A 57106-nucleotide genomic window follows, 5' to 3' on the forward strand; every position below is an offset into this window, starting at 1 on the left:
CCGTTCCGCCGCTGCTCTAGACGCGGGCGAGTTCCGGGCTGGCGGGACGGAACCGCGGCACCACCGCGGTCAACGCCAGCCCGGCCGCCGCCGCCACCGCGGCGACCGCGAACGTGGCGCGGAAACCCGCGAGCGAGGGCACGGTGAACGAGCCGACGGTGATTGTCAGGTGGGCGAGCATCGTGGCCATCACGGCACTGGACGTCGAGGTGCCGACGGACCGCATGAGCGAGTTCAGCCCGTTCGCCGACGCGGTTTCGGTGACCGGCACCGCGCTCATGATCAGCGCTGGCATAGCGGCGTAAGCGATTCCGACGCCAGCCCCGATGATCACCGACGCGATGATCAGCTCGACCGCGTTGGCCATCAGGAAAATCGCGAAGACGTAGCCGACCGCGATCACGATCGCGCCGGTCATGAGCGTGACACGCGCGCCGTAGCGGTTGGTCAGCCGCGCGGAGACCGGGGACAGCGCCATCATGACCAGGCCGTTCGGCGCAAGGCACAGCCCGGCTTCCACCATGCTGAGCCCGAGACCGTAGCCGGTGGCCGAAGGCGCCTGCAGCAACTGCGGGAACGACAACGACATCGCGTACATCGCGAAGCCGACGAGGACCGACGCGAGGTTCGTGAACAACACCGGCCGCCGCGCCGAAACGCGCAGATCGACCAGCGGGTCGCGACGACGCAGCTGATACCAGCCCCACGCCGCGAGAACGACCGCGGCCGTCGCGGCGAACCCGAGCGTCGCCGGACTGCCCCAGCCCCACTCGCCGCCCTTCACGATCGGCAGCAACAGGCTGGTGAGGCCGACGATCAACCCGAGCGTGCCGAGGAAATCGAACGGCGCGGGCGTGCGAACCGGCGATTCCGGCACGAACCGCAGGATCAGCAGCGCACACCCGAGTCCGAGCCCGGCCGCGCCCCAGAACAGAACGTGCCAGTCCGCGTGCTCGGCCACGATCGCCGCGACCGGCAACCCGATCGCACCGCCGACGCCGAGCGTCGCGCTCATCAGCGAAATCGCGCCGCTCACGCGTTCCGGCGGCAGTTCGTCGCGCATGATGCTGATGCCGAGCGGAATGACGCCCATCGCGCAGCCCTGCAACCCGCGGCCGACGATCATCAGCGCGAGCGAACTGGTGAGCGCCGAGACCACGGACCCGGCGATCAGCACCGCCAGGCTCACCAGCAACACGCGACGCTTGCCGTAGAGATCGCCGAGCCGCCCGGCGACCGGCGTGCACACCGCAGCGGCCAGCAGCGTGACGGTGATGACCCACGACGCGTCCGTCGGCGTGGTGTCGAGCAGTCTCGGGAACGCCGGGATCAACGGGATGACCAGCGTCTGCATGAACGAAGCGACCAGCCCGCACGACGCGAGCACCACGATGATCGGCCCCGAACCCGCCCGCGCCACCACGTCCCCCGTCCCGTATGCCGTACCGGATTCGCACGCTACCGGTCGGGACGGGAAGAACGGGCGGTTCGTGATCGATCCGACTTACCGGGATGGTCCGTTTGGCCCAATGCCGGGTTGGGTCAGAGCCACTGTTTGACGCCGCCGTGGCCGGAGCAGGTGCCGGAACGGTGCTGGCTGTAGCTGTAGGTGCCGTCGTTGCAGAGCGCGGTCGCTCCCGAAGGGTTCGAAGACGGATTGTGGACGCAGGTTCCCGAGGAGTTGCGGTAGTAGCCGGGGCCGCAGTCGGCGGGCACGGGATCCGGGGTCGTTGGCTGTGCCGAAGGAGCAGCCTGGTACGGCGGAGCGGCCTGATCGGGCACCTGGAATGTGGGTACCTCGAACGTCGGCACGTCGAACGTGGGCGCCTGGATCTCCGGCGCGGCCGGGGTTTTCGGCGCGGCCTTGGGTTTCGCCGCGGTCGTGGGCGGCGCGAACTGCTGCTGCGTGGTCTCCGGCGACGTGACCGACGTCGTCGAGGTTTCGGAGTACGTGTCCGGCTCGCTGTACGTGGTCGACGGCGAGTAGTCGCTCGGCACGACCGAAGCCGGGTCTTCCGCCGGCGCGGTTGCCGCTCCGCACCCGGCGGCCAGAACACCCGCGGCCAGAGCCATCCCCAGTTTTCGCCACATGCGGAACCTCCCTCACGATCCAGGTAATCGGAGAGGTCGAGAAGCCGCGGAAAACTGTTACAGCGGCCGCCTGCGCACCCGCAGGGCATCGCCTGAACGCCATTCGCGGCGAGACAAAACGGCTACGCCGGCCCGCGGAAAACCGCCGCGGGCATTTGGCCGACCGCCCGCGGCTCAGCCGTCCGCGGGACACCACGGATCCGGCGCCCGGAAGACCGCCTTGCCGCAGAAGCCCTGGAGTTCCGGGTCGACCTCGCCGCCTTGGACGCGCAGTACCGCTACGGGTTTGTCCTGCGGGACGTGCCTGCCGATGTCTCCGCCGTAGTCGATGGTTCCGCTGACTCCTTCGATGTATTTGTTGGTCTGGTTGGCGTCCGGCCGCGAGGTGTGGATCGCGGCGATCTCGCGCCATACCGCGCCGGGCGTTACCGGGATGTTCGTTGACGTCTCGCGCAGATACGCGGTCGCGGTGATCATCACCAATGCGGCGTCGTAGGACAGCGCGGCGTGACCGTCGAACGATCGGCCTTTTTCCGTGTGCTCGAAGGCGAACTTGGCGTTGAGCGTGGTGTAGAAGTCCCGCGCGAGGCCTTTCGCGGGCGTCGCCGGGGCGCTCGCTAGCGCGAGATAGTAGTAGGACAACGCGCGATTGCCTTCCCGCGAAACGGAATTCGCGACGTAACGGGAGACGTCGTCGTCGCCGATGATCGTCGCTTTGCTGCCGCATTGCGCGGCTCCGGCGAGGAATTCGCCGAAGTCCGGGACGCCCCGGCCGGCGAAGAACGCGAAGCCGTCGTAGGAGCAGATGTCCCGTCCGGCTGCCCCGGCCTTGCCGACAGTCCGGTTGCCGGACGGGGCCTTCGCGTCTCCGCTGTTCGGTTCGAACGCGCGTGCCTCGACGGTGAAACCCGCGTGTTTGAACGAGGTCAGCACATCGTCGCGGAGGTTCGTGCTGTAGTAATCGGTGTCGTCGTCGGGGTAGTAGACGCGGAGCGACCGGGGGCCGGGGCGCTGGGCGGCGAACGCCGCGGCCACCGCGGCTTCCCGGCGGTTCTGGGGCGCGACCTGGTAGTAGATCGGGTTCTGGTCCGCGAGCTGATCGGCGGTGAGCGTCGCGGCGACCACCGGAATGCCCGCGTCGGCCAGCGCGCGGATCGTGTCGGAGGTCGGGCGGCTGCTCATGTCGAGTCCGACCACGCCGACGATGCTGGGGTCCTGTTTCGCCATTTCCAGCAGCGTCCTCGCGACCGCAGCGCCCTGGAGCATTCCCCTGCCTCCGTTGGCGATCAGCATGCGCACGATCGGTTCGGCCGCGGCGGTCGCGTCGAGTTGCCGCGACTGCGCGACCGCGAACCCCTCCAGCGATTCCCGTTCCGCGGTGAGCCCTTCGGCGGTGTCGTTCGACGACGTCAGCGCCTCCAGGTCGACCAGCGTGATGTACGGCCGTTCCGGATGCTGCTGGTGCAGTTCCTCCGCCCGCCGGTTCTGGTCCGCGATCACCGCCTCGACCTGCTGGATCGTCCCCTCCTTGTCGACCGGGGAGAACAGCGTGAAGGTGCCGTCGGACACCCCGACGCACTGGTCGTCCACCCGGGTCAGCCACTCGCTCGACGTGCCGCAGTGACTGTCCAGAAAGGACTGATAGCGCACGACGGCGAACCCGGCGACCAGCGCGAGCACGACCGCGGGCACCCCGGCCCGCACCCAGCGCGTCGTCCACCACGCCGCCCGTCCGCGTCCGCCGGACAGGTCGTAATGCTCGCCGAGGGCCAGCATTCGCTTGCGCACCTCGGTTTTTTCGGTCTCGGTCTGCGGTGCGTCGAGCCCGATCGGCAGGTACCACGCGGTGGGGCGGCGGGCGCGGCGGTCCGCGCCGAGCCGGTTCTGCCACACCCGGTACGCGTCGGCGGCGTCGGCGGCGTGGTACTTCGGCCGGTCCTCGCTCGGCGCGGCATCCGGCGGCGGCGCCTGGCTCGCGCTGACCACGAGCAGCGGGTCGAAGAGGCCGACCTGGTTGCGGACTTCGTTGATCAGTTCCAGCAGCCGGTAACCGCCGTTGGCCGGGCCGACCTCGTCGAGCAGCAGCACCGGATACGTCATCCGGCGACGCCGCCAGAACTGCCACGGCCGCAGCCGGTACTCGCGCCGCAGGTCCTCCAGGAACGCGTTGACCAGCAGCCGAGCGACGTACTGAGGCGATTCCTTCTGCCATTCGCCGTCGGTGAGCCGCATCGCGAAGCGAACGAAGCTGCCCGACATCTCCGGGGCGAGATGCGGCTGGCGCAGGAACCAGCGATACCGTCCGGACAGCCCGGGGACGCGCCCGGTGACAGCGATCCGGAAGGTGCCGATCGTCAGCCAGCGCAGCAGCAGCAACGGAAACCGCCAGGTCGGATGCTGCGGCACCAGTTCGCGGCTGACGCTCTCGATAGCCGAGCGGAACCGGATCAGCAGGCCGTTCTCCTGCAACTCGCGCAGCAACGTGCGTTCGGGATCGGTGTCGTCGTCCGGAAACTGCTTCGCCATGAGCTGGTCGACCAACGTGAACAGCCGGAACCGCAACCGGCTTTCGCGCGTGCGGCCGCTGCGGACGAGGGTGTTGCGGACGCGCCACAGAAGATCGCGCACCACCTCGACGCTCGCCTCGGTCGCTTTGCCCGGCGTGTCGACGTCCGGCCGGTCGGCAAGCGAGAAATAGACGGAACGCACGGTGCCCGCCGGTTTCGCGTTCTGCAACCGCGAACCCAGCTCTTCGAGCACCCCCTCGCGCGCCTCTCCTACGAGGCACACCATCGGGAGCCCGCGCCGCTCGGCACGTTCTCGGTGATAACCGGGACGCCATTCTCCGTCGTCCCGCAATTCCCGCGGCCGGTCGCCGACGCGGGGCCGCTGATAAAGCGCCCCGATCAGCTTGACGAGCCGATCCGCACCAGCGAACGCGAGCTGCTCCCCCGCGACGGCCACCGTCTGGTCCATGCCGAAGTATCCCATGCGGCGGCCGGGAGGGGTCCCGGATTTATGCCGACATGGCAAGGGTTATTCGATTTGTTCCGGACCGCGTGCGGCCGTTCGGGTGGCCGGGGTTCAGCCGTTCGCTGGACGCGCGGTTGCGCTCAGCTACCCCCGCGGCGATCAATTCACCACTGCTACGAAAAACGTAGAATAAGTCCGCAATAAATAGGGAATTAACTGTTCGCGAGGCGCTTAATCGTTCCCAGCATCCTCCGCATGCCGAGGACGTGCCCGCCACTCTCGATGACGAGCAAGCGGTAGCCGGACCCGAGCACCCCGGGAAACCGCGCTCGGCTCTCAGCGAGGATCAGGGTCTGTCCTCGAGCCTCGGGTTCGAGCCGGAAAGTAAGGCGATACTCGGAAAACCGGTGCCGTCCGGCCAGCGCGAGCAGCCTGGGCGGTTCGGCGGCGGCGACCCGGAACCCGGGGACGGTCGCCCCCTCGGCGAGCGGACGGGAGCCGGTCGCCTTCCAGTCGTCGGCGCCGACGGCCCAGGCGTAGCCGGTGGCCAAGCGGCCGGAGACACGTTCGATGACCTGGTTGACCGCACGCCAGGCGGTCTCGGCGTCGGCGTGGACGACGACCCGGTGTTCGTCCAGGAACGGCAGTCGCTCTTCCGGCATCGTCACCTCCGCGAAAAACGGGGCCGCCCCGGGAGAATCCCCGAAGCGGCCCCGTCGTCACAAGATCTTTATTCGTAGATCTCGCCCTTGGCGGCCTTCTCCACCAGCGACTGCGGCGGCTCGAAGTGGCTGCCGTACCGCGCCGCCAGCTCGCGGGCCCGGTCCACGAAACCCTGCAAGCCGCCCTGGTACTGGTTGATGTACTGGATCACGCCACCGGTCCAAGCCGGGTAGCCGATGCCGAAGATGGACCCGATGTTGGCGTCCGCGACCGAGGTCAGGACACCCTCGTCGAAGCACTTCACCGTTTCCAGCGCCTCGGCGAAGAGCATGCGCTCCTTGAGGTCCTCGAACGGCACGTCCGCCGAACCCGAGTTGAACGCCTCGCGCAGACCCGGCCACAGACCGGTGCGCTTGCCGTTCTCGTCGTACTCGTAGAAGCCGGCCCCGCTGCTGCGGCCCTTGCGGTCGTACTTGTCGAGCATCGTGTCGATGACGGCCTCGGACGCGTGCGCGTTCCAGGTGCCGCCAGCGGCCTCGATCGCGGCGCGGGTTTCCGCGCGGATCTTGCGCGGCAGCGTCAGGGTCAGCTCGTCCATCAGCTGCAGCGGCGGGGCCGGGTAGCCGGCCTGCGAACCCGCCTGCTCGATCGACGCCGGTTCGACGCCCTCGCCCAGCGCGGCAACCGCCTCGTTGATGAAGGTGCCGATGACCCGCGAGGTGAAGAAGCCGCGGCTGTCGTTGACGACGATCGGGGTCTTGCGGATCTGCAGCGTGTAGTCGAAGACCTTCGCCAGCGTGGCGGGCGACGTCTTCTCGCCGCAGATGATCTCGACCAGCGGCATCTTGTCCACCGGCGAGAAGAAGTGGATCCCGATGAAGTCCTCGGTGCGCTGCACGCCCTCGGCGAGGGTGGTGATCGGCAGCGTCGAGGTGTTGGAACCCAGCACCGCGTCCGCGTTGACGATGCTCTCGATCTCGCCGAACACCTTGTGCTTCAGCTCGACGCTCTCGAACACGGCCTCGATGACGAAGTCGACGCCCGCGAAGTCGGCCGGGTCGGCGGTCGGCTTGATCCGCGCCAGCAGCGCGTCCGACTTCTCCTGCGTGGTCTTGCCGCGCGAGAGCGCCTTCTCCTCGAGCTTGACCGCGTAGCCCTTGCCCTTGTCGGCCGCCTCCTGCGAGACGTCCTTGAGGACCACGTCGATGCCCGCCTTCGCGGACACGTAGGCGATCGCGGCGCCCATCATCCCGGCGCCGAGCACGCCGACCTTCTTGGCGGTGAACTTCTCGAACCCGTCCGGACGCGAACCGCCGGAGTTGATCGTCTGCAGGTCGAAGAAGAACGCCTTGGTCATGTTCTTCGAGACCTGCCCGGTGGCCAGGCTCACGAAGTAGCGCGTCTCGACCGTGATCGCGGTGTCGAAGTCGACCTGCGAACCTTCGATCGCGGCGGCGAGGATCGCGCGCGGCGCGGGCATCGGCGCGCCCTTGAGCTGCTTGCGCAGGTTCGCCGGGAACGCGGGCAGGTTCGCCGCGAAGCTCGGGTTCGACGGGGTGCCGCCCGGGATCTTGTATCCCTTGACGTCCCACGGCTGCACGCCGGCATCGGGGTTGGCCTTGATCCACGCCTTCGCGGCGGGCACCAGCTCGTCGACGGTGTCCACGACCTCGTGCACCAGGCCGATCTCCAGCGCCTTGCGCGGCTTCATCCGCTGGCCCTGCAGCAGGACGTTCAGCAGCGCGCTCTGGATGCCGAGCAGCCGCACGGTGCGGACCACACCGCCACCGCCGGGCAGCAGGCCGAGGGTGACCTCGGGCAGGCCGATCTGGCTGCCCTTGACGTCGGCCGCGATCCGGTGGTGCGTCGCGAGCGCGAGTTCGAGGCCGCCGCCGAGCGCCGCGCCGTTGATGGCCGCGACGACCGGCTTGCCGAGCTGCTCGAGCCGGCGCATCTGGCCCTTCATCGCGGTGCTGGACGCGGTGATCTCGGCCGCGTGCTCCGGCTGCGCCTGGATCAGGTCGCGCAGGTCGCCGCCGGCGAAGAAGGTCTTCTTCGCCGAGGTGAGCACGACACCGGCGATGTCGTCCTTCTCCGCCTCGAGCCGGTCCACGGTCGCGGCGAGCGACTCGCGGAAGGCCTGGTTCATCGTGTTGGCCGACTGGTCCGGGTCGTCCAGGGTCAGCGTGACGATGCCGTCGGAGTCCTTGTCCCAACGGATGGTTTTGCTCTCGGTCATCTCGGTCCTCACACCCGCTCGATGATGGTCGCCACACCCATGCCGCCGCCGATGCACAGGGTCACCAGCGCCCGGCGCGCCTCGCGGCGCTCCAGCTCGTCGACCACCGTGCCGACCAGCATCGCGCCGGTGGCGCCGAGCGGGTGGCCCATGGCGATCGCGCCGCCGTTGACGTTGATCTTCTCGTCCGGAAGGTTCAGGTCCTTCTGCCACTTGAGCACGACGGAGGCGAACGCCTCGTTGAGCTCCCACAGGTCGATGTCGTCCGGGGTCAGGCCCGCGGTCTTCAGCACCTTCTCGGTGGCCGGGGTCGGACCGGTCAGCATGATCGTGGGCTCGGAGCCGATCGAGGCGGTGGCGACGATGCGCGCCCGCGGCGTGAGGCCGAAGGTCTTGCCCGCCTGCTCGGAACCGACCAGCACGATGGCCGACCCGTCGACGATGCCGGACGAGTTGCCGCCGGTGTGCACGTGGTCGATCTTCTCGACCTGGTGGTACTTCTGGAGCGCGACGGCGTCGAAGCCGCCCATCTCGCCGATCGTGGTGAAGGCGGGCTTGAGCTTCGCCAGACCCTCCACAGTGGACCCCGGACGGCGGTGCTCGTCGTGGTCGAGGATCGTGACGCCGTTCATGTCCTTCACCGGCACCACGGACTTCGCGAAGTAGCCGCCGGACCAGGCCGCCTCGGCCTTCTCCTGCGAGCGGACCGCGAAGGCGTCGACGTCCTCGCGGGAGAAGCCCTCCATCGTCGCGATCAGGTCCGCGCCGATGCCCTGCGGGGCGATGTAGTGGTCGTAGGCGGTGGCCGGGTCCATGAACAGCGCGCCGCCGTCGGAACCCATCGGCACGCGCGACATCGACTCGACACCGCCCGCGATGACCAGCTGGTCCCAGCCGGAGCGGACCTTCTGCGCCGCGACGTTCGTGGCCTCGAGCCCGGACGCGCAGAACCGGTTGAGCTGCACGCCCGCGACCGTCTGCGGCAGGCCCGCGACGAGCGCGGCGGTGCGCGCGATGTCCGCGCCCTGCTCGCCCACCGGGGACACGACGCCGAGCACGATGTCGTCGATCGCCTGCGGATCGAGGTTCGGGTGGCGGACCTTCAGCTCCTGGATGAGGCCGACCACCAGGTCGACCGGCTTGGTGCCGTGCAGGGCACCGCCCTTGTTCTTGCCCCGGGGCGTGCGCAACGCCTCGTAGATGTAGGCCTCGCTACTCACTGAACACTCCTCCGCGAAGCGGCATGGTTGGACACTGCGGTGTATCTCGCCGCCGACTATACCGGCCAGTAGGTGCTAATGGCCATTAACATAAGCCCGATGAACCCCATGGTGTCAATGGGTTGCCGTAGTTTCGATTAGCGCTATGGTCAGTTCACCATGAGTACGTCTCCCGCCCGCGGCACGCGACCTCGCGACCGCAAGGCCCAGCTCGCTGCCGTCGCGGCCGAGCTGTTTCGCGCGCGGGGGTTCCACGGCGTCGGGATCAATGACATCGCCGCTTCGGCGGGCGTCACCGGACCCGCGCTGTACCGGCATTTCGCCGACAAGCAGGCGATCCTCGCCTACGTCGTGCTCGCCGGGATCGACGACATGGAGACGGCCACCGCGGCCGCGCTCGCCGATTCCGCGCCGCCGCTTTCCCAGCTGGAAGCCCTGCTCACCGGCCTCGCGACACAGGCGGTCGAGCGCAGGGAGATCGCCGCGCTGTGGCGCTGGGAAGGTCCGCATCTGCCGCGCGAGCAGCGCCGGGAGATCCGCCGCCGGTCCGGCGCGGTGCTCGACGCGTGGACGAAAGCGCTGCTCACACTGCGTCCGGAGCTGTCCGCGGACGAGGCCGAACTGCTGTGCTGGGCCGCGCTCTCGGTGTTCGGGAGCGTCGCGGTGCACCACACGTCGGTGGCACGCAAACGCTTCGTGCCGCTGCTGGTCGAACTGGCGCAGACGGTGCTCAACGTCTCACTGCCGGTCCCGGACGAGCCCGCGCCGCCGGTCGCGAGCAGCCTTGGCACGCCGTCCCGTCGCGAGCAGGTGCTGACCGCCGCGACCGGGCTCTTCGCCGAACGCGGCTTCCACACGGTGAGCATGGAAGACATCGGCGCGGCGGCGGGCATCGCCGGGCCCAGCGTGTACCGGCACTTCCCCAGCAAGGCCGCATTGATGGTCGCGATCGGACACCGCGCCGCCGACCGGCTCGCACTGGCCGCCGAGCAGGCGTTGCGGGCCCCGGACGAACGGTCCGCACTGGGCAAGCTCGCCGCGTCGTACGTGCATGTATTGCTGCGCACGCCGGAACTGCTGGTGTCCTTCACCGCGGATCGCGCGACCATGCCCGAACGCGACAAGGCCGATCTGCGCCGCGTCCAGCGGGACTACGTCGACCAGTGGGTTTCCTTGCTGTGCGCGGTGTTTCCGGAACTTCCGGCCCGCGAGGCGAAGATCCGCGTGCATGCCGCGCTGACCATCGCGAACGATCTCAGCCGGACCGGCCGGATCAAGAGCAGGCCGCATTTGCAGACCGAACTGACGACGGTGCTGCACGCCGTTCTCGGGCTCGGCTGAGCGCAGGCCCGGAGGCCACGCGGACTTCGAAAGTGGTCTTCTGTTTTGCCTGGTTACTTCACTAGTGAAGTACTTCATAGGTGAAGTCACAACTTCAGAGAGAAGAGAACCTCGCGAGGTCGTCGCACGCTGTCAGCGAAACCGCGCCGATCGATCGCCCATTCGTGTCAGCATCTGCCGTGCCCACGAGACGGTTGCATCTGGTTCGCGCGGACGAAGACCACCGCGTCACGACCCTTGAGCTTTTCTTCGACCTGGTCTTCGTCTACGCCATCACGCAGACGACCGAACTGATGGCCGGACATCTGAGCCTCCTCGGCGTCGGCGAGGGACTGCTGGTGCTGATGGTGCTGTGGTGGTGCTGGTGCAGTTACGCGTGGCTCGGCACGACCATCCATGTCGACCACGGCATCGCCCGGCTGGCGATGTTCGGCGCGATGGCGGTGATGTTCCTCGTCGCGCTCGCGGTGCCGCAGGCGCTCGCCAACGAACCGGGCGGGCTCGACGGGCCGTTGCTGTTCGTCGCCTGTTACGGCGTCGTGCGGCTGCTGCACATCGTCGCCTACGTCGGGGCCGCGCGGCACGACGCCGAATTGCGCCTGGTCCTGCTGAAGATGCTGCGCGGTCTGCTCCCGAGCCTGGCTTTGCTGACGGTCGCCGCCTTCGTGGGCGGAGCGTGGCAGCCCGCGCTGTGGGTGGTCGCGCTGGCGGTGGACTACCTCAACGTCTATTTGTCCGGTCCGGCGGGCTGGCGGCTGCATTCGCCGGCGCACTTCGCCGAGCGATTCGGGCTGATCGTGATCATCGCGCTGGGCGAATCGGTCGTGGCGATCGGCATCGGGATCGGGCACGTGCCGATCACCTGGCTCGTCGCGGGGTCGGCGATCTGCGGGATCGCACTCGCCGCCGGGATGTGGTGGACGTACTTCGATCTGGTCGCGCACGTCGCCGAACGCAGGCTGGCCCGCGCCGAAGGCCTCTCGCGGACCAAGATCGCCACCGACTCCTACACCTATCTGCACCTGCCGCTCATCGCCGGCATCGTGCTCGTCGCGCTCGGCTTGAAGAAGACATTCCTGACCCTGCACACCAGTCCAGCGGACGCGTTGCACGGCGTCGCGTTGTGGGCGCTGACCGGCGGGCTCGCGCTGTACCTGGTCGCGCTCAGCTCGCTGCGGCGGCGCAACCTCGGCAGCTGGAACCGGCAACGGCTCGTGCTCGCGGCGCTGCTGCTCGCCCTCACCCCGCTCCTCGGTCACGTGCCCGCGGCCTTGCTGCTGCTGATCGTCACGGCCGCGGTCCTGCTGCTCATCGCGTTCGAACGCACATCGCTGGCGCGACGGCCGGTCGCCGAGTGAGCCGGGCCGCACTGGCGGATTCCGCAGCGCCACGCTAACCTACTCGTGAGTAGGTAACGCGAGGGAGATGCTGCATGGCTGCGCCAAGGAAACGAGACGCGATGGGCCTCGGCCTGGCCGCGCTCACCCGGTTGGCCGGGAGCAAGGCGATCGACCGGGTCGGGCTGCGCGGGCCGGTGCAGAACCTGGTCAAGACGGGGACCCGCAGCGGGTTCCGCGCCGCGGGGGCGGCGACCAGGTCGTTCACCTCGGTCCAGCGGCTGGGCAAACCGGCGCGGCTGGCGAAGCCGGACGACCGCGGGCTGTTCGACCTGACGCCGGACGAGGACCAGAAGCTCATCGTCGAGACGGTCAGCGAGTTCGCCGCCGAACAGTTGCGCCCGGCCGCCGCGGACGCCGACGAGAAGCTTGCCGCCCCGGAAGGCCTGCTGAGCCGCGCGGCCGAACTGGGCGTCAGCCTCGTCGGGATTCCGGAAGAGCTGGGCGGCGCGGGCACTGAGCGTTCGGTCGTGACGAACGCGCTGGTCGCGGAGGCGCTCGCGCACGGCGACCTCGGGCTGGCGGTGGCCGTGCTGGCCCCGTCCGCGGTGAGCACCGCGCTGGTCGCGTGGGGCGACGAGCAGCAGCAGGCCGATTACGTGCCCGCGTTCACCGGCGAGCAGGTGCCCGCCGCGGCGCTCGCGCTGCTGGAGCGGACGCCGTTGTTCGACCCGTTCAAGCCCGCCACCAAGGCGAAGCGCACCCCGAAGGGCTACCAGCTCGACGGCGTGAAGTCGCTCGTCCCGCGTGCGGCGGAGGCCGAGCTGTTCATCGTCTCGGCCGATCTGGAAGGTCGCGGACCGGCACTGTTCCTGGTCGAATCGTCCAACGCGGGCGTGACGATCGAGTCCGAACCCGCGATGGGCCTGCGCGGCGCGGCCACCGGGAAACTGCACCTGGAGAAGGTTTCGCTGCCCGCGGGCGCACTGCTCGGCGGAGGCAAGGCGGACGTTTTCACCGAGGTGGTCCGGCTTTCCCGGCTCGGCTGGGCGGCGCTCGCCGCCGGCGTCGGCAAGGCCGTGCTGGACTACGTGGTGCCTTACGTGAACGAGCGCACCGCGTTCGGCGAGCCGATCAGCCACCGGCAGGCGGTCGCGTTCTCGGTGGCGGACATCGCGATCGAGCTGGAGGGCCTGCGCCTGGTCACGCTGCGCGCGGCTGCACGGGCCGAACAGGGCAAGGAATACGCGCGGGAAGCGGCGCTCGCCCGCAAGCTCGCGACGGACAAGGGCATGCAGATCGGCAACGCCGGCGTGCAACTGCTGGGCGGGCACGGGTTCGTGAAGGAGCATCCGGTGGAGCGCTGGTACCGCGACCTGCGGGCGATCGGCGTGATGGAAGGCGCCGTCCTCCTCTGATCCTTTTTCTTGCTCCGAAAGGCAACTCATGATCAACCTGGAAGCTCCGAAGAAGGCCGGCGCGCTGATCAACCAGGCGTACCAGGCCGCGGCCGAGGTGTTCCGGCCGATCTCGCGCAAGTACGACCGCGCCGAGCACACCTATCCGTCCGAATTGGACATGTTCGCCGCACTGCTGGACGGCCTGAACTCCTCCGGCGAGGGCGGCGCGGGCGCGGCCGGCGTCCGCCGGTCCGAAAAGGACGACGGCCCCAAGGGAAACCGCAACGGTGCCAACCTGAACGTGGTGCTCGGCACGATCGAAATGTGCTGGGGCGACGTCGGCCTGCTGCTTTCGATGCCGCGCCAGGGCCTCGGCAACGCGGCGATCGGCTCCGTGGCGACCGACGAGCAGCTCGAGCGGTTCAAGGGCCTGTGGGCCGCGATGGCGATCACCGAACCCGGCTGCGGTTCGGACTCGGCCGCCATCACCACGACGGCTACCGAGGACGGCGACGATTACATCCTGAACGGCGAAAAGATCTTCGTGACGTCCGGCCAGCGCGCCGACGCCGTCGTGGTCTGGGCGACGCTCGACCGCACGAAGGGCCGCGCCGCGATCAAGTCGTTCGTGGTGGAGAAGGGCACGCCCGGCTTCGAGGTCGTGCGCGTGGAACACAAACTGGGCATCCGCGCGTCCGACACCGCCGTGCTGCGCTTCGAGAACTGCCGCGTTCCGCGCGAAAACCTCTTGGGCACGCCGGAAATCGACACGGCCAAGGGTTTCGCCGGGGTCATGCAGACCTTCGACAACACCCGCCCGCTGGTGGCCGCGATGGCGATCGGTGTCGCCCGCGCGGCACTCGACGAAACCCGCCGCATCCTGACCGAAGCCGGCGTCGTCATCGACTACGACCGCCCGGCTTTGACCCAGCACGCCGCAGCCGCGACTTTCCTGCAGCTGGAGGCGGATTACGAAGCCGCGTATCTGCTGACGCTGGAGTCGGCGTGGATGGCGGACAACCGTCAGCCGAACTCGCTGCAGGCTTCGATGGCCAAGGCGAAGGCTGGTCGGACGGTGGTCGATGTGACGCTGAAGTGCGTCGAGCTGGCTGGATCGTACGGGTACACAGAGGAATCGCTGCTGGAGAAGTGGTCCCGGGATGCCAAGATCTTGGACATCTTCGAGGGGACGCAGCAGATCCAGCAGCTCATCGTGGCTCGGCGGGTGCTGGGGAAGTCCTCGGCTGAGCTGAAGTGATCGAGGCCGCTCGGCCCGCTTCTGTGGAGCGGGCCGAGCGGCCTTGTTATTCCAGTTGCTTTTTTCCGGTCGATTGCCCGAAGAAGTACCCCAGTACCAGCAGGAAAGCACTGGAGAGCACCTGGTTGATCTCCACGTGCGCGAACATCGCGGCCACCACGGAGAGCGACATGACCAGCAGGATCGCCGCACCGACGTAGGTCGCGACGGATTCCTTGGCCAGGAAGTTCTGCCAGACCTTGGCTTTGCGCTCGTACTTGTCGATCTCGGCGGCCAGTGCCGCGGCCTTGACCTCCGCGATCTTGCGGCTGGTTTCCTTCAGCTCCCCGTCGATCTCTTCGGTCTTGCTTTCGAACTCGCCGAGCAGCTGGTGGAATTTCTCCTTGGTCCCGGCGTCGTCGACTCCAGACACCGCGTTTCTGAGCTTGTCGATCTCCTGTCCTACGGTCAATCCGTTGATCAGCTCGAGGACCTGCTCACGCCGCTCCAGGGAAATCTTCAGCGCGCTGCGACTGGCATTCACCTTGCGCTGAACGTCCGAGCGTCCTTTGAGCGTTCCCTCCGCTGCCAGCGCCTCCTTGTTCAGCGCGAGTTTCTTCCGCTGCTCGGCGATTACCGCGTCGAGGCGGTCCAATGACGCGTGCAGCTCTTCGACGGACTGCGTCTCGAGCGACGAGCTGTCAAGTCCGGCTTCGACGAACTCCTGTTCCAACCGGCGGTGGCGGCGGTCGGCCTTGTGCGCCTCGGCGGTTTCGCGATCTTCTGGACCGGTCATCGTGTTTCCCGTTCGATCGGGCGGGGGTGACCTACGGGTCGCTCGGAGGCAGGGCACTGTTGCGCTCTGTCGTCCGCCGTCGCCGTTCCGAATCCGAACCGTGACCACGGCCAGTAGCACCCTGATTACCAAAAGCGCAGCATGGTCGGTATTTTGCGCAGGAAACCGCGGTAGATCTCAGTGAATCTGGATATTTTCGAGGCCGCGGCTCACTTTTTCCGCGTAACCGAACCGGCGTCGATCGCGTCCAGAACCGCGTCTCCATTCGCGCGCGCCCACTCCGTCAGGGTGTGGATCGGCTCGATCAGCGTCGCGCCCAGCGGGGTCAGTTCGTACTCGACCCGCGGCGGGGCCTCCGCGTACGCCTGGCGGCGAACGAGCCCGTGCGCTTCAAGCCGTCGCAGCGTCTGGGTGAGCATCTTCCGGGAGATGCCGCCGATGAGCTCGACCAGATCGCCGTGGCGGACCGGGCCTTCGCTGAGGCCCGCGAGCACGACCACGGTCCACTTGTCGGCGATCAAGTCGACGGCCAGTCGCGCCGGGCAATCGGCGAGGAAGACGCCGCGGGAACCGCTCATGGAGTCCAAGGTACCTGCTGGTACCTATCGGAATCCTAGCCTGGTTTTCATCCCCCTCCAGAAACCAGGAGAGTCATGCGAGTCATCACCCAGCAGAAGCTCGGCGGCCCCGAAGTCCTCACGATCGCGGACGCGCCCGAGCCCCGGGTATTGCCGACCGAAGTCCTCGTGCGCGTCAACGCGATCGGGCTCAATCCGTTGGAGGCACGGCTGCGCGACGGCGAGTTTCCCTTGCTCGGCCAGCCGCCGTTCGTGCTTGGCTGGGACGTCAGCGGCGTGGTCGAAGTGGCGTTGACCTGGCGGTTCCGGCCTGGCGACGAAGTGTTCGGGATGCCGTTGTTTCCCCGTGCGGCGAATGCGTACGCCGAGGTGGTAGCTGCTCCGGCCTTGCATCTCGTCAGGAAGCCGAAGGAGCTCTCACACGTCGAGGCCGCGGCGTTGCCGGTCGTCGGGCTGACGGCGTGGCAGGGGCTGGTCGACCTCGGCGGCGTGACGGCGGGCGATCGCGTGCTGGTCCACGGCGGTGGCGGCGGGGTCGGGCATGTCGCGATCCAGATCGCGAAAGCCCTTGGCGCGCACGTGATTACGACAGCCAGCGAGAGCAAGCGGGAGTTCGTCGAGGGGCTCGGCGCCGACGAAGTCATCGACTACACGCGGGTCGATTTCGCTGAGGTGGTCCGCGATATCGACGTTGTGCTCGACACTCTTGGCGGCGACACAGTCGAGCGCTCGCTTGGAGTTCTCCGCGCTGGCGGGCATTTGGTGACGGCGGTCGCGGAGGACGACACCGCGCTCATCGACAAGTTCGAGGCGGCTGGGATGCGGTTCAGCGGCATCGCGGTCGATCCGGATCCGGTCGGGTTGCGCGGGCTGGTCGATCTCGTCGAGCAGGGCAAGCTTCGGGTCCACGTGCAGGAGACGTTCCCGTTCGAGCGCATCGCCGACGCGCATCGGCTGCTTGACGGCGGCCACCTTCAGGGCAAGGTCGTCCTGACAGTCAAGTGACGCCGCGTCATGGTTTCGCAGGCAGGAATGTCACGACGGAGCTATGACGTGACGGCACTGGCCGCTGAACACGGGTCCCGATGGAATCAAGGCAAGGAAAGGGGACCTGATGCGGAAAATTCTCTTGGTCGCCGCTGTCGCCGCGAGTGTGGCGACAGCGGTGGTACCGGCGGCGTCAGCGGCTACCGCGATCAAGTGGGAAGCATGTCCGGCCGACGCGAATCCGGGCCCGGGACTGGAATGCGCGACGCTCAAAGTGCCGCTGAATTACCAGGACCCGAACGACCGCACGATAGATCTCGCGATTTCCCGGCTGCCCAGCAAGAATCCCGAGAAGCGGCGCGGGGTGCTGCTGCTCAACCCGGGCGGACCGGGTGGCGAGGGGCTGGGGTACCCGAGTGTGCTGTCGCTTCAAGTGCCCGGGATTCCGTCGCCGATGCCGAAGGACGTGCTCGAAAGCTACGACCTCATCGGCTTCGATCCGCGCGGGGTCGGGCACAGTTCGCCGGTGACCTGCGACCTCACACCGGAGCAGATGGCGATCGGGAATCTGCCGTATGCCAACGGTCCGCGAGACGTGGTGAAGCAGGCGGCAGTCGCGAAGGCAGAGGCGAAACAGTGCGCTGACGCCAAAACCGGGTGGATGCTGCCGTACACCACGACGGCGAACGCTGCGCGCGACATGGACCGGATCCGCGAAGCGTTAGGCGAGCAGAAGATCTCGTACGTGGGCGCGTCCTACGGAACTTACCTCGGCGCGGTGTACACCACGATGTATCCCCAGCGCAGCGACCGGATCGTGCTCGACAGCAACCTCGGGCCAGGCGGCTACGACATCGACGCGATGCACGGGTTCGGCCGCGGCATCGAGGATCGCTTCCCGGATTTCGCGAAGTACGCGGCGGCGAATCCGCAGTACGGTCTCGGCAGCACGCCGGCACAGGCGACGGCGAAGTTTTACGACCTGGTCGGGCGGCTGGACCGGCATCCGGTCGCCGGGATCACCGGCGGGCTCCTGCGCGGGGCGGCGTTTTCCTTGACCTACAGCGATTTTCAGTTCAAGAAGCTGGCCGCGATGATGCACGACCTGGATCAGGGCAAGGAACCGGCCCAGGACGGACCGGCGGCGAGCGAGAACACGTTCGCTTCGCGGTTCGCGGTGATCTGCGGCGATTCGAGCTGGCCGAAATCGATCGGGGCCTATCAGGTGAACGTGGCGCTCGACCGCGTCCGGTATCCGCTGATCGGAGCCGGCGAGGCGAACATCGCGGCGTGTGCTTACTGGGCCGCGCCGGTCGAGCAGAAGGTGCGGATCACCGGCCGCGGGCCGTCGAATGTGCTGATGGTGCAGAACACGCGCGACCCGGGCACGCCGCTGGCCAACGCACGCAAGCTGCGCGCGGCGTTCGGTGACCGGGCGCGGATGGTGACCGTCGACCAAGGCGGGCACGGGGCTTACGTATTCGCGGCCAACAAGTGCGGGAACAACGCGGTGAACGAATTCCTCGCCACCGGAAAGCGGCCCGCGGCGGACGTTTTCTGCGCGGCTTAAACCTCCAGCACAATCCGGCCTCGCGCCTGCCCTGACTCCTGCAACCGGTGTGCTTCGGCAGCCGCGGCCAGGGGCAGGCGAGTGCCGATCCGGGGCCGGAGGATTCCGGTGGACAGACCCCGGTTGACGACGCGGGCAGCGGAGCCCAGAGCGGTGACACCGGCGTTGCTGATGGCGAACCCGCGGATGCTCGCGTCGCGCGTGTACAGCTCGCCGATCGGCAGCGTCGGTTTCGAGTCCATTCCGGCCATCGCGATGATCCGGCCGCCGCGGGACAGCAGCGGCACCGCCGAGAGCAGATCGTGGCGACCGGCGTTGTCCCACAACAGATCCACCACGGGGAGTTTGCGGTAGAGGTCGGGATCGGCGTAGTCGAAAACCTCGTCGGCACCGCATTCCCGGCACCATTCCGCGTCCTCGGCGCGGGCGGTCGCGACGACGCGCAGGCCTGCGGTCGAAGCAAGTTGGACGACGGCGCTGCCGACGCCGCCTGCCGCGCCGAACACCGCGATCGTTTCGCCGTACCCGGCGCCGGCGTGTTCGAAGAGGCCCAGATACGCGGTGGCGGCGGTGTGCAGAACGGCAACGGCGTCGTCGGAAACCCCGTCCGGCAAGCGATAAAGCCGCTCCTCGGGCACCGCACAGTACTCGGAGAAGGAACCTTGCCGGCCGTCGTGGCCGAGGCTGTTGCACCACACGCGGTCACCGGGCGCGAAGCGGTCTGCTGGCGAGGAGACAACAGTTCCCACCAGATCCCGGCCGATGACGAACGGATACGAAAGGGCCGTGGGATAAGCCCCGGAACGGATGAAGGTGTCCACGTGGTTCACCGTCACCGCGGACACTTTCACCAGCACTTCGCGCGGCCCCGGCTCGGGGTCCGGGAGCTGACCGACCTTGATCTCGGAACTGTCGCCGGGCGACGTCACGTATGCAGCGATCACCGGTTCACCGTACCGCCGGTTTTTCACCGACTTCGCGCGGATATCGGATTGATCTCCGCCGCGCGCAATTCGCCCGGAAAGCCGCGGAAATGCCCTAATCTGCCCGGCATGACCGCTCCGGTGGCGCCGGCCGACCTCAAACAGGCCCGCATCTTCATGTGGATCCAGGTAGCGCTGAGCGCGATCGGCCCGCTGCTGCTGGCCGGGATGGCCGGCGTCTCGCTGGTCGAGCTGATCAGCCTCACCCAGCTCTACATCGCGATCACCTACGCGACCGCGATCGCGCTCGCGGTGTGCGCGGTCGTATTGCCCAAGCGCCGGCAATGGGCTTACGTGACCGCCGCGGTCATCGAAAGCCTGCTGGTGCTGAACAGCCTGGTCACGCTGCTCAGCAAAGGCCTGCCCGGCATTCTGCCGCTGATCTTCGCCGGGCTCGCGCTGCGTGCGCTGCTCACCCGCGACGTGCGGACGTGGTTCTTCCCGCAGCAGCCGTCAGCCGGCTGACCGATCGTCCAGGAACTCGTCCAGGTACCGCCAGGTCGTGCCTCGGGCCCGGCGTCCGGTGAGCACGCCGAGGTGCCCGCCGGGCGCGGTGCGGAACCGGACCTCCGGCGCGTTTTCCAGCAACTGCACCACGCGTTCCACCGACGCGCGCGGCGCGATGGTGTCGTTCTCGCCCGCCACGACGAGCATCGGCACCTTGACATCGGACAGGCCGATCTTGCGGCCGTTCAGGTCGACGGTGCCCTCGGCGAGGTCGTTGGTGCGGAACAGGCGGTGGTACAGCTGGCCGAACGTCCGCCCGGGGTAGGCGTACATGTTGCCCATGAAGTGGTCCACGGCCTCGATCTGCGCGAGATAGTCGCGATCGTCGAGGTTTTTCAGGATCGCCAGCGGTTTCGTGATTTCCTTGGAGATCCCGGTGGCGCGGAACACCCGGGTGACCAAATAGGACGGTGCGCCGCCGAACACCCGGTACACCGGGGTGAGCAGATGCCCGCCGGTCAGGTCCACGAGCGGGCGGAACGGCGCGACGATCGGGATCGCGGTGAAATCGACCGGCGAGCCGACCGCAGTGATCGAGTCGATCGGAAGGTCCGGCTGGTCCGCGCTGACCAGCATCGAGAAGATCCCGCCGAGCGACCACGACACCAGGTGCACGCCCTGTCCGCCGGCGTCCTCGCTGACCTTCCGGATCGCCCTCGGCAGCACCTCGTCGATCCAGTGCTCGATGCCGAGGCGGCGGTCGGAGAAGGCGACCATGCCGTAGTCCACGAGGTAGGTCGGCCGCCCGCCCTCGACCAGGTGCTCGATGAGACTGCAGCCGCGGCGCAGGTCGAAGCACAGCGCGGGCGCGGCCAGCGGCGGAACCAGCAGCACCGGCGGGCCCGACGTCGTGGCCGCGCCGTGCGTCATCCGGTACACCGACCGGTTGGGCCCCTGGTCGATCAGCACCCTCGGCATCGGCCGCAGATCGGCGACCCCACCCTGGAAAACCTTGCCCACGACATTGGCCGCCGCGGCAGCCAACCGGGCCGGTGGGGAAACCATTCAGCGCCTCCTGGAACTCGTCGTCTGCCGGGCATCTTGCCGTGCGTGCGGGCGCGGCATCAACACGCCACTCCCGCAAGCACCTGGCAAGCGCACGTCCGCCTCAGACGCTCCCACCAGGCGGGATGGACGGCGCGCTCCGGGCGGCGCGGCCCTCGTACTCGGCGCGCTCGGGCGAATGGGCCGCCGACGCCAGCAGCTGGTCGCCGCCGAGCGCGCGCACCAGCCATTCGCCGAACGCGCGCGGGAACAGCCGGGTGATCCGGCCGGTCAGATCGAGCGATTTCGGGACGAAGACATCGAACTTCGGCCGCTCCAGCGCGCCGACGATCGCCGCCGCGACGTCGCCGGGCCCCACCGACTTGATGAACCGCGCCTCGCCCAGGCCCGACGCGAGTTCGGTGCGCACCACCGCGGGCATCACGCACGACACCTCGACACCAGTGCCGCGCAGCTCCAGCCGCACTGCCTCGGACAACCCGACCACCGCGTGTTTCGTAGCGCAGTACGTGGCCGCCCCGGAGAATCCGGACTTTCCGGCCATCGACGCCACGTTCACGATGTGCCCGCGGCCGCGCGGCTTCATCCGTTTGACCGCCTCGCGCGTGCCGTGCACGACCGCGTGGACGTTGATCTCCAGCAGCCGCCGCGTAGCCGTGTCGTCCTCCTCGTCCAGCGGCGAAAGCGGCATGATCCCGGCGTTGTTGATCAGCACGTCGATCGGCCCGATGGTGCGTTCGACGTCGTCAAGGAACGCGGTGAAGGCGGCCGTGTCGGTGACGTCCAGCGGCGACGCGACCACGTCCGGGCCCAGCTCACCAGCGGTTTTCTCGGCGCGGACCCGGTCGAGATCGCCGAGCACGAGCCGGGAGCCGCGCCGGTGCAGCGCGGCGGCGGTGGCCGCCCCGATGCCCTGCGCGCCGCCCGTGACGACAACGACCTTCCCGGAGAGCGACTGCCTGGCCATGGCGGACTCCTCGGTCTATTGACACTTAGCCAATATCGTCCTCCGGATCACTCCGCGCCGCTATCCCCCAACCCGTTGCTCAAGAACCTGGCCGAGCCAGCCGTCGACGGTGAACTGCTCGGTCGGCTTGAAGCCCTGGCTCTCGTAGTAGCGGGGCAGATCGCCGTCGCCACCCGCCCAGCAGTCGACGCGCACGAGGTCGATCCCGCGCCGTTTCGCCTCGTCCATCGAGTGCCGCAACAGCCGCGAGCCGACCCGGTGCCCGGTGAACTGGCGCGAGGTGATCAGCAGCCGCACGTACAGTTCGGGCTCGTCGACCTGCGGGGTGTAGGGCATGGGCTGCCCGAGGATCAGCGCGCCGGCGGGTTTTCCGTCGATCTCCGCCATCCGGAACCCGGGCTCGGCCACGAACTCGTGCACGCGTTCGACGCGTTTCGGGTTCGTGCTCCACGGCTGCGTGCCCCATTGGCCCGCGCTGCCGCGCGCGACCAGCCATGCGACGGCGTCGTCGAAAAACCCCAGCAGAACGTCTGCGTCTCCGGCGGCCCCAGGCCGGATAGTGAACTCCATATCCCCACCATAGGGACAGGTGAAGCAGCGCCGCCGGAACTCCGCCCGGACGCCCCGGCGGCGCTGGGTCTCAGGCGCCGACCCCGAGGTGGCGCGCGATCAGCATCTTCTGGACCTCGCTGGTGCCCTCGCCGATCTCGAGGATCTTCGCGTCGCGGTAGAAGCGGCTGACCGGGAATTCGTTCATGAAGCCGTATCCGCCGAAGATCTGCGTCGCGTCACGGGCGTTGTCCATCGCCGCGTTCGACGCGACCAGTTTCGCGATCGACGCTTCCTTCTTGAACGGTTCGCCGCGCAGCATCTTCGACGCCGCCTGGTAATACGCCAGCCGCGCGGTGTGCGCGCGGACCTCCATGTCCGCGATCTTGAACTGGATCGCCTGGTACTCGCCGATCCGGTGGCCGAACGCGACGCGGTCCTTCGCGTACTTCAGGCATTCGTCCACGCAGCCCTGCGCGAGCCCCACGCTCAACGCGGCGATCGCCACCCGGCCCTCGTCCAAAATGGACAGGAACTGCGCGTAGCCGCGGCCCCGCTTGCCGACCAGGTTCTCGGCGGGCACCCGGACGTCGGAAAAGGACAGTTCGTGGGTGTCCGAGCAGTTCCAGCCGACCTTCGAGTACTTCGGGGCCACCGCGAACCCCGGCGTGCCGGACGGGACGATGATCGCCGAGATCTCCTTGCGGCCGTTCTCCATCACGTCGGTGACCGCGGTGACGGTGACCAGCTTCGTGATGTCGGTGCCGGAGTTGGTGATGAACGCCTTGCTGCCGTTGATGACCCACTCGTCGCCGTCGAGCCGGGCGCGCGTGCGGGTGGCCCCGGCGTCGGAGCCGCCGCCGGGTTCGGTGAGGCCGAACCCGCCGAGCGCCTCGGCCGTGGTCAGCATCGGCAGCCAGGTTTCCTTCTGCTCCTGGGTGCCGAAGCGGTAAATGGGCATCGCGCCGAGCGAAACCCCGGCCTCCAGCGTGATCGCGACCGAGGAATCGACCCGCGCCAGCTCCTCCAGCGCGAGGCACAGCGCGAAGTAATCCCCGCCCATGCCGCCGAATTCCTCCGGGAACGGCAGGCCGAACAGGCCCATCTCGCCCATCTTGGCGACCAGCTCGTACGGGAATTCTTCCTTCTCGTACAGCGGGCCGATGACCGGCGCGACCTCCGCCTGCGCGAAGTCCTCGACCGTCTTGCGAAGCGCCTCGTACTCGTCGTCCAGCCGGAAGTCGATCACTGCTTCTCCTCCGCCGCGCTCACCACGGCCAGCGTCTCGTCGAGCGCGACCTGCTGGCCGACCCGCACCGAAAGCTCAGTCACCACACCGTCGATCGGCGCGGTCACGGTGTGCTCCATCTTCATCGCCTCGACGACCAGCAGCGGCGTCCCCGCGCTCACCACGTCGCCTTCGGCGGCCTTCACCACCAGCACCGTTCCCGGCATCGGGCTCTTCACCGGACCGGCGCCCGCCGCCTCGCCGCGCGAGGACAACGTGAATTCCTGGTCGGCGAACGCGAACGACTTGCCCTCGCGGGCGAGCCACACTGTCCGTTGTGGACCGTCCGCGCAGCGGTACCGCTCCACGCCGTTCGCCCGGCGCACCTCAAGCAGGTCGCCCTCGCGACGGGCGGAAACGCGAACCGGCTCGGCGTCGTCCACCTGCACCGAAGCGTCCGACGGCGTGCCCTCGACCCGCACCACGGCCTGGTTTTCCCCAGTCCGCAAACGGAAAGTGATGCCGCCGGGACCGCTGAGCCGCCATCCGCTCGGGATGTCCCACGGGTCCACGACCGTGCCGGTCGGCTGCAGCGAGATCAGCCGGTCCATGGCCGCGGCGACGAAGAACCCGGCCGGTACTTCCGAGGAGATCAATTCGGACAGTCGCCGGTCGACCAGTTCGGTGTCCAGCTTTCCGGCGCGGACGTCCTCGTCGGCGAGCAGGCCGCGCAGGAAGTCGATGTTCGTGCCGAGGCCGAGCAGCGCGGTGTCGGCCAGCGCGCGGTCCAGTTTCTGCAGCGCCGACGCGCGGTCCGGGCCGTGCGCGATGACCTTCGCCAGCATCGGGTCGTAGTTCGAGCCGACCACCGCGCCGACCGACATCCACGAGTCCACCCGCACGCCGTCGCCGGAGGGCTCGTGCACGGCCAGCACCGTGCCGCCGGTCGGGATGAACCCGCGCGCCGGATCCTCGGCGTAGACGCGGGCTTCGACCGCGTGCCCGTCGAGGCGCACGTCCTCCTGCGTCAGTCCGAGTGGCTCCCCTGCCGCCACCCGCACCTGCCAGGACACCAGGTCGAGGCCGGTCACCATTTCCGTGACCGGGTGCTCGACCTGCAGCCGGGTGTTCATCTCCATGAAGAAGAACTCGTCCGGATTGTGCGCGGACATGATGAACTCGACCGTGCCCGCGCCGACGTAGCCGACCGACCGCGCGGCTTCCGCGGCCGCCGCGCCCATTTTCGCCCGGGTCGCCTCGTCCAGCAGCACCGACGGCGCTTCCTCGATGATCTTCTGGTGCCGCCGCTGCAGACTGCACTCGCGCTCGCCGAGGTGCAGCACAGTGCCGTGGGTGTCGGCCAGCACCTGGATCTCGATGTGCCGCGGCGTGGTGACGAACCGCTCCATCAGCAGCGTGTCGTCGCCGAACGAACTCTTCGCTTCCCGGCGCGCGGACTCGACCGCAGCGTCCAGCTCGGACTCTTGGTGCACCAGGCGCATGCCCTTGCCGCCACCGCCCGCGGACGGCTTCAGCAGCAGCGGATAGCCGACCTTCGCGGCGGCTTCGGCGAACCCGCCCTCCGGAATGTCCACATCGGACGCACCGGGCACGACCGGGACCCCGGCCGCGGACACCGTGGCCTTCGCCCGGATCTTGTCGCCCATCTTGTCGATCGCTTCCGGCGGCGGGCCGATGAACACCAGCCCGGCCTCCGCGCAAGCCCGCGCGAACGCGGTGTTCTCGGCGAGGAAGCCATACCCCGGGTGCACCGCCTGTGCGCCGGTTTCCTTTGCCGCGGCGACGATCGCCGGGATCGACAGGTAGCTCTTCGCCGCTTCGGCCGGGCCGAGGCGCACCGCGGTGTCGGCCTCGCGGACATGCCGGGCGTCGGCGTCCGCGTCGCTGTACACCGCGACGGAACGAATCCCGAGCGCACGCAGCGACCGGATTACGCGAACCGCGATCTCTCCGCGGTTGGCAACCAAAACAGTCTCGAACACGCTCATCACATCCGGAAGACGCCGTAGTTGACCTCGGGCAAAGGCGCGTTGGCCGCGGCCGACAGCGCGAGCCCGAGCACCGTGCGGGTGTCCGCCGGGTCGATCACGCCGTCGTCCCACAACCGCGCGGTGGAGTAGTACGGGCTGCCCTGTTGCTCGTACTGCTCGCGGATCGGGTCCTTGAAGGTCTCTTCGTCCTCGGTGGACCATTCGCCGCCGCGGCCCTCGATCGCGTCGCGGCGCACCGTCGACAGCACCGAGGCCGCCTGCTCGCCGCCCATCACGGAAATCCGCGCGTTCGGCCACATCCACAGGAACCGCGGCGAATACGCGCGACCGCACATGGAGTAGTTGCCCGCGCCGAAGGAGCCGCCGATGATCACGGTGAACTTCGGCACCCGCGCGCAGGCCACCGCGGTGACCATTTTCGCGCCGTGCTTGGCGATGCCGCCCGCCTCGTACGCACGGCCGACCATGAAGCCGGTGATGTTCTGCAGGAACACCAACGGGATCGAACGCCGGTCGCACAGTTCGATGAAGTGCGCGCCCTTCATCGCGGACTCGGCGAACAGCACGCCGTTGTTCGCGATGATGCCGACCGGATGGCCGTGGATGTGCGCGAATCCGGTGACCAGCGTCGAGCCGTATTCCTTTTTGAACTCCGCGAACCGGCTGCCGTCGACGACGCGGGCGATGACCTCGCGCACGTCGTACGGGGTGCGCGAATCCGTGGGCACCACGCCGTACAGCTCGCGTTCGTCCGCCGCGGGCGGCTCGATCGCCTTGACGTCCCACGGCCGCGGCGTGCGCGGGCCGAGCGTCGAGACGATGTCGCGGACGATGCGCAGCGCGTGCGCGTCGTCGTCCGCGAGGTGGTCGGTGACGCCGGACTGGCGCGCGTGCACGTCGCCGCCGCCCAGCTCCTCGGCCGTGACGACCTCGCCGGTCGCGGCCTTCACCAGCGGCGGGCCGCCGAGGAAAATGGTGCCCTGATTGCGTACGATGACCGCTTCGTCGCTCATCGCCGGGACGTACGCGCCGCCCGCGGTGCACGAGCCGAGCACCGCGGCGATCTGCGGAATGCCGCGCGCGGACATGGTGGCCTGGTTGTAGAAGATCCGGCCGAAGTGCTCGCGGTCCGGGAAGACCTCGTCCTGGCGCGGCAGGAAGGCGCCGCCCGAGTCGACCAGGTAAATGCACGGCAAGTTGTTGTGCAGTGCGACTTCTTGCGCCCGCAGGTGCTTCTTCACCGTCATCGGGTAGTAGGTGCCGCCCTTGACCGTGGCGTCGTTGGCGACGATCACGCATTCGCGGCCGGACACCCGCCCGATCCCGGTGATGATGCCCGCCGCCGGGGCCTCGTCGTCGTACAGCCCGGTGGCCGCGAGCGGGGAAAGCTCGAGGAACGGTGATCCCGGGTCCAGCAGCGCGTCCACCCGGTCGCGGGGCAGCAGCTTGCCGCGTTCCACATGGCGGGCGCGCGACTTCTCCGGCCCACCGAGCCGGGCGGCGGCGAGCCGCTTGTGCAGATCCTCGACCAATTCTCCGTGCGAAGTGACGCTGCGGGTGAAGGTGTCGCTGTTGGGATCCGCGGAACTGCGCAGTACCGGCGTGTCCATGGCTCTCCGTCGAGACGTTAGCGGTCGTTAACTCCGCCGGAGATGTTAGTGCTCGTTAACCGCCGTGTCCAGTCCCACGCGAAGCGCCCCAATGTGGCATTGGGTGCATGCGACGCACCGAACGCCACATTGGGTGCGTCAGATGCACCCAATGCCACATTGGGGCGGACACGGGCGGGTGAGGCGAGACAGTCAGCCCGCGACGGCGTCGGAGATCCAGCCGGCCACCGGCAGATCCCGTTCGAGGCATTCGACCGACAGCCGGATCGTCCAGCGCAGTGCCTGCAGCAAGAGGCTGTCGACCTCGTTCGGCGCGGCGCTCGCCAACGCGATCTCGACCTGTTCGCGCGCGGCGGCGGTGTTGCCGTGCACCTCGGCGAGCAGCGTGCGGACGGCGGTGCGGACCGGCGGGTCGGCCTGGTCGATCGAAACCTCTTCGCCCGCCTCGTCGAACACCTGCACCTTGACCGGCGCGGTGCCGCCGTCACCGAGGGTGGACACCATGGCACTGCACTCGCCGAAGAGCAGCAGCATCAGCTCTTTGGTTTCCTCGTCGCGTTCGCCCGGCTCCTGCGACGAGGGCGTGACCTCTTCCAGCGCCTCCGTGTCCTCGCCAAGGCTGATGGCGACGAGCGCGCGCTGTGCCTTCTCGACGAGCCGCTGCTCGCCCTCGCTCCGGTCCGCGGTCACGTGCCTATCAAACACCAGACCGGCGGTCGGCGGGATACCCCGGATCGCGGGCTCAGCCCGCCGCGGAAAGGGCGCCCAGCGCGAGCCGGCACAGCAGATCGGCGAGCGCTCCGTCACCGAGATGGCGGTTGTAGGGCGTCGAGTTGATCAAGCCGAACACGGCGTGTGCCGCCGACCGCGCCTGCCGTTCGCCGAGGCCGGGCACAGCTTCGCGAATCGCCCGCACCCATACCTCGACGTACTGCCGCTGGAGCGCGCGCACCTGTTTCCGGTCACCGTCGGTGAGATTCGCGAGATTGCGCTCCTGAACGGTGATGAGCGCCGGATGGTCGAGGGCGAAGTCGACGTGGAACCGCACGAGCGCGGCCAGCAGCTCGTCCGGCGTGCCGCCCGCCGCGGCGCGCGCGGTGCCGCCTTCGAGCAGGAAGTGGCTGATCGAGTTCAGCATTTCCCCGAGAATCGCGTCCTTGCTGCGGAAATGCCGGTACAGCGCGGGACCGGAGATGCCGACGGCCGCGCCGATGTCGTCGATGCCGACGCCGTGGAAACCGTGGTGGGCGAACAGCTCGGCGGCGGCGGAGAGGATCTGTTCCCGTCTGTTCGGCTTCGCGCCGTTCACCAGTGGGAGGGAATTCGCCGGCATCCGCACATAGTAGGTCCCGTGGTTAGCGAGCGCTAACTTCCGGTCCTACTTCCTGCTTGAGCCAAGTGGACGCACCCAGATTTCAGGGGTGTCTCGTGGGGATTGCACCTGGTAAAGCTTTACCGCGTCAAGCTGTCACGACAGGAGTGACCTATGGCTGCAAACACCCGTCAACCATCACGACGCATCCTTCGGATGTGCGCGGCCCTGGGGGTCGCTCTCGCTGCCTCGCTCGGCTTCGCCACCGGTGCGAGCGCTGCGTCGCAAAACTACGTCGCGCTCGGCGACTCCTACTCCTCCGGAGTGGGCGCCGGGAGCTACGGGGATTCCGGCAACTGCAAACGCAGTGCCAACGCGTACGGCCAGCTGTGGGCCAACGCCCACTCCGGCACCAATTTCACCTTCCTCGCCTGCTCGGGCGCGAAGACCGGCGACGTGCTGAACCAGATCGGCTCGATGCCGTCCAACGCCACCTTGATCACGCTCACCGTGGGCGGCAACGACGCCGGGTTCACCGACGTGATCAAGACGTGCACGCTCGGCAGCGACCAGACCTGCGTGGACCGGGTCAACACCGCCAAGACCTACGTCCAGAACACCCTGCCCGGGCTGCTGGACAAGGTGTACTCGGCGGCCAAGAGCAAAGCTCCCGGGGCTTCGCTGGTCGTTTTGTCCTACCCGCGCTTCTACACCGTGCCGGGTTCGTGCAGTGTCGGGCTGAGCGACACGAAGCGGTCGGCGATCAACTCCGGGGCGGACACGCTCGCTTCGGTGATTTCGTCCCGGGTTTCCGCCGCGGGCGGGAAGTTCGTGGACGTCCGGTCGGCGTTCGTCGGGCACAACATCTGCTCGTCGGCGAGCGACTACCTGCACAGCTTGACGTGGCCGGTGGACGAGTCGTACCACCCGACTGCGGCCGGGCAGCGGGGCGGCTACTACTCGCCGCTGACCTCCGCGATCGGCTGACGTTTCGCAGAAACGGGTGAAGGCCGCCTCGAGTTGGCTCGAGGCGGCCTTCACCGCGTTCTCAGCCCAGCAGAGTCTTGACCAGCGCGGCGATCTGCTCGGTCTCGATCAGGAACGAATCGTGGCCGTACGGCGAAGTCAGCACCGTGGCCTCGCCGCCGGCTCCCGCCGCGATCTCGTGTGATTGGTACGGCGGGTAGAGCCGGTCGCTGTCCACCGCGGCGACCACGGTGCGCGCGGTGACCCGGCCCAGCGCAGCGGCTACCCCGCCTCGGCCCCGGCCGACGTCGTGGGTGTTCATCGATTCGGTGAGCACCACGTAGGAACCCGCGTCGAACCGGTGGGCGAGCTTGTCCGCGTGATGGTCCAGATAGGACTCGACCGCGAACCGGCCGCCGGTCAGCGGATCCTCGTCCTGCTGCGGACGGTTCCCGAAACGCGTCTCCAGTTCGGGTTCGCAGCGATAGGTGACGTGCGCGATCCGCCGGGCCACGCCCAGTCCGCGGTGCGGGCCTTCGGCCGCGGTGTAGTAGTCGCCGCCGTGCCAGGCCTGGTCGCCTCGGATCGCGTGCAGTTGCGGGGCCGCCCAGGCGATTTGCTCGGCGGACGCACGCGCGGTCGAGGCGAGAACGAGCGCCGAGGCGACCCGATCGGGTTGACTTACCGCCCATTCGAGAGCGCGCATCCCGCCCATCGAGCCGCCTGCGACGGCGGCCCAGCGTTCGATGCCGAGCGCGTCCGAGAGCTCAGCTTCGGCGTTGACCTGATCACGGACGGTCAAAGCCGGGAATCGGCTGCCCCACGGCTTGCCGTCCGGAGCGGGCGAGGACGGGCCTGTCGACCCCTGACAGCCACCGAGCACGTTAGGGGCGACGACGAACAGTTCGCCGGTGTCGAAAGCCTTGCCGGGACCGATCAGTCCGTCCCACCATCCGGGACTCGGATGCCCGGGTTCAGCGGGGCCGACGACATGGCTGTCGCCGGTGAGAGCGTGCTCGACGAGGACCGCGTTGGATCCGTCGGAGTTGAGCGTTCCCCACGTTTCGTACGCGAGGGTGTAGCCGGGCAGGGTGGCACCGGCCTCCAGCGCGAGTGCGCCGGGGCCGGTGAACCACTGCCGTCTGCCGGGTGGGTCGCCCGCCCGCCACGCGCCGGTGACGGGCGGAAGACTCGCGCCGGGATCCGTCACAGCGCCGCCTTGGCGGCGCGGAAGCCCGCCTCGAGGTCGGCCTTCAGGTCCTCGATTCCTTCCAGTCCGACGGCGAGCCGCACGAGGCCCGGCGTGACGCCCGCGGCGACCTGTTCCTCGGGGCCGAGCTGGCTGTGCGTGGTCGAAGCCGGGTGCACGATCAGGCTGCGCACGTCGCCGAGATTCACCAGCTGGCTGTGCAGTTCGGTGCCGTCGACGAACTTCCGGCCCGCCTCGACGCCGCCGCGCAGCTCGAACGACAGCACCGCGCCGACGCCGCGCGGCAGGTACTTCTGCGCCGCCGCGTGGTACGGGCTCGACGGCAGGCCCGCGTAGTAGACCTTCTCGACCTCGTCGCGCTCTTCCAGCCATTCCGCGAGCGCCTGCGCGTTCGCGGAGTGCCGCTCCACGCGCAGCGACAGCGTCTCGATGCCCTGCAAGATGAGGAAGCTGTTCAGCGGGGCGATCGCCGCGCCGGTGTCGCGCAGGATCTGCACGCGTGCCTTGGCCGCGAACGCGCCAGGGCCGAGCGCCTCCCAGTACTTGAGACCGTGGTAGCTCGGGTCGGGCTCGTTGAAGCCCGGAAACCGGGACGGGTCCTTGCCGAAGTCGAACGTGCCGCCGTCGACCAGCACGCCGGCGACCGTCGTGCCGTGGCCGCCGAGGTACTTCGTCGCCGAGTGCACGACGATGTCGGCGCCGTGCTCGATCGGACGGACGAGGTACGGCGTGGGCACGGTGTTGTCCACGACCAGCGGGACCCCGGCCTCGTGCGCGACGTCGGCGACCTTGCGGATGTCGAGGACGGCGCTGCTCGGGTTGGCCAGCGTCTCGGCGAAGAACAGCTTGGTGTTCGGCCGGACCGCGGCCCGCCACTGCTCCGCGTCGTCCTGGTCGTCGATGAAGGTGACCTCGATGCCGAGCTTCGGCAGCGTGTAGTGGAAGAGGTTGTAGGTGCCGCCGTACAGCGAGGGGCTGGTGACGAAGTGGTCGCCCGCGTTGGCCAGGGTCAGGATCGCCGCGGTGACCGCCGCCGAACCGGACGCGAACGCGAGGCCGGCGACGCCGCCTTCGAGAGTGGCGACGCGCTGCTCCAGGACGTCCTGGGTCGGGTTGTTGATGCGCGTGTAGATGTGGCCGGGCTCGGCGAGGCTGAACAGATCCGCCCCGTGCTGCGTGTCGCGGAAGACGTACGACGTGGTCTGGTAGATCGGCGTCGCGCGGGCGCCGGTCGCCGGATCGGGCGCCGCCCCCGCGTGGATCTGCTTGGTCTCGAAGGACCAGCTCGTGGTGTCTTCCGGCATCTGCTCGCTCCTAGCGGTCGGGATCGGGTCGGCTGGGCGCGACGCTAACCAGGCCGGACGAAACGCCCAACCGCTCTCACGAGATGAGAGTCCTACGCACCCGGACGTATGAACAAGTGCCGAGCGCTGACGGACGACGCGACAGTGCTGTGCCGCGCACGCTGAGCCGCATGGACTGGAGAATGCGCCCGGTGACCCGGAAGTGGTTCCTCTTCGGCCACGTCGTCACGTCGGTCGGCTGGATCGGAGCCGAGATCGCGGTGCTGATCTGCAGCGTCCTCGCGATCGCCGGCCTCGATCCGGTGACCACGCGCAGCGCGAACGTCATCGCCGGAGTGCTGGCCGGGACGCTCTACTTCCCGGCCAGCCTGCTCGCCCTGGCCACTGGGATCGTGCTCGGCCTCGGCACGAAGTGGAAGCTGGTGCGCTACCACTGGGTGCTGTGGAAACTGCTGGCGACGCTCGCCCTCTTCGTCGGCGGCAACCTCCTGGTGGTCCCGTCTTTCGTCGCGCACGGCGAGCAGGCGTCACGCGGTGAGCTTGTCGGGGCGAGCGCGGTGTCGGGCACTGGGGCGATGAGCGTCGGGCTGACGTTGCTGCTGGGGGCGACGCTGGTGTCGTACTTCAAGCCGTGGCCGAAGGTGTTTCGCGCTAACTAGTGCCGCGGGTGGCGAAACCGGTGCAGTCTTCTACCGTTCCAGCAAGAACGTCAGAAGCGCTGGAGGTAGCTGTGGTTTCGGTGCGCAGCGTCGTGGACCGGGTCGGTCCCACGCTGCTCCACGCGCTTCTCGTGCCCGAAGGCTGTCCCGCGGTCGGCGACGTGGTGATCGCCGAACCGGGCGCGGAGTCCGCCATCGCGGCCGGTGACCTGGTGCTGGGCGTCGCCACGATCGAGCAGGCCGACGCCGCCGCGCTCGTCCGGGTGAGCGCCAGACGGGGTGCGGCGGCGGTGCTGCTGAAACCGCCGCTGGCGGCGAAACAGTCGGTGCGGCGCGCGGCGAAGGCGGCGGGGATCGCGTTGATCCAGGTGCACGCGGCGACGTCCTGGGCCCAGTTGGTCTGGCTGTTGCGCACGGTCCTGGACGCGCTCGCCGACGAATCCGAAGCACTCGAAGAAGGCGGCGACCCTGGTTCCAGCGACCTCTTCCGGCTCGCCGACGCCGTGGCCGCCGTGGTCGACGCGTCGGTGACGATCGAGGACACCAACTCGCGCGTCCTCGCCTATTCCGCGCGCCAGGACCTCACCGACCCGGCGCGCGTCGCGACGATCATGGGCCGCCGCATCCCCGACGACGTCCTGGCCCGGTTCCGCTCGCGCGGCGTGTTCCGGGAGCTTTCCCGCGGCAGGCAGACGATCTTCGTCCCGGCCCAGCGCGACGGCACCCTGCCCCGGCTGATCGTCCCGATCCGGATGGGCGGCGAACTGCTTGGCTCGATGTGGGCGGTCGTCCCCGGTCCGGTTTCCGAGGAACGCGCGGCGGCTTTCGCGGACGCGGCCCCAGTGGTCGCGCTGCACCTGCTGCGACGACGCGCGCATACGGACGCACAACGCCGGGCTTCCGCCGAGTTGCTGCGCGCGGTTTTGGAAGGACAGGTCCCGCCGCGCCGGGTGGTCGCCGAACTGGATCTGTCCGACGAGCCGCACCGGGTCGTCGTCGTGGACGTCAGCGGCGGCGACAGCCGAGATGCCGAGGGCTTGCTGCTGGCTTTGCTGGAACGGATTTCGCAGGGTTTCGGACGCCGTCCAGTCGCGGCTGACCTGGGTGGGCTGCTGTACGTGGTGGTACCGGACCGCCCCGGCGAGGGCGGCTGGCCGGAACTGCGGGAGGCATTGCTCGCCCAACCCGCTTCCCGCCGAGGCGGCCTACCGCGCGCAGCCGCGGGTGCGCCAGGCGACCCGACCGCGCTGGCCGCGTCGCGAGCCCAGGCCGACGAGGCGCTGGGACTGCTGCGGGCCGGACTGGTCGAGGGCCGCGTCGTGGCTTACGACGAGGCTTGGACGGCGCTGGTTTTGCACCGCGCCGCCGCCGGAGCAGCGGCGGCGCAGGTGTCGGAACTCGGCCCGCTCGGCGTGCTGCGCGCACACGACGAGTCGAGCAATGCCGGGTACGTCGACACTCTTTACGAATGGCTCCGGCATCCGGGCGACCCCCGCGCGGCCGCTGAACGGCTGCGAATTCACCCGAACACGTTGCGGTACCGGATGAAACGGCTGCTGGAGCTGGTTCCGCTGAACCTCGACGATCCGGATGTCCGGCTTGCTTTGCTCACCCAGCTGATCGCACTGCGCTGGAGTTGACGCGGCAGCTGAGATCGTTGGCGCGCAAAGATTCCGGCTCCATCCGGATCCAGACCGTGCCGCGCTCGGCCGGATCGTCGAGCAGATACGCGCGGAACCGCGGATCCCACCCGGACTCGTCCGGACCCAGATACCGCGCCAGCTTCCGCCGTCCGCGCGGCACGTCGAACGGCTCGACGGCGGCCTGCCCGCGCGCGATCACCTGCCGCACCAAGCCGGTCGCGAGATCGCAAACGTCGACAGTCATCGCGATCCGCGGCTCCGTGCGCACCCGGTCGGGCAGTCGTGACCACGGGCCGCTGAGGATCCAAAAGGCCCCGTCCTCCCAGAGGTACCAAGTGGGCCGAACGGTTGGACCCGCGGTGGCGACCCGTGCGGTCAGCGGCTGCGCGAGGAAGCTGTCGACGTCGAAATCGGTCACGCGACCAGCAGCGTCTTCCCGATCGTGCCGCGCGATTCGATCGCCGCGTGCGCATCAGCCGCACGCTCCAACGGAAACCGCTGCCCGATCACCGGAGTGAGCTGCCCAGCCGCAGCAGCCGCCAGTGCCGATTCGGTGAAGCCGCGCATCGCCGCCGCGTCGCCGATCGACCGGACCAGCTTCACGCCACGCGCCGCGGCGTCCTCTTCGGACACTTCCGTCCATGAACCGCTTGCCAGACCGTAAATCGCCATCCGCCCGCCAGGCCGCACCAGAGAGAACGCCGCCGTGCCGACCGCGCCTCCCACGCCGTCGAACACCACGTCCACCTCCCCGGCCTCCGCGGTCCACTCCGGATCGGTGTAATCAACGGCCAAGTCCGCGCCCAATTCCCGGGCACGGGCAAGCTTTTCGGCCCCGCCCGCAGCAGCCACGACCTCCGCGCCCGCAGCCTTCGCCAGCTGCACCAAGAGACTGCCGACCCCTCCGGCGGCCGCCTCGACGAGCACCCTTTCCCCCGGCGCGACCGCGGTCGCGTGCACGAGCCCGGTCGCGGTGCGGCCGTCGGCCAGCAATGCGACGGCCGCGTCGAGGCTCAGCGCGTGCGGCACCGGGAACACCAACGCCGCGTCCACGACCACGCGCTGCGCGTAACCGCCGCTGCCGCCGGTCGAGGTCACCACGCGTTTCCCGACCAGCGCCGGGTCCACGCCCTCCCCGGCGCGGCTGATCACACCCCCGACGCCGTTGCCGGGCACCATCGGAAGCGTGCTGCCGAACGGCCCCGTCCCCGTCGCCCGGAACTGCGTTTCCACGAAGGTGACGTTGGCGAACGCCACCTCGATCAGCACCTGTCCCGGCCCGGGAGCCGGATCCGGAGCCTCCCCCGCCTCCAGCACCGCCGGCCCGCCGAACTCCCGCAGCCACACCGCTCGCATGTAAGCCCTTCCTCGAAGTCTCCGCCGGGTGCCAGCCAACTACCTCAAGTGCGGTCGAGGTCAAGGGCGTTGTCCTGGCAGCACTACTGACCCGGCGCAAGACTGTGGCGGCGGGATGATGACACCGCCGTCCGGGTAGATCACCGTGAGTGGCAACACCTTCGACAGAACCGCCGCCAGGAGGCAAGCAGTGCGCATCGCCGTTCCCCGTGAGATCAAGAAGCACGAGTACCGGGTCGCGTTGACCCCGGCAGGCGTGCACGAACTGGTCGGTCGCGGGCACGACGTCTTCGTCGAGACGGGTGCCGGGACCGGGTCGTCCATCACGGACGAGGAGTACGTCGCCGCGGGCGCGAAGGTGCTCGCCACCGCGGAGGAGACGTGGGCCGAGGGCGAGCTCGTGCTGAAGGTGAAGGAGCCGATCGCCGAGGAGTACCCGCGCCTGCGCAAGGATCTGGTGCTGTTCACCTACCTGCACATCGCCGCGGACCGTCCGCTGACCGACGCGCTGCTGGCCGCGGGAACCACCGCGATCGCGTACGAGACGGTGCAGAAGCCGAACGGCGCGCTGCCGCTGCTGGCCCCGATGTCCGAGGTCGCGGGCCGGCTGGCCCCGCAGGTCGGCGCCTACGCCCTGATGAAGCCGAGCGGCGGCCGCGGCGTCCTGCCCGGCGGCATCCCCGGCGTGCACCCGGCGCGCGTGGTCGTCATCGGCGGCGGCGTGGCGGGTCTCAACGCCGCTCGCGTCGCACTGGGCCTCGGCTCCGACGTGGAAATCCTCGACACCAACGTCGACCGTCTCCGCCAGATCGACAACGACTTCGGCGGCCGCATCCGCACCGTCACCTCGAACCGGCTCTCCGTCGAAGAGTCGGTCCTGGAAGCGGACATGGTCATCGGCGCGGTCCTGGTCCCCGGCGCGAAGGCCCCGAAGCTGGTCTCCAACGACCTGGTCTCCCGCATGAAGCCGGGCAGCGTTCTCGTGGACATCGCCATCGACCAGGGCGGCTGCTTCGCCGACTCGCGTCCGACCACGCACGACGACCCGACCTACACGGTCCACAACTCGGTCTTCTACTGCGTGGCCAACATGCCGGGCGCAGTCCCGCGCACGAGCACCTACGGCCTGACCAACGTCACCCTCCCCTACGCGGTGCAGCTAGCAGACAAGGGCTGGAAAGCCGCCCTCTCCGCAGACCCCGCCCTGGCCCTGGGCCTGAACACCCACTCCGGCGCCCTGACGAACGCCCCCGTAGCCACCGCCCACTCCCTCCCCCACACCCCCGTCGAAACCGCCCTCGCCTAACCAGCCACGGCAAAGCGGCGAGGGCCGAAAGCCCTCGCCGCTTTTCTTATGTCCCAACGCTTTTTGTTCCACCCAACCGCCGCCGAACGCACCGTGGGGGTCCGGGGGGCTCGGCCCCCCGGGTAATACGACGCCCCTTCCCGGGCGAAGCGCCGCCAGGCGCGAGCAGAGGAAGGGAAGAAGGGGCGACCCGCTCAACCAGCCTGGGGGTCACTGGGAGCGGGTCGCCGGGTACTAGCTTAAAGAACATTGGGCGGGAGCGCTCGTTCGGGGGTGGATTTCGCCGGGGTTCTTCCCGGTGACCAGGTGAACGTTCAACCTTTCACCTTTGCCGCCCGGACCAGGGTTTCCCTGCTCCACGAGGCTTCCAGGGCCTTTCGGAACCCGCTGGCGTGCCGTTCGTCACCTCTGCCCGCGGGAGCGCCGGTTGTGCCCGTTTGGTCCGGGCCGCCGGCTCGCTCGGGAATAAATTGTCGGTGCCGCTCCCTAACCTTGTGATGTGACCACCACTGCGACGCCTGCGCGTCAAGACCGTCCGATTGCTGAGACGGCGCCCCGACCGGTCGGCTGGGTGCGCCGGTTGTCCGCTGCCTGCTGGGAGCATCGCGGCGTTGTCGTGCTCGCGATGACGGCGGCGGTGCTGAGCGTCGGGGTGCAGGCGGCGAGTCCGTTGCTGGTGCGCTCGGCGGTGGACGACGCGGTGGCCGGGCATACGTCGCAGCTGGCCGGGCTCGCGGTGGGGCTGGTGGCGTTGCAGATCGTCGCGTTCGGGTCGGCGTTCCTGCGCCGGTATGTCGGCGGGCGGCTGGCGCTGGACGTGCAGCACGATCTGCGCAACCGGGTGTTCGGCGCGGTCTCGCGGCTGGACGGCGGGAAGCAGGACGCGTTGCGCACGGGGCAGGTCGTGTCGCGCGCGATTTCGGATCTGCAACTGGTCACCGGGTTGCTGATGCAGGTTCCGCTGTCGGCTGGATCGGTGATTTTCGCGGTGCTGTCGCTGGGCGCGATGCTGTGGATGTCGCCGCTGCTCACGCTCATCGCGCTGGTGGTCGCGCCCGCGGTCGGGATCGTCGTGGCGTTGAGCAGGCGGCGGTTGTTCCCGGCGACCTGGTCGGCGCAGCAGCGCGCGGCGGATGTCGCGCAGCACGTCGAGGAAACCGTCACCGGCGTGCGCGTGGTGAAGGGGTTCGGGCAGGAGGCGCGCGAGGTCGCGCGGCTGGAGCGCACGGCCCGGAAGCTTTTCGCGGAGCGGTTGCGCGCGGCGAAGCTGTCCGCGTTGCCGACAGCGACCACGTCGGCACTGCCTGCCGCGGGTCAGGTCGCGGTGCTGGCGATCGGCGGCATGCTGGCGTTGAACGGGCAGATCAGTCTCGGCACGTTCCTCGCGTTCGCCACCTATCTCGCGGCGTTGATCGGCCCGGCGCGGTTCCTGTCCGGGCTGGTCGTGCAGGCGCAGCTCACGCGCGCCGGCGCGGAGCGGGTGTACGAGCTGATCGACGCGCAGCCGGAGGTCACCGACAGCCCGGACGCGCGGCCGCTGCCGCCCGGCACGCTGGGCGTCGAGCTGAACGACGTGAAGTTCGGCTACACCCGCAGCGATCCGGTGCTCGACGGGCTCACTCTCGAAGCTCGCCCCGGCGAAACGCTCGCACTGGTGGGCACGGCGGGGTCCGGCAAGTCCACGATTTCCATGCTGCTGCCCCGGTTTTACGACGTGCACTCGGGTTCGGTGCGGGTCGGCGGGCTGGACGTGCGCGACGTGCCGTTGAAGGACCTGCGCCAGGCGATCGGCGTGGTCTTCGAGGAAGCGTTCCTGTTCTCCACCTCGGTGCGGGACAACATCGCGTACGGCCGCCCGGACGCGAGCGACGAGGAGGTCTTCGCGGCCGCCCGCGCGGCGGAGGCGGACGAGTTCATCCGCGCGCTGCCGGACGGATACGCCACCGAGGTCGGCGAACGCGGGCTCACGCTGTCCGGCGGGCAGCGGCAACGGCTTGGGCTGGCCCGGGCTCTGCTCACTGACCCGCGCGTGCTGATCCTGGACGACGCGACGTCGGCGATCGACACCGTCACCGAAGCCGCGATCCACGACACGCTGCGCGCGGTCACCGCTGAACGCACCACGTTGCTCATCGCGCACCGCCGGTCAACGCTGCAACTGGCCGACCGGATCGCGGTGCTGGATCAAGGTCGAGTCGTCGACGTCGGCACCGAGGAGGAACTGCTGGCGCGGTGCGCGCTGTTCCGCGAACTGGTCGCGGGTCCAGGCGACGACGTCGAAAAACCGCACCGCTGCGACAACCTCGAGCCGGGCGCGGACGGCACCACGGCAGTCCTGTGGCCCACGGACGAACGCGACGAGGTCGACGCTCTCGCCGAGGCCGCGCAGTCCCGCGGCGGCATGCCAGGCGGCGGCAGCGGGTTCGCGGGCAGCGGCGGCGCCGACGTGCCACCGACCCCGGAACTGCTGGAAGGCGTCCGCCGGCTGCCTCCGGCCACCGACCGGCCCCGGCTGTCCGATGTGGACGTCACGGCCCCGGACCCCGGCTTCAAGCTGTCCCGGATCCTGCGTCCGGTGCGCTGGCCGCTCATCGGCGTGATCGGTCTGGTCGCGGCCGACGCACTGGCCTCGCTCGCGCTGCCCGCGCTGTACCAGCGCGGCGTCGACCACGGTGTCCTGCCCGGGGTGGCGAGCGTCGTGTGGCTGCTGGCCGGGATCGGTGCGCTCGTCGTGGCGGCCGACTGGTTCGTGGTGCGCTGGCAAACCCGGCTCACCGCCCGCGTCGGCGAGACGGTGCTGTACTCGCTGCGCGTGCGCAGTTACGCACACCTGCAACGGCTCGGGCTGGACTACTACGAGCGCGAACTGTCCGGGAAGATCATGACCCGGATGACCACGGACGTCGACGCGTTGTCCACGTTCCTGCAAACCGGCCTCGCCACCGCGGTCGTCAGCGCGCTGACGTTGGTGGGCATCACGGTCGCGCTGCTGGTCACCGATGCCGCGCTGGCCGTGTACGCGCTGGCCATGCTGCCGATCCTGCTCGTAGCCACGCTGATCTTCCGGCGGGTCGCTTCGCGTGCGTACAGCGAGGCGCGCGAGAAGGTGAGCGTCGTCAACGCGGACATGCAGGAGAACGTCAGCGGTCTGCGCGTCGCTCAGGCGTACACGCGCGAAGAGCGTTCGGCGGAGGTGTTCGCGTCGCGCAGTGACGACTACCGTCGGTCGCGGCTGCGCGCGCAGCGGTACATCGCGACGTACTTCCCGCTTGTCTCGCTGCTGTCGGATCTGGCGACCACGACGGTGCTGGTCGTCGGCGCACACCGGGTCGCCGGCGGCACTCTCGAAGCCGGTGTTCTGCTCGGATTCTTGCTGTACCTCCAGCAATTCTTCTCGCCGATCCAGCAACTGTCGTCCGTGTTCGACGGCTACCAGCAGGCCCGCGTCGGTCTGAGCCGCATCGGCGATCTGCTGCGCACACCGACGTCGGTACCCCCGGCCGAGCAGCCGGTCGAACTGCCCGCACACCTGTCCGGCGAAGTGCGGTTCAAGGACGTCGATTTCTCCTACGCCGGGGCGGAAAAGCCCGCACTGGAGAACCTGACGCTCGACGTCGCAGCGGGCGAAACCGTCGCACTGGTCGGCGCCACCGGCGCAGGCAAGTCCACTGCGGTGAAGCTCGTCGCGCGCTACTACGACGCCACCGGCGGCGCGGTGTTGATCGACGGCGTCGACGTCCGCGAGTACGACCTGCCCGCATTGCGCGCCCGGATGGGCGTGGTGCCACAGGAAGCGCACCTGTTCTCCGGCACCGTCGCGGACAACGTGCGGTACGGCCGTCCCGAAGCCACCGACGCGGAAGTCGAGGCCGCCGTACGCGCTGTCGGAGCCCTGGACGGAGTAGCCGCGCTCCCCGCCGGTTTCCGGCAACCAGTAGGCGAACGCGGCCGCTCCCTGTCCGCCGGGCAGCGGCAGCTCGTCGCACTCGCCCGGGCCGAACTGGTCGACCCGGACGTGCTCCTGCTGGACGAAGCCACCGCCGCCCTGGACCCAGCCACCGAAGCCACGGTCCTCCGCGCCACCGAGCACCTCGCCCGGCGCCGGACCACCTTCGTAGTCGCCCACCGCCTGGCAACCGCCGCGAAGGCCGACCGGATCGTCGTGCTCGACCACGGCCGCATCGTCGAACAGGGCACCCACCCCGAGTTGGTGGCTGCGGGCGGACATTACGCCCGGCTGTGGGCACTGGGATGAGCCAGAAGATGCTGCGGCGCTAGACCACGGGGCCTGCGCCGCTTCGAGGATGCCGATGCATCGCGCGAGCGCCCTTGCCTATCGGGCGCTCGCGCGATGCCTGGCCTCAGCCCGTCTCCGGCAACGGCCGTCGAACCGTCCCCGCCCAGCGGGCCGCTGCCGCGCCGCGCGCGCTCGCGGTCAAGAAATCTTGCGACGATAAATCACATTGGCGAAGAAGTACGCCACCGCCAAAATCCCCACACACCACGCCAGCGCGGTCCAAATACCCGCACCGACCGGGCGCTCGGCGAACAGATCGCGGATGGTGTTGACGATCGACGTCACCGGCTGGTGTTCGGCGAACGCGCGCACCGGTCCGGGCATCGTGCCGGTCGGCACGAAGGCCGAGCTGACGAACGGCAGGAAGATGAGCGGGTACGAGAACGCACTCGCGCCGTCCGCGGATTTGGCGGTCAGACCCGGGATCACCGCGATCCAGGTCAGCGCCAGGGTGAACAGCACCAGTATGCCGAGCACCGCGAGCCACGCCAGCGGTCCCGCGCTGGTGCGGAATCCCATCGCGAACGCCACGAGCACCACGACGGCCACCGAGATCAGGTTCGCGATCACCGAGGTGAGCACGTGCGCCCACAGCACCGCCGAGCGCGCGATCGGCATGGACTGGAAACGCTCGAAAATGCCGCCCTTCATGTCCAGGAAGAGCCGGAACGCGGTGTAGGCGATCCCGGAGGCGATGGTGATCAGGAGAATGCCGGGCAGCAGGTAGGTCACGTACGACTCGGAGCCGGAGTTGATCGCGCCGCCGAAGACGTAGGTGAAGAGCAGCAGCATCGCGATCGGCGTGACCGTCGTCGTGATGATCGTGTCCAGGCTGCGGGTGATGTGCCGCAGTGACCGTCCTAACAGGACCGAACTGTCGGCGACGAAGTGGCCGCTCATTGCCCGTCCCCCTTGCTTCCGGCGCCGACGAGGGAAAAGAAGACGTCTTCCAGCGTCGGCTGCTTCTCGACGTACTCGACCTTGGCGGGCGGAAGAAGCTGCTTCAACTCGTCCAGCGTGCCGTTGACGAGCACCCGCCCCTCGTGCAGGATCGCGATCCGGTCGGCGAGGTGTTCGGCCTCGTCCAGGTACTGGGTGGTGAGCAGCACTGTCGCGCCCTGCTCAGCGAGTTCCTCGACCGCGCGCCAGACGTCGTTGCGCGCCTGCGGATCGAGCCCCGTCGTCGGCTCGTCGAGAAAGATGACCCGCGGGTCCCCGATCAGGCTCATCGCGATGTCAAGACGACGGCGCATGCCACCGGAGTACGTCGACACCTTGCGCGATCCAGCGTCGGTCAACGCGAACCTCCGCAACAACCCGTCCGCGATCACGCCCGGATCCTTGAGATGCCGCAACTTGGCCACCAGCACCAGATTTTCGCGTCCGGTAAGGATTTCATCGACGGCCGCGAACTGACCGGTGAGACTGATCGACTCGCGGACGTCCGCCCCCTGGCTCGCCACCGCGAACCCGTTGACCTCCGCCTCTCCCGCGTCAGCCTTGAGCAACGTGGACAAGATCCGCACGACCGTCGTCTTGCCCGCCCCGTTCGACCCGAGCAACGCGAAAATACTGCCGCGCCCTACCTCGAAATCCACGCCGCGCAACACTTCCAGCTTGCCGTAGGACTTTCGCAAGCCCCGCACTCGTATCGCCGGCGCCGTCATACCGCACCGCCCGCCGCGCGGTCGATGGATTCGGTCAGCCGCGTCCGCTCTCGGGAAATCCAGTTCCCCTCGGGATAACTCCGGAGAAACTCCTCCGCGAATTCGACCGGCTCGTCACCGACAATGCCGCGAACCGAAGTCCCGTTCGCCACGCTCTGCTCGAACAGGTCGATGAGATCGTCCAGCATCCGCAGGTGGCTCTCCGCCGTCCCCGGCCCGAAGTACTGCAGATACCGGTGCAACGCCTTGATCGCCGTCCGATAGTCCGGCGGCAGCTCCTCGACGCGCGCCTTGTACCGCCGGTACCGCTTCTTGTCCTCCAGCGGCCCGGTGACTACTTCCAGATAATGCAGATACTTGCTTTTTCCGTCATTCCCCATGATCGATTCCCTCCTTGCGCAGCTGTTCGAGCCGGTCCGAGAGAAACCGCCAGTTCCGCCAGAACTCGGCAAGACTCGCGCGCCCCGGCTCGTTCAGCGTGTAAACCTTCCGCGGCGGCCCTTTCTCGGACGGCACTTTCTCGACGTCGACGAGCCCGCGCTGCTCGATCCGCACGAGCAGCGCGTAAACGGTGCCCTCGGCGAGATCGGTGAACCCCCGCTCGCGCAGCCAGGAGGTGATCTCGTACCCGTAGGCGGGCCGCCCGGCAAGAATCGCGAGGACGATGCCCTCCAAGGTCCCCTTGAGCATCTCCGTCGCCTGCTTGCCCATCGAACTCCCTTCAGCTAGTCAGTGTTGCTGAGTACCGGTAGATAGTAACACTGACTACCGGCGACAGCGAGGGGCTTCGGCGACTCCCCCTTGACAGGAAGGCGAGCGGGACCGCACTCACGCACCTGGGCGCGGCTCAGCCCCGCTGATCCGTTCGACGAGCTTGTCGCGGCACTCCCCGCCGCTGGGAACTTCGGTTCGTCGCCGTGCGCGTCTGCCTGACGCGCCACTCTATGGGCGAGCCGGAAAACCCCGCGATCTCCGAGGATCCGCGCCGGCGCGGTTCAGGGCAGTTCGCGCCAGCGGAGGTCGCCCCAGCCGACGGAGGCGACGTCGGCCAGTTCGGCCCAGCGGGTGGTCCCGGGTCGGACGTGCGTGTCCGAGCCGATGGACCACTCGGGCGCTTCCGGCTCGACGTGCTCGAACTCCTCGATGCAGGACGGGGTCCGCCACACCGCGGTGCAGGAATCGCACATCAGGACGACCTTGCCGTGTTCGGTGACAAGCGGGCGGATCAAACCCTGGTCCCAGAACGACGGACATTCGACCAGCCACATCGCGTCACCACCGCCTCGCGCCTCGAAACTCGCTGCGGCCGGGTGAGGCCGCAGCCTTTCGACAGCACAACACCGGTCAGTGAACGAGTCGCTACGCAGATCCCAACTCAGCCGTAACAGGCGCGGACGTCCTTGCACCGCGCCGCCCAAGTGAGTGGCCTGGGCCGCTGCCTGCCGCGGTTGCCGCTCACCGGCTCGCCCGGAAAGCACCCGCGCGCCCAATTGCCGCCCGGCAAGCCCTCGGCGCGAAACCTGTTACGCCGCACCCGGCACACCACCCCGCCACGCGAGCCGGAGCCGCCCGCCTAGCTAGACGGCCACCCTCACCCGCAGTGCCCCGCCGTCTCCAACGCCTTCCGGCAGGCAGCCACCGCAGCCAGATCAGCGTCCGGACCTCCAGCCCGCGCAGGCAGCATCGCCAGCACCGAAGCTTCCTTCGCGCGCACCGTCGGGTGGATGCGTGCCGCCTTGGCCAGCAACTGCGACGGCCCCGTCTCCACCAGCACCCGCCGTCCCTCAATCGGGAGTGGCGACTCCGGGCCCAGCAGCGTGCCCAAAGCCGGCCAGAACCGCACTGGTTCGACGGGGTGAGAAGCCCAGTAGGAAGGGTCCGTCGCCTCCGAATCGCTGAGCACGCGGCCGGTATAGCCCGAAACCATCGGGATCTTCGGGGGCGACGGCTGTGCGGCGGCAACTGACGGGAGGCACCGGGCGGCAGCCTCGGCCAAGGCGGGGCTGTGGAAGGCCGACGTCGCGGGGACACGGAGGCAAGTCCGCCCGTCGGCGCGCAACTTCGCCGAGGCCTCCGCCAAGGGGGCTTCCGGGCCGGAGAGGATCAACTGGCGCGGGGCGTTGATCGCGCCGATCACGACTTCATCCGTGAGGACCGAGGCGACATCGTCGACGGTCGCGGCCACGGCGAGCATTCCGCCTGCGGGGGCGGACGCCAGTTCCTGCACCCGGTTCCACATCAGCTCGGCCGCGGCGGGGACTTCGAAGACGCCGGCGAGAGTCGCGGCGGCTACCTCGCCGACGCTGTGACCCAGCAGGGCGGCCGGTTCCACGCCCCAGGAAAGGATCATCCGGCCCAGCGCGTGGCCCACGGTGAACAGCAGGATTTGCGAGCGGGTGACGTGGTCCAGGGCAACAGCGGGCGAGTCGGTCAGCCAGTCGGCGCGGATGGCGGGGCCGTCGGGGCCCAACGCGGCGAAGACTTCGTCGACGGCATCGGTGAACGCCTTGTCGTGACCGTACAGGCCGGCGGCCATTCGGACATGCTGCGAACCCTGGCCCGGGAACAGCAGTGCGACCTCGGTCATTGACGAAACTCCTTCCGCCGGGAAGCACCGGAACCGAACCGGATCGTCGGGCACGGCGGTCGACGGCTGCTCGACCCCTGCTGGACCGCCAGGTCGAGTCCGTTCCCACAGGCTGTCGAGAGCCCGCCGGAAGGGTGGCGGCATGAGATTCGACGGGCTGTACCTCGCCGGGCTCGGCAGTTGGCTGCCACCGGCGACGACGACCGCCGAAGCGGTGCGGAGCGGGCAGTGCTCGGCCGAGACGGCGCGCAAAAGCGAGATGGAATCGGTCCTTGTCGCGCCCGAAGGGATCGCGCCGCCGGAGATGGCGGCTCGGGCCGCGCGAGTCGCCTTGGAGCGGTCCGGGGTGGCGCGCGGGGACATCGCGGTGCTGCTGCACGCGACGTTGTTCCATCAAGGCTACGACTTGTGGTCGCCGGCCGCGTACGTCCAGCGGGCAGCGGTCGGCGGGACCTGTCCGGCGATCGAGGTGCGGCAGGTTTCCAACGGCGGCATGGCAGCACTCGACCTCGCGGCCAGTTACCTTCTCGCGGACCCGGCGCGGCAGGCGGCGTTGATCACCGCGGCGGACCGCTTTGACGGGCCCGATTTCGACCGCTGGCACAGCGACCCGGGCACCGCGTACGCCGATGGCGGGACGGCGATGGTGCTGTCCAGCGTCGGCGGATTCGCGCGGTTGCGCAGCCTGTCGGTGGTCGGCGGGCCGGAGCTGGAAGGCATGCACCGTGCGGGAGCGGCGTTCGGTGAGGTCGAGATGAGCACTCGGCAGCTGGTCGATCTGGACGCGCACAAACGATCATACGTGGCTGAGGCCGGAATGTCCCAGACGCTCGCGGCCATTCTCGACGGGCAGCGCGAGGCGTTGAAACGCGCGCTGAGCGACGCCGAACTGGAACTGTCCGATGTGGACCGGCTGGTGCTGCCGCACTTCGGGAGGCGGCGGCTGGTGTCGAACTACCTGCGGCACATGGACGTTCCGCTCGAACGGACCACGTGGGATTTCGACAGCAAGATCGGCCATCTCGGCGCGGGCGACCACATCGTCAGCTTGGAACACCTGGTGCGAACCGGCGGGTTGCGGCCCGGACAGACGTGTCTGCTGATGGGCGTCGGCGCGGGATTCTCGTGGAGCAGTGCGGTGATCGAGCTGTTCGAAAAACCCGAGTGGGCTGACTAGAGCAAACGAGGAAAGGCCCCGCGAGAGGAGGAGTCGCGGGGCCTTTTCTCGTGCGGAAGCTACTCGACGATAGCGACCGCGCGAGCCCATCCGGCACCGGCGCCAGCCAGTTTCACCGGGAAGCACGACAGCGTGAAACCGTGCGCCCGCGGCAGTTCGGCGAGATTCGCCAGCCGTTCGATCTGGCAATACTCCCGGTCGCGGCCGCGCATGTGCGCCGGCCACAGCACCGACTTGTCGCCGGTCCGCTGGTAGGTCTCGATGATGTGCGTGAAGGGCGCGTCGAGACTGAACGCGTCCGTGCCGATCACGCGGACGCCGAAGTCCAGCAACAGATCCAGCCCGGACTGGTCGAGGCCGACGAACTCGGTGAAGTACTTCGGCGTACCGGCGTGCTGGTCGGCTCCGGTGTGGAGCAGGACGATGTCCAGTTCCTTCGGCTGATAGTCCACCCGGGACAGTTCCGCGCGCACATCGTCGGCGGTGATGACCCCCGGCGCGCGGCCGGTGAAGTCCAGGACCACGGCGGGACGGTGGAACCAGTCGACCGGCATCTGGTCGATCGTGCGCGGGGCCGAACCGTACGACGTGGCGTCGCCGTAGTGCGCCGGCGCGTCGATGTGCGTGCCGGTGTGCGTGGTCAGCGACACCGTGTCGTTCGTCAGGAACTCGGCGTCCCGCAGCACTTCCGGGTCGAGGTCCATGCCGAAGTGCTCGCGCATTTCCGACACCAGGTGCTTGGCCCCGTCCTGTGCGGACATGGTGACCAGCGACAGCGGCTCGGGCTCCCAGCCTTCCGGGTCGATCGGGGAGGACAGGTCAATCAGCTGCAACGGAGTTCTCCTTCTCAGTCAAGAACGCAGGCCGAGGCCGCCGTCCGCGGTGATCACCTGGCCGTGGATCCAGCCGGCTTCGGGTGCGCTCAGCAGCGCGACGACATCGGCGACGTCGGCGGGCGTGCTCAGCCGGCCGGCGGGGGTGCGGGCCGCCAGCACCTGCACCATCTCGGGCTGGGTGGTCTCGTCGCCCTTGTCCAGCTTCGCGGTCGTGACGGCGTTGACCGTGATCCCGCGCGGGGCCAGCTCAACCGCCAGGTAGCGCACCAGCGATTCGAGCGCGGCCTTCGCGACGCCGAGCGCGACATAGCGCGGGATGACGCGCTGCGCACCAGAGCTGGAAACGGCGAGCACCCGGCTGCCCGGCTTCAAGTGTTCGAGAAGCGCGGGAACCAAGCGCAGCAACGGATCCAGTGCGGCGGCCACGTCGGTGTGCAGGTCGGCGACCGACGCTCCGGCAGCGGGCATCGGATGCCACGACGCGGCGTTGTGCACCAAGACGTCCAGGCCCCGGCCGGCCGCCGAAACAGCGGCGGCCAGCTGCGCGGCACCGTCCTCAGTGGACGGATCGGCGCGGATCAGGGACGCCGAACCGGGCAGTCCCTCCAGGCTCGCGAGGGCGGCTTTGGCGGCTTCGTCGTCGTGCGCGTAGTCGAGCAGCACGTACGCGCCGCTCTCGCAGAACTTCCGGGCGATGGCCAGCCCCAGCCCCTTGGTGGCGCCGACCACCAGGACGCTGCGGCCGGCCAGGCCGAGATCGCTCACGCCGACGCCTCGGAGACCGTCGAGTACAGGTCCGCCTCGACGTCGACCAGCTCGACGAACTTCTTCACGTGTGCCTGGAACTCGGGGCTGGTCACGACGGCCTTGTGCGCGTTCGCGTCGACCCACTGGCCGATGTTCAGGTACACCTTGGGATCACGCAGCGACCGCACCATCTGGTAGGCGACGAACCCGGGCTGCTCGGCCATGTACTGCGCGTGCTCGGTGAAGACCTTCTCGAACTCTTCCGGCTCGCCCTTGACGGTGAACTTGCTGATGAACGTGACCACGGTATCGGCTCCTAGCAGTGCGGTTCCGGGATTCTGGGCGCCGCGCACGGAGGACAGCGCCTCGCGCAGCTCGCGGCGGACGAGCTTGCCGTTGGGCGAACGCGGGATCGCCCTGGTCAGCTCGACGTGCTCGATGTGCTTGTAGTACGGCTGGGCGGCGTTGATCTCCGCGGCGATCTCGCCCGCACGCGGAACCCATTCGTCGCCCGCCGGGACGATCAGCGCGGCCGCCACCGCGCCGGCGAACTCGTCCGGCTGATCGACCACCGCGCAGTCGGCCACGCCGGGGTGACGCAGCAGCTCGGCCTCGATCTCGGTGGGCGAGATCAGCCAGTTGTCGCGTTTGAAGACGTCCTTGATGCGGTCGGCCAGGAACAGGTACCCGTCCTCGTCCAGGCAGCCGACGTCGCCGGTCGGCAGCCAGCCCTCCGCGCCGATGCCGTCGCCGTCCGGGCGGCCGAGATAGCCGCGCATCACCTGCGGGCCGCGCACCTCGACCTCGCCGCGTTCGCCGACCGGAAGCGGCTCCCGGGTCGACAGATCGACGACGCGCACCTCGGTGTCGCGCACGACCTGGCCGACCGAGCCCGGACGCGGCGCCGCCGGACCGTCGGAGAGGACCAGCGGTGCGGTTTCGGCGAGGCCGTAACCCTGCACGACCGGGATGCCGAACTGCGCGCGGAGGATTTCCGCGTGCACCGGGGACAACGCCGAGCCACCGGACAGGATGACCTCGCAGCCGGGCAGCTTCAGGTCCGCCAGCCGCGGGTCGGTGGCGAGCCGGGCCAGGCGGAACGGCATCGAGTAGTAGTGCGTCACGCCCGCCGCGAGAGCGATCGTGGCCACCGGGTCCGGCGCCAGGCAGAGCACCTGGGTGGCTCCGGCGATCAGCCCGGAGTTCAGGTGCATCGGGTGGTAGCTGGGCAGGTGGTTGAACGTCACCGACGTTCCGGTCACCCCGTGCGCCTCGGCGACCTGCACCGCGTTGACCGCGATGTTGCGGTGGGTGAGCCGCACGCCCTTCGACTGTCCGGTCGTGCCGCTGGTGAAGTGGATGCACGCGACGGCGTCCGGCTCCAGCTCCACCGGCTCGCCGGCCGGGCCCGCCGCCAATGCGGCAACCGAGGCAGCCCGGTCCGGGTTCCCGAAGCACAGCAGGTGTTCCGGCGTCGCGGAGGCCCGAGCGACCGCCGCGGTCATCGAATCGTTCAGCACCGCGGCCGCGGCCGAAGACTCGGTCAGCACCCGGCCGAGGTCGCCTTCCCGCAGCAGCGGGCTCAACGGCAGCACGACGTTTCCGCTGCGCAAAGTGCCGTAGTAGGCGATCGCGAATTCCGGGTGCAGCACCGACGACATCGCGACGACCGAACCAGCCGACCCGATCCGATCCGCCAGCGCCGCAGCGAACCCGGATGCGGCACGGTCGAGTTCGGCGAACGTCAGGACCGCCTCGCCGAGCCGTACCGCGACCTGGTTCGGGCTGTTCTCCGCGAGGATGCGCAACGCGTCCGGCAGCAGCGGTGTGTCGAGCAGCGACGCGACCGGGAGGACACCGTCAGCCATCGGCCCGTTCCTCCGCCCAAGCCTTGGCGAGGTTCAGCGTCGCGGTGCTGTTGGTGCCCAGCGCATTGCGCACGAACGCCTTCGCGTCCTCGACGGTCTTGCCTTCGCCGAGGATCTTCTCCACCGCGTCGCGCTTGATCACCACGGTGTGCTCGGACGTCGCCCGCACCCCGCCGCCCGGCTGCGGCACGATCGTCCACAGTCCGTTGTGGACGGTCAGGAGCGCGGGCAGCACCTGCTGCTTGTACGCGATGGCGTGCTCGTCGTCGAAGCACACGCGCACCGACTTCGTGGTGTGCACGGCGCCGGTCGCGGTCTTGGTGTCCATCTCCATGACCTGCAGACCCGGGGTTTCCTCAGTCAGGTCGAGCCGCTGGACGTGCGGCAGCCGTTCCGGCCACAGGTCCGACCGGTAGAGGAACTCGTAAACCACCGCCGCGTCCCCATTGATGTCGACGCTGTCGGCGAACACCGTGGTGAGTTCTTCGGTCTCGGCGAGGCCTTCCGCGATGCCGCGGAGGTTCTCCAGTTCGTGCTCGCTGTTGCGGTCGACCGCCTTGCTCACCCACTCGACGTTCTCCGGCAGGTCGCGCACCGCGCTGAACGCGTGTTCCAGGACGACGGTGCACGAGTCCGGGCCGCCGGGCTGGATGTTCCACGCCCCGGTCATCGACGCGACCGGATGCTGCGAGACCTCCTGGCGGAAGTCGATGCGCAGGCCGTCCTCGTCGAGGTCCCGGCGCGAGGTCCAGGTCTTGGGCTCGTCGTTCGCGGTGGCCCACAACCGGATGCGCTCGGTGGTGCCGTCGCGTTCGAGCTGGCGCGCGTGAACCGTCGGTCCGAAGTAGACCGGCCAGCGGGTCACGTCGGCCAGCAGCGCGTACACGGCCGAGGCGGGCGCGGCGACGTCGATCTTGTGTTCGGTCTCGTAGATCCGGAGTGGTGCAGCCACGTGCTCGGTCCTCTCAGTAGTTGCCAAGCCCGCCGCAGACGTTGATCGCCTGCCCGGTCATGGACGCCGCGGTGTCGGTGACGAGGTAGCCGACGAGGCCCGCCACCTCCTCCGGAGTGGAGTACCGGCCGAGCGGGATCTTCGCGGTGAACTTCTCCAGCACGGCTTCCTCGGTGGTGTTCCAGGCCGCCGCGTACCGGCCGCGGATCGCCTGCGCCATCGGGGTTTCCACGTAACCGGGGCACACCGCGTTGACCGTCACGCCGGTCTTGCCGAGCTCGAATCCGAGTGCCTTGGTGAAGCCGACGACACCGTGCTTGGACGCCGAGTACGGCGCGCCGAGCACCACGCCCTGTTTGCCCGCGGTGGACGCGATGTTGATGACCCGGCCCTTGTCCTTGGCCAGCATGCCGCCCTTGGTGAGCACCTCGCGGGTCATCAGGAACACGCTGTTGAGGTTCGTGTTGATCACGTCGAACCACAGCTCGTCCGGGATCTCCGCGGTCTGCCCGCCGCCGCTGCGGCCCGCGTTGTTGACCAGGACGTCGATCGGGCCGTACCGGTCGACCGCGGCCGCGACCAGCGCCTGGATGTCGTCCTTCTCCCGGACGTCGCAGGTGCTGCCGTCCACGTCCAAGCCCTCGGCGCGCAGGTCCCGCACCGTGTCGTCGACGGATCCCTGGGTGCGGGCGCAGAAGTACACCTGGTAGCCCTGCTGCGCCAGCGATCGGGTCACCGCGAGCCCGATCCCGCTGGTGCCGCCGGTGACCAGCGCTACGCCCCGGCTCTGTTCGGTCATCGTGTCCCTCCTGGGTTGCTCGGCGCGCGGAACAGGTCCGCGCGCACGTCGCGCGGGCGAGCTCCGAACGCGACGAGATTGAGGATCTTGCGGAAGATCGGGGTGTGCGGCAGCAGCTTCGCGAGCACCGGCCGCACGGCGTCCACGACCCGGCCGGAGGACAGCATTCCCTTGTTCTGCCTCGACTGGAGCGTGAACACGGTGTCCACCGCGGCGCGTCGCTCGGCCTCGAAGCCGGCGAGCGCGGCGGGCCTGTTGTCTTTCGCGGCTACGGCCGCGACCAGCTCGGGGTGCAGCGCGACGGCGTCCGCGATGGCCAGGTTGATGCCCTGCGCGCCGATCGGGCTGTGCGTGTGCGCCGCGTCGCCGATGAGCACGAGCCCCGGCCGGACCCATTCCCGCGCACGGCCGGAAAACACGTCCAGCGGCGACAGTTCGGACAACGCGGTCACTTGCTCGCGAATCAGGTCGGCGTGCTGCGGGACCGCGGCGATCAGCTGTGCCCGGATGTGCTCGATGCCCTTGGCGGCCACCGTTTTGTAGCTGCCCTTCGCCAGCGTCCAGCCGATCTGGACGCGGTCCGGGTAGGAATCGTGCACCAGCACCGGATCGGCGGCGGTGCGGTGGATGCGGACCGCGTTGGTGCGCCGCTCCGGGGCGATCAGCTTGAACCACACGACGTCGTGCTCGAACTTCTCGAACTTGTCGTAGCCGATCCCGGCGAGCGAACGAGTCTTCGAGTACCGGCCGTCCGCGGCGACCACCCAGCGGGCGCGCACCTGCGTCTCGCCGTCGCCGGAACCGCAGCGGATCCCGGTCACCGCGCCGTCCTCCTCCAGCAGCGCCCGGGTCGAGCAGCCGCTGAGCAGCCGGAAGCCCGGTGTCGCTTTGCATTCGTCGAGCAGGCGCTCCAGCAGCAGCCGCTGCGGCAGGCTGAGCAAATGGTCGTACGGCGCGGGAAGCGTCGAGTAGTCGATGTCCAGCAGCGTGCGTTCCCCTTGCACCAGCTGGAAATGCCGCATCGGGTACCCGCCGATGCCGTCGAGCACGCCGAGCTGGTCAAGCGTGCGCAGCGCACCGGGCTGGATGATCTCGCCGCGGTACTCACGGTCCAGTGACGCGCTCCGCTCCGCGACGACGACGTCCACTCCGGACCGGGCGAGCAGCAGCGCCAGCACCAGACCCGCCGGTCCGCCGCCGGACACGCACACGTCCGCTTCGATCTCGCGCACTCGATCCCTCCCGCCGTCGCACCGCCTCGGCACACCCTCCAGCGGACCGGTCCAAAACGGCTCGACGCACAGTCGGCCGTCCCGCGCGAGTGGTCCACGAGGGGACTTTGAGCCGGCCGCGCGACTGTCGGACGACACGCGGCCGACGAGGAGGAAACGGTGGCGACAACCGCGCACCCGCGGGTGGGAATGGAGCTGTACCACCAGGTGCAGGCCTTTTACGCCAAGCAGATGCAGCTGATGGACGACGGCGAAGTGGAACCGTGGGCGGAGACGTTCACCGCGGACGCCACTATCGCGAACAACGCCAACCCGGCGCCGGCTACCGGGCGGGAGCTGATTTTGAAGGTGGCTCGGAAGCTAGCCGCCGACGTTGTTTCGCGAGGGGTTCAGCATCGGCATTGGACTGGGATGCTGGTGGTCACAGAGGACAGTGCGGATCAGGTGCGGACGCAGTTGTACGCGATGGTCGCCGAGATTCCCGCTGGGGGCGAGGCCCGGTTGTGGCGTAGCACGTTTTGCCGGGACACGTTGGTTCGCGGCGACGACGGGTGGCAGGTCGCCCGGCGTGTGGTGACTCATGACGATATTCAGGGTTCTGGAGCGGAGGAGCAAGCGTGACTGTGTCGGGCGAGTTGTATCAGGAGATTCAGCAGTACTACGCGTGGCAGATGCAGTTGCTTGACCAGGCTCGGACTGACGAGTGGGCGGAGACGTTCACTGAGGACGGGGTTTTCGCGGCTAATGCCGCGCCGGCGCCGGTTAAGGGGCGGGCTGCGATTGCGGCGGCTTCGGCGGCTACGCATCGGCAGTTGGCTGAGGTGCATGAGTTGCGGCGGCATTGGTTGGGGATGTTGACTGTTTCCCCTGGGGCTACTGCGGATGAATTGTCTACTCGGTGTTATGCGTTGATTATTGCTACGCGTAAGGGTGGGGAGCCTCGAATTCACTGCAGTACGTTGTGTGAGGATCAGCTGGTGCGGGTTGGCGACACTTGGCAGGTTAAGTATCGGACTGTGTCTCGGGACGATATTCGGTGAGCTGACCGGCCCGCGGCCGAAAAAAGGGAAGAGGGTTGCGTTGGGGCACCCCGAAGCTTGAGTGCGACTACGCGCGGAGAGGCTTGTCGAGGCTGGAAAGATGCCTTTGACAAGCCTCTCCGCGCGTGTTTTTGGCTTCGTATCGGGGTGTGGGCGCCTTAGCTGAATGAGCGCCCGGCGCGGCTGCGCGTACTGGTTGCGGAGCGGGGGCGCACGACCTGAGCAGTGGATGCGCCGGGCTTGCGGTCGCCGGGTTAGCGCCCCAATGTGGCATTGGGTGCATGCGACGCACCGAACGCCACATTGGGTGCGTCTGACGCATCCAATGCCACATTGGGGCGCGCCGGAGGCGGCGAGCAGGGGTGTCGTGAGGGGAACCCTGAGGGAATCAGAGTCCGGGTGGGTTCCACTCACGGACTTCTCGACAGTGGGAGCTAGCGGGTCATGTCTGAGCCGCCGTTGACCGAAACTACCGTGCCTGCGATGTAGCCTGCTTCTTTGCTGGTGAAGAAGGCGACCATCGCGGCTACGTCTTCCGGTTCCGCTGCGCGGCCTGCGGGGATTCGCTTTTCGAAGGCGGAGAACCAGTCCGGTGGGGCCTCGCCCAAGGCGTCGGTGCGGGTCAGGCCTGGGGAGACCACGTTCGCCACGACGCCGTTGGGTGCGCCTTCGCGGGCGGTGAACTTCGCGTAGGAGATCAGGGCCGACTTCGCTGCCGCGTGTGCGACCACGTCTGCGCCCACTGGGCCCTTGCTCGCTTCCGCGGCCAGGTAGACGATGCGGCCGTAGCCCTGGTCCTTCATCAGCTGCCACACCGCGCGGGTGGGGTGGAAGGCAGCCGCCAGCTCGTCGTTCACCTTCGCGGAGAACGTTTCCCAGGGGATTTCCGCGACCGAGCCCTGGGCCAATCCGACGTTCGCGTTGCAGACGAGTGCGTCTACGCGGCCGTATGCCTCGACGGTCGCGGCCACCAGCGCTTGCGCGCCCTCCTCGTTGCGGACGTCCGCTCCTGCTGCGATTGCTTCGCCGCCGGCCGCGGTGATCGCTGCTACCGCCTCTTCCGCGGCCTCTTTGGACGTCAGGTAGTTGATCACCACCCGGTCGCCTCGTGCGGCCAGCCGTTCCGCGATGCCGCGGCCGATTCCGCGTGCCGCACCGGTCACCACCGCGACGCGGCGTACCTGGTCTTCCACCCGCTGCTCCTCGGTTTCGGGCTTCCGGCCTCTCCGGATGCCGTTTCTGCCAATCTATCGGCTGAAACCGTTGCCGCGACACCGCCTTCAGAGATCTTCGAGAACCTTTTGAACGGCGGCGGCGAGCATCGGACGACTACCCGAAACGGCTGAGGAGACAACCCGGATGTCCGACGATCCCGCGCGCGCGAAAACACCGCAGCTCGAGCTGATGAATCTCATCATCGGCGATTGGAAAGCCCGCGCCGTCTACACGGCCGCCGAACTCGGCTGGCCCGACCGGCTGGCCGACGGGCCCCGCACGGCCGCTCAGGTTGCCGCCGAATCAGGCACCGATCCCGTTGCCACCCAACGATTCCTGCGGTACCTCACCGCACTGGGCGTGTTCCGCGAGGAGAACGGCTCGTTCTCCCTCGCCGGACTCGGCGAGCTGCTGCGCAGCGACCGGGAAGACTCCCTGCGGCCGTACACGCTCATCGCGGGCTCCGAATTTCATCGCGCCTGGACTGACATCGCCTCCGCCGTGCGAACCGGACAAAATGCTTTTGAAGGCGCATTTCAGTCTAGCTTCTTCGAGTACCTCTCCGCAAACCCCGAACGCGGAAAACTTTTCGACCGCGCGATGGCGGGCAACACGGCGTTGTTCGACGCGCTGCCCGGCGCCTACGACTTCGGTGCGCACGAGCGATTTGTCGACGTCGGCGGCGGCAGCGGCGAACTGGCGGTCCGGCTGCTCGCCGCGCACGAACAACTCCACGGCACGGTCTACGACGCCGAACAGTCCGCTGAGGCCGCGAAAAAGGCCATCGCGGACGCTGGCCTCACCGAACGCTGCGCGGTGGCGTCCGGGGACTTCCTGGAGTCCGTTCCCGAGGGCGGCGACATCTACCTGCTCGCTCGAGTGCTGGTGAACTGGCCGGACGAGGACTGTGCGCGGATCCTGGCGAACTGCGCGGCGGCGGCCGCTCCGGGGGCGCGGTTGTTGCTGGTGGAGCGAGTGTCCGGGCCGGGGGTCGACAACGCGCTGCTGCTGTCCCACGACACCCTGATGTACGTGCTCTTCGGCGGGGGCGGGATCCGTTCCAGCGCGGAAGTGACCCGGCTGCTCGAGGAAGCCGGGTTCGCGCTGGACGCGATCACTCCGCTGCCGCAGGAGTTCTCGCTGATCTCCGCCACCCGCCGAAGCTAAGCGCTCCAGGCCCGGGAACGCGTCAGGACACCTCAGCCGCCCGCCGTTCCCGGGCCGGCACCACCACGAGAACCACGATCGCCGCCAGCACCGCGGCACCGGCAGCAGCGAGAGCCGTCGCGCGCATCGCGACCGAGAACGCGTCCGCGCCCGCGGCGAACAGGTCAGCACCCTGGGTGCCGCCCAGACCCGCCGCGGCGGCCTTCGTCGCTTCGATCGAATCTCCCGCCGCGGCGCGCGATTGAGACGGCAGCACCGACAGCGCGGGCTCGACCCCGTTGCGGTACACGACAGTCAGCAGCGAACCCAGCACCGCGATGCCGATCGCGCCGCCGATGCTGCGGCCCATGTTCGTCAGCGCCGACCCGACGCCCGCGCGCTCACGCGGCACCGCGGACATGATCGTGGTGGTCGCGGGCGGCATCACGTTGGCCATCGCCAAACCGACCAGGAAGTCGGCGACGAACACCGGC

The 57106-nt window shown here is 68.8% G+C and carries 52 protein-coding genes (2 of these 52 only partly in view); 17 read left to right on the plus strand and 35 right to left on the minus strand.

The window, feature by feature from the left end; all coding sequences use genetic code 11:
• Window positions 1-20: the 3' portion of an acetolactate synthase large subunit gene (locus L3Q65_RS28580; protein ID WP_182890081.1), read on the plus strand. Its footprint begins 1543 nt before the window's first position; only the last 20 of its 1563 coding nucleotides appear in the window; the start codon falls outside the window, past its left edge; its stop codon occupies window positions 18-20.
• Here L3Q65_RS28580 and L3Q65_RS28585 read toward each other — a convergent pair.
• The 6 genes from L3Q65_RS28585 to L3Q65_RS28610 all read right to left on the minus strand — a co-directional run bounded on the left by L3Q65_RS28585 (window position 17) and on the right by L3Q65_RS28610 (window position 9186).
• Complete coding sequence (locus tag L3Q65_RS28585; protein ID WP_182890271.1) at window positions 17-1420, minus strand: MFS transporter; 1404 nt, start codon at window positions 1418-1420, stop codon at window positions 17-19. The genes L3Q65_RS28580 and L3Q65_RS28585 overlap by 4 nt on opposite strands.
• 122 nt (window positions 1421-1542) lie before the next feature.
• Complete coding sequence (locus L3Q65_RS28590) at window positions 1543-2091, minus strand: DUF3761 domain-containing protein (protein ID WP_237597151.1); 549 nt, start codon at window positions 2089-2091, stop codon at window positions 1543-1545.
• A gap of 174 nt (window positions 2092-2265) precedes the next feature.
• The gene (locus L3Q65_RS28595) at window positions 2266-5067 is read right to left on the minus strand and encodes a hypothetical protein (RefSeq protein WP_237597152.1); all 2802 of its coding nucleotides are present in this window, start codon (window positions 5065-5067) and stop codon (window positions 2266-2268) included.
• Window positions 5068-5276: 209 nt separating this feature from the next.
• Window positions 5277-5726, minus strand: coding sequence for a hypothetical protein (locus tag L3Q65_RS28600; protein WP_237597153.1), 450 nt, complete (start codon window positions 5724-5726; stop codon window positions 5277-5279).
• Between the two features lie 68 nt (window positions 5727-5794).
• The gene (locus tag L3Q65_RS28605) at window positions 5795-7966 is read right to left on the minus strand and encodes a 3-hydroxyacyl-CoA dehydrogenase NAD-binding domain-containing protein (RefSeq protein ID WP_182890077.1); all 2172 of its coding nucleotides are present in this window, start codon (window positions 7964-7966) and stop codon (window positions 5795-5797) included.
• A gap of 8 nt (window positions 7967-7974) precedes the next feature.
• Window positions 7975-9186: an acetyl-CoA C-acetyltransferase gene (locus L3Q65_RS28610; protein ID WP_037817122.1), complete on the minus strand. Its 1212-nt coding sequence runs from the start codon at window positions 9184-9186 to the stop codon at window positions 7975-7977.
• Window positions 9187-9345: 159 nt separating this feature from the next.
• On the opposite strand from L3Q65_RS28610, the gene L3Q65_RS28615 reads away from it, so the two are divergent.
• The 4 genes from L3Q65_RS28615 to L3Q65_RS28630 all read left to right on the plus strand — a co-directional run bounded on the left by L3Q65_RS28615 (window position 9346) and on the right by L3Q65_RS28630 (window position 14522).
• Window positions 9346-10527, plus strand: a complete 1182-nt coding sequence (locus L3Q65_RS28615; RefSeq protein WP_182890076.1) for a TetR/AcrR family transcriptional regulator — start codon at window positions 9346-9348, stop codon at window positions 10525-10527.
• Window positions 10528-10706: 179 nt separating this feature from the next.
• Window positions 10707-11885, plus strand: a complete 1179-nt coding sequence (locus L3Q65_RS28620) for a low temperature requirement protein A (protein WP_182890075.1) — start codon at window positions 10707-10709, stop codon at window positions 11883-11885.
• A 101-nt stretch (window positions 11886-11986) separates the two neighbouring features.
• A complete protein-coding gene (locus L3Q65_RS28625; protein WP_037817128.1) occupies window positions 11987-13282 on the plus strand; it encodes an acyl-CoA dehydrogenase family protein in 1296 nt (431 codons plus the stop codon).
• A gap of 28 nt (window positions 13283-13310) precedes the next feature.
• The gene (locus L3Q65_RS28630) at window positions 13311-14522 is read left to right on the plus strand and encodes an acyl-CoA dehydrogenase family protein (RefSeq protein WP_182890074.1); all 1212 of its coding nucleotides are present in this window, start codon (window positions 13311-13313) and stop codon (window positions 14520-14522) included.
• Between the two features lie 46 nt (window positions 14523-14568).
• Here L3Q65_RS28630 and L3Q65_RS28635 read toward each other — a convergent pair whose 3' ends face one another.
• A complete protein-coding gene (locus L3Q65_RS28635) occupies window positions 14569-15297 on the minus strand; it encodes a hypothetical protein (RefSeq protein ID WP_182890073.1) in 729 nt (242 codons plus the stop codon).
• Between the two features lie 209 nt (window positions 15298-15506).
• Window positions 15507-15875, minus strand: a complete 369-nt coding sequence (locus L3Q65_RS28640) for a helix-turn-helix domain-containing protein (protein WP_182890072.1) — start codon at window positions 15873-15875, stop codon at window positions 15507-15509.
• A 75-nt stretch (window positions 15876-15950) separates the two neighbouring features.
• Here L3Q65_RS28640 and L3Q65_RS28645 point away from each other — a divergent pair, with 75 nt between their 5' ends.
• On the plus strand, window positions 15951-16880 hold the full coding sequence (locus L3Q65_RS28645; RefSeq protein ID WP_182890071.1) for an NADP-dependent oxidoreductase: 930 nt from the start codon (window positions 15951-15953) through the stop codon (window positions 16878-16880).
• Between the two features lie 109 nt (window positions 16881-16989).
• The gene (locus L3Q65_RS28650) at window positions 16990-18432 is read left to right on the plus strand and encodes an alpha/beta hydrolase (protein ID WP_182890070.1); all 1443 of its coding nucleotides are present in this window, start codon (window positions 16990-16992) and stop codon (window positions 18430-18432) included.
• On the opposite strand, the gene L3Q65_RS28655 is transcribed toward L3Q65_RS28650, so the two are convergent.
• Window positions 18429-19376: an NADPH:quinone reductase gene (locus tag L3Q65_RS28655; RefSeq protein ID WP_182890069.1), complete on the minus strand. Its 948-nt coding sequence runs from the start codon at window positions 19374-19376 to the stop codon at window positions 18429-18431. The two genes, L3Q65_RS28650 and L3Q65_RS28655, sit on opposite strands and share 4 nt — an antisense overlap.
• Window positions 19377-19484: 108 nt before the next feature.
• Between L3Q65_RS28655 and L3Q65_RS28660 the strand changes: the two genes are divergently transcribed.
• The gene (locus L3Q65_RS28660; RefSeq protein ID WP_182890068.1) at window positions 19485-19880 is read left to right on the plus strand and encodes a hypothetical protein; all 396 of its coding nucleotides are present in this window, start codon (window positions 19485-19487) and stop codon (window positions 19878-19880) included.
• Here L3Q65_RS28660 and L3Q65_RS28665 read toward each other — a convergent pair.
• The 8 genes from L3Q65_RS28665 to L3Q65_RS28700 form a co-directional block, all read right to left on the minus strand.
• Window positions 19869-20927: an alpha/beta hydrolase gene (locus L3Q65_RS28665; protein ID WP_182890067.1), complete on the minus strand. Its 1059-nt coding sequence runs from the start codon at window positions 20925-20927 to the stop codon at window positions 19869-19871. The genes L3Q65_RS28660 and L3Q65_RS28665 overlap by 12 nt on opposite strands.
• Before the next feature lie 103 nt (window positions 20928-21030).
• Window positions 21031-21894 (minus strand): SDR family oxidoreductase, encoded by an 864-nt coding sequence (locus tag L3Q65_RS28670; RefSeq protein WP_182890066.1) that lies wholly within the window; start codon window positions 21892-21894, stop codon window positions 21031-21033.
• Window positions 21895-21954: 60 nt separating this feature from the next.
• The gene (locus L3Q65_RS28675; protein WP_237597154.1) at window positions 21955-22464 is read right to left on the minus strand and encodes a GNAT family N-acetyltransferase; all 510 of its coding nucleotides are present in this window, start codon (window positions 22462-22464) and stop codon (window positions 21955-21957) included.
• A gap of 70 nt (window positions 22465-22534) precedes the next feature.
• On the minus strand, window positions 22535-23692 hold the full coding sequence (locus L3Q65_RS28680; RefSeq protein ID WP_182890064.1) for an acyl-CoA dehydrogenase family protein: 1158 nt from the start codon (window positions 23690-23692) through the stop codon (window positions 22535-22537).
• Window positions 23689-25674 (minus strand): acetyl-CoA carboxylase biotin carboxylase subunit, encoded by a 1986-nt coding sequence (locus L3Q65_RS28685; protein ID WP_237597155.1) that lies wholly within the window; start codon window positions 25672-25674, stop codon window positions 23689-23691. The genes L3Q65_RS28680 and L3Q65_RS28685 overlap by 4 nt, the downstream gene beginning before the upstream one ends.
• A 5-nt stretch (window positions 25675-25679) precedes the next feature.
• Complete coding sequence (locus L3Q65_RS28690) at window positions 25680-27293, minus strand: carboxyl transferase domain-containing protein (RefSeq protein ID WP_237597156.1); 1614 nt, start codon at window positions 27291-27293, stop codon at window positions 25680-25682.
• 192 nt (window positions 27294-27485) lie between these two features.
• Window positions 27486-27983, minus strand: a complete 498-nt coding sequence (locus L3Q65_RS28695) for a hypothetical protein (protein ID WP_086024916.1) — start codon at window positions 27981-27983, stop codon at window positions 27486-27488.
• A gap of 52 nt (window positions 27984-28035) precedes the next feature.
• Window positions 28036-28626 (minus strand): TetR/AcrR family transcriptional regulator, encoded by a 591-nt coding sequence (locus L3Q65_RS28700; RefSeq protein WP_037817267.1) that lies wholly within the window; start codon window positions 28624-28626, stop codon window positions 28036-28038.
• A gap of 195 nt (window positions 28627-28821) precedes the next feature.
• Here L3Q65_RS28700 and L3Q65_RS28705 point away from each other — a divergent pair, with 195 nt between their 5' ends.
• Entirely contained in the window at window positions 28822-29592 is a 771-nt protein-coding gene (locus tag L3Q65_RS28705) for an SGNH/GDSL hydrolase family protein (protein ID WP_237597157.1), read from the plus strand.
• 61 nt (window positions 29593-29653) lie between these two features.
• On the opposite strand, the gene L3Q65_RS28710 is transcribed toward L3Q65_RS28705, so the two are convergent.
• Both L3Q65_RS28710 and L3Q65_RS28715 read right to left on the minus strand, forming a co-directional pair.
• Entirely contained in the window at window positions 29654-30781 is a 1128-nt protein-coding gene (locus L3Q65_RS28710; RefSeq protein ID WP_237597158.1) for a homoserine O-acetyltransferase, read from the minus strand.
• A complete protein-coding gene (locus L3Q65_RS28715; RefSeq protein ID WP_182890060.1) occupies window positions 30778-32085 on the minus strand; it encodes a bifunctional o-acetylhomoserine/o-acetylserine sulfhydrylase in 1308 nt (435 codons plus the stop codon). Before L3Q65_RS28715 ends, L3Q65_RS28710 begins: the two co-directional genes overlap by 4 nt.
• Window positions 32086-32255: 170 nt before the next feature.
• Here L3Q65_RS28715 and L3Q65_RS28720 point away from each other — a divergent pair, with 170 nt between their 5' ends.
• On the plus strand, window positions 32256-32744 hold the full coding sequence (locus L3Q65_RS28720; RefSeq protein ID WP_182890059.1) for a hypothetical protein: 489 nt from the start codon (window positions 32256-32258) through the stop codon (window positions 32742-32744).
• A 71-nt stretch (window positions 32745-32815) separates the two neighbouring features.
• Window positions 32816-34384, plus strand: coding sequence for a CdaR family transcriptional regulator (locus L3Q65_RS28725; RefSeq protein ID WP_237597159.1), 1569 nt, complete (start codon window positions 32816-32818; stop codon window positions 34382-34384).
• Here L3Q65_RS28725 and L3Q65_RS28730 read toward each other — a convergent pair.
• Window positions 34353-34805 carry a pyridoxamine 5'-phosphate oxidase family protein gene (locus L3Q65_RS28730; protein WP_237597160.1) on the minus strand — a complete coding sequence of 151 codons (453 nt, stop codon included), beginning with the start codon at window positions 34803-34805 and terminating at the stop codon, window positions 34353-34355. The genes L3Q65_RS28725 and L3Q65_RS28730 overlap by 32 nt on opposite strands.
• On the minus strand, window positions 34802-35743 hold the full coding sequence (locus L3Q65_RS28735) for a zinc-binding dehydrogenase (protein WP_182890056.1): 942 nt from the start codon (window positions 35741-35743) through the stop codon (window positions 34802-34804). Before L3Q65_RS28735 ends, L3Q65_RS28730 begins: the two co-directional genes overlap by 4 nt.
• 190 nt (window positions 35744-35933) lie before the next feature.
• Between L3Q65_RS28735 and ald the strand changes: the two genes are divergently transcribed.
• Entirely contained in the window at window positions 35934-37049 is a 1116-nt protein-coding gene (gene ald, locus L3Q65_RS28740) for an alanine dehydrogenase (protein ID WP_182890055.1), read from the plus strand.
• A gap of 538 nt (window positions 37050-37587) precedes the next feature.
• Window positions 37588-41304 carry an ABC transporter ATP-binding protein gene (locus L3Q65_RS28745; RefSeq protein WP_237600948.1) on the plus strand — a complete coding sequence of 1239 codons (3717 nt, stop codon included), beginning with the start codon at window positions 37588-37590 and terminating at the stop codon, window positions 41302-41304.
• A 180-nt stretch (window positions 41305-41484) separates the two neighbouring features.
• Here L3Q65_RS28745 and L3Q65_RS28750 read toward each other — a convergent pair whose 3' ends face one another.
• The 6 genes from L3Q65_RS28750 to L3Q65_RS28775 form a co-directional block, all read right to left on the minus strand.
• Window positions 41485-42246 carry an ABC transporter permease gene (locus tag L3Q65_RS28750; protein WP_182890054.1) on the minus strand — a complete coding sequence of 254 codons (762 nt, stop codon included), beginning with the start codon at window positions 42244-42246 and terminating at the stop codon, window positions 41485-41487.
• Window positions 42243-43013, minus strand: a complete 771-nt coding sequence (locus L3Q65_RS28755; protein ID WP_237597161.1) for an ABC transporter ATP-binding protein — start codon at window positions 43011-43013, stop codon at window positions 42243-42245. The genes L3Q65_RS28750 and L3Q65_RS28755 overlap by 4 nt, the downstream gene beginning before the upstream one ends.
• Entirely contained in the window at window positions 43010-43393 is a 384-nt protein-coding gene (locus tag L3Q65_RS28760) for a DUF1048 domain-containing protein (RefSeq protein WP_182890052.1), read from the minus strand. The genes L3Q65_RS28755 and L3Q65_RS28760 overlap by 4 nt, the downstream gene beginning before the upstream one ends.
• On the minus strand, window positions 43383-43724 hold the full coding sequence (locus L3Q65_RS28765) for a PadR family transcriptional regulator (RefSeq protein ID WP_182890051.1): 342 nt from the start codon (window positions 43722-43724) through the stop codon (window positions 43383-43385). Before L3Q65_RS28765 ends, L3Q65_RS28760 begins: the two co-directional genes overlap by 11 nt.
• 284 nt (window positions 43725-44008) lie before the next feature.
• Complete coding sequence (locus L3Q65_RS28770) at window positions 44009-44281, minus strand: hypothetical protein (RefSeq protein ID WP_182890050.1); 273 nt, start codon at window positions 44279-44281, stop codon at window positions 44009-44011.
• Window positions 44282-44604: 323 nt separating this feature from the next.
• Window positions 44605-45600, minus strand: a complete 996-nt coding sequence (locus L3Q65_RS28775; RefSeq protein ID WP_237597162.1) for an acyltransferase domain-containing protein — start codon at window positions 45598-45600, stop codon at window positions 44605-44607.
• Between the two features lie 142 nt (window positions 45601-45742).
• Here L3Q65_RS28775 and L3Q65_RS28780 point away from each other — a divergent pair, with 142 nt between their 5' ends.
• Entirely contained in the window at window positions 45743-46777 is a 1035-nt protein-coding gene (locus L3Q65_RS28780; RefSeq protein ID WP_237597163.1) for a ketoacyl-ACP synthase III family protein, read from the plus strand.
• A 59-nt stretch (window positions 46778-46836) separates the two neighbouring features.
• Here L3Q65_RS28780 and L3Q65_RS28785 read toward each other — a convergent pair whose 3' ends face one another.
• Genes L3Q65_RS28785 through L3Q65_RS28810 form a run of 6 tightly spaced genes read right to left on the minus strand, consistent with a single transcriptional unit; the run spans window position 46837 to window position 53211 of the window.
• Window positions 46837-47610, minus strand: coding sequence for a cyclase family protein (locus L3Q65_RS28785; protein ID WP_037817183.1), 774 nt, complete (start codon window positions 47608-47610; stop codon window positions 46837-46839).
• Window positions 47611-47628: 18 nt separating this feature from the next.
• Window positions 47629-48378 carry an SDR family oxidoreductase gene (locus L3Q65_RS28790; RefSeq protein WP_182890047.1) on the minus strand — a complete coding sequence of 250 codons (750 nt, stop codon included), beginning with the start codon at window positions 48376-48378 and terminating at the stop codon, window positions 47629-47631.
• The gene (locus tag L3Q65_RS28795) at window positions 48375-50228 is read right to left on the minus strand and encodes an AMP-binding protein (RefSeq protein ID WP_182890046.1); all 1854 of its coding nucleotides are present in this window, start codon (window positions 50226-50228) and stop codon (window positions 48375-48377) included. Before L3Q65_RS28795 ends, L3Q65_RS28790 begins: the two co-directional genes overlap by 4 nt.
• Complete coding sequence (locus L3Q65_RS28800) at window positions 50221-51180, minus strand: aromatase/cyclase (RefSeq protein WP_237597164.1); 960 nt, start codon at window positions 51178-51180, stop codon at window positions 50221-50223. The genes L3Q65_RS28795 and L3Q65_RS28800 overlap by 8 nt, the downstream gene beginning before the upstream one ends.
• 13 nt (window positions 51181-51193) lie before the next feature.
• Window positions 51194-51979, minus strand: coding sequence for a 3-oxoacyl-ACP reductase FabG (gene fabG, locus L3Q65_RS28805; protein ID WP_043832838.1), 786 nt, complete (start codon window positions 51977-51979; stop codon window positions 51194-51196).
• Window positions 51976-53211 carry an FAD-dependent monooxygenase gene (locus L3Q65_RS28810; RefSeq protein ID WP_237597165.1) on the minus strand — a complete coding sequence of 412 codons (1236 nt, stop codon included), beginning with the start codon at window positions 53209-53211 and terminating at the stop codon, window positions 51976-51978. The genes fabG and L3Q65_RS28810 overlap by 4 nt, the downstream gene beginning before the upstream one ends.
• Before the next feature lie 159 nt (window positions 53212-53370).
• Here L3Q65_RS28810 and L3Q65_RS28815 point away from each other — a divergent pair, with 159 nt between their 5' ends.
• Entirely contained in the window at window positions 53371-53832 is a 462-nt protein-coding gene (locus L3Q65_RS28815; RefSeq protein WP_220506779.1) for a nuclear transport factor 2 family protein, read from the plus strand.
• Window positions 53833-53882: 50 nt separating this feature from the next.
• Window positions 53883-54251, plus strand: coding sequence for a nuclear transport factor 2 family protein (locus tag L3Q65_RS47690; protein WP_370648228.1), 369 nt, complete (start codon window positions 53883-53885; stop codon window positions 54249-54251).
• A 434-nt stretch (window positions 54252-54685) separates the two neighbouring features.
• Here the strand turns inward: L3Q65_RS47690 and L3Q65_RS28820 are convergent, their stop codons facing one another.
• Window positions 54686-55444 (minus strand): SDR family NAD(P)-dependent oxidoreductase, encoded by a 759-nt coding sequence (locus tag L3Q65_RS28820; protein WP_182890044.1) that lies wholly within the window; start codon window positions 55442-55444, stop codon window positions 54686-54688.
• 166 nt (window positions 55445-55610) lie between these two features.
• Here L3Q65_RS28820 and L3Q65_RS28825 point away from each other — a divergent pair, with 166 nt between their 5' ends.
• A complete protein-coding gene (locus L3Q65_RS28825; RefSeq protein ID WP_237597166.1) occupies window positions 55611-56633 on the plus strand; it encodes an acetylserotonin O-methyltransferase in 1023 nt (340 codons plus the stop codon).
• 22 nt (window positions 56634-56655) lie between these two features.
• Here L3Q65_RS28825 and L3Q65_RS28830 read toward each other — a convergent pair whose 3' ends face one another.
• Window positions 56656-57106: the end of an MFS transporter gene (locus L3Q65_RS28830; protein WP_237597167.1), read on the minus strand. The gene runs 1079 nt beyond the window's last position; 451 of the gene's 1530 nt are visible here — the last part of the coding sequence; its start codon lies beyond the right edge, outside the window — the gene reads right to left on this strand; the stop codon is at window positions 56656-56658.

The sequence above is a fragment of the Amycolatopsis sp. FU40 genome, from assembly GCF_021903635.1.
GTDB lineage: Bacteria > Actinomycetota > Actinomycetes > Mycobacteriales > Pseudonocardiaceae > Amycolatopsis > Amycolatopsis dendrobii.

Excerpts from the sequence above, each read along its gene's own strand:
- L3Q65_RS28590 (WP_237597151.1), bottom strand. The coding sequence starts at position 2,091 with ATGTGGCGAAAACTGGGGATGGCTCTGGCCGCGGGTGTTCTGGCCGCC.
- L3Q65_RS28595 (WP_237597152.1), bottom strand. The coding sequence starts at position 5,067 with ATGGACCAGACGGTGGCCGTCGCGGGGGAGCAGCTCGCGTTCGCTGGT.
- L3Q65_RS28600 (WP_237597153.1), bottom strand. The coding sequence starts at position 5,726 with ATGCCGGAAGAGCGACTGCCGTTCCTGGACGAACACCGGGTCGTCGTC.
- L3Q65_RS28605 (WP_182890077.1), bottom strand. The coding sequence starts at position 7,966 with ATGACCGAGAGCAAAACCATCCGTTGGGACAAGGACTCCGACGGCATC.
- L3Q65_RS28615 (WP_182890076.1), top strand. The coding sequence starts at position 9,346 with ATGAGTACGTCTCCCGCCCGCGGCACGCGACCTCGCGACCGCAAGGCC.
- L3Q65_RS28625 (WP_037817128.1), top strand. The coding sequence starts at position 11,987 with ATGGGCCTCGGCCTGGCCGCGCTCACCCGGTTGGCCGGGAGCAAGGCG.
- L3Q65_RS28630 (WP_182890074.1), top strand. The coding sequence starts at position 13,311 with ATGATCAACCTGGAAGCTCCGAAGAAGGCCGGCGCGCTGATCAACCAG.
- L3Q65_RS28635 (WP_182890073.1), bottom strand. The coding sequence starts at position 15,297 with ATGACCGGTCCAGAAGATCGCGAAACCGCCGAGGCGCACAAGGCCGAC.
- L3Q65_RS28640 (WP_182890072.1), bottom strand. The coding sequence starts at position 15,875 with ATGAGCGGTTCCCGCGGCGTCTTCCTCGCCGATTGCCCGGCGCGACTG.
- L3Q65_RS28645 (WP_182890071.1), top strand. The coding sequence starts at position 15,951 with ATGCGAGTCATCACCCAGCAGAAGCTCGGCGGCCCCGAAGTCCTCACG.
- L3Q65_RS28650 (WP_182890070.1), top strand. The coding sequence starts at position 16,990 with ATGCGGAAAATTCTCTTGGTCGCCGCTGTCGCCGCGAGTGTGGCGACA.
- L3Q65_RS28660 (WP_182890068.1), top strand. The coding sequence starts at position 19,485 with ATGACCGCTCCGGTGGCGCCGGCCGACCTCAAACAGGCCCGCATCTTC.
- L3Q65_RS28665 (WP_182890067.1), bottom strand. The coding sequence starts at position 20,927 with ATGGTTTCCCCACCGGCCCGGTTGGCTGCCGCGGCGGCCAATGTCGTG.
- L3Q65_RS28670 (WP_182890066.1), bottom strand. The coding sequence starts at position 21,894 with ATGGCCAGGCAGTCGCTCTCCGGGAAGGTCGTTGTCGTCACGGGCGGC.
- L3Q65_RS28675 (WP_237597154.1), bottom strand. The coding sequence starts at position 22,464 with ATGGAGTTCACTATCCGGCCTGGGGCCGCCGGAGACGCAGACGTTCTG.
- L3Q65_RS28690 (WP_237597156.1), bottom strand. The coding sequence starts at position 27,293 with ATGGACACGCCGGTACTGCGCAGTTCCGCGGATCCCAACAGCGACACC.
- L3Q65_RS28700 (WP_037817267.1), bottom strand. The coding sequence starts at position 28,626 with ATGCCGGCGAATTCCCTCCCACTGGTGAACGGCGCGAAGCCGAACAGA.
- L3Q65_RS28705 (WP_237597157.1), top strand. The coding sequence starts at position 28,822 with ATGTGCGCGGCCCTGGGGGTCGCTCTCGCTGCCTCGCTCGGCTTCGCC.
- L3Q65_RS28715 (WP_182890060.1), bottom strand. The coding sequence starts at position 32,085 with ATGCCGGAAGACACCACGAGCTGGTCCTTCGAGACCAAGCAGATCCAC.
- L3Q65_RS28720 (WP_182890059.1), top strand. The coding sequence starts at position 32,256 with ATGGACTGGAGAATGCGCCCGGTGACCCGGAAGTGGTTCCTCTTCGGC.
- L3Q65_RS28735 (WP_182890056.1), bottom strand. The coding sequence starts at position 35,743 with ATGCGAGCGGTGTGGCTGCGGGAGTTCGGCGGGCCGGCGGTGCTGGAG.
- L3Q65_RS28750 (WP_182890054.1), bottom strand. The coding sequence starts at position 42,246 with ATGAGCGGCCACTTCGTCGCCGACAGTTCGGTCCTGTTAGGACGGTCA.
- L3Q65_RS28755 (WP_237597161.1), bottom strand. The coding sequence starts at position 43,013 with ATGACGGCGCCGGCGATACGAGTGCGGGGCTTGCGAAAGTCCTACGGC.
- L3Q65_RS28760 (WP_182890052.1), bottom strand. The coding sequence starts at position 43,393 with ATGGGGAATGACGGAAAAAGCAAGTATCTGCATTATCTGGAAGTAGTC.
- L3Q65_RS28765 (WP_182890051.1), bottom strand. The coding sequence starts at position 43,724 with ATGGGCAAGCAGGCGACGGAGATGCTCAAGGGGACCTTGGAGGGCATC.
- L3Q65_RS28770 (WP_182890050.1), bottom strand. The coding sequence starts at position 44,281 with ATGTGGCTGGTCGAATGTCCGTCGTTCTGGGACCAGGGTTTGATCCGC.
- L3Q65_RS28775 (WP_237597162.1), bottom strand. The coding sequence starts at position 45,600 with ATGACCGAGGTCGCACTGCTGTTCCCGGGCCAGGGTTCGCAGCATGTC.
- L3Q65_RS28780 (WP_237597163.1), top strand. The coding sequence starts at position 45,743 with ATGAGATTCGACGGGCTGTACCTCGCCGGGCTCGGCAGTTGGCTGCCA.
- L3Q65_RS28795 (WP_182890046.1), bottom strand. The coding sequence starts at position 50,228 with ATGGCTGACGGTGTCCTCCCGGTCGCGTCGCTGCTCGACACACCGCTG.
- fabG (WP_043832838.1), bottom strand. The coding sequence starts at position 51,979 with ATGACCGAACAGAGCCGGGGCGTAGCGCTGGTCACCGGCGGCACCAGC.
- L3Q65_RS47690 (WP_370648228.1), top strand. The coding sequence starts at position 53,883 with ATGCAGTTGCTTGACCAGGCTCGGACTGACGAGTGGGCGGAGACGTTC.
- L3Q65_RS28825 (WP_237597166.1), top strand. The coding sequence starts at position 55,611 with ATGTCCGACGATCCCGCGCGCGCGAAAACACCGCAGCTCGAGCTGATG.